Source organism: Paenibacillus sp. JMULE4, assembly GCF_013337105.1.
GTDB lineage: Bacteria > Bacillota > Bacilli > Paenibacillales > NBRC-103111 > Paenibacillus_G > Paenibacillus_G naphthalenovorans.
On record NZ_SGWF01000013.1, the window covers coordinates 173015 to 227158 of the forward strand.

General features: G+C 51.0%; 65 protein-coding genes, 4 tRNA genes and 1 pseudogene (2 of these 70 only partly in view). 23 read left to right on the forward strand and 47 right to left on the reverse strand.

What is annotated here, in order from left to right:
* The 8 genes from EXW96_RS12350 to EXW96_RS12385 form a co-directional block, all read right to left on the reverse strand.
* Positions 1 to 1160, reverse strand: the 5' portion of a protein-coding gene (locus EXW96_RS12350; protein ID WP_174350657.1) for a glucose PTS transporter subunit IIA. 730 nt of this gene lie to the left of the window's left edge; the window shows 1160 of its 1890 coding nt (coding positions 1–1160); it begins with the start codon at positions 1158 to 1160; its stop codon lies off the left edge, out of view.
* A 133-nt stretch (positions 1161 to 1293) separates the two neighbouring features.
* Positions 1294 to 2016, reverse strand: a complete 723-nt coding sequence (locus tag EXW96_RS12355) for a hypothetical protein (protein WP_062407820.1) — start codon at positions 2014 to 2016, stop codon at positions 1294 to 1296.
* 133 nt (positions 2017 to 2149) lie between these two features.
* Positions 2150 to 2797, reverse strand: a complete 648-nt coding sequence (gene thiE / locus EXW96_RS12360) for a thiamine phosphate synthase (protein ID WP_054818037.1) — start codon at positions 2795 to 2797, stop codon at positions 2150 to 2152.
* A 1-nt stretch (position 2798) separates the two neighbouring features.
* Complete coding sequence (locus EXW96_RS12365) at positions 2799 to 3227, reverse strand: CoA-binding protein (protein WP_062407818.1); 429 nt, start codon at positions 3225 to 3227, stop codon at positions 2799 to 2801.
* 22 nt (positions 3228 to 3249) lie between these two features.
* Entirely contained in the window at positions 3250 to 4086 is an 837-nt protein-coding gene (locus EXW96_RS12370; protein WP_174350692.1) for a C39 family peptidase, read from the reverse strand.
* Between the two features lie 47 nt (positions 4087 to 4133).
* Positions 4134 to 5429 carry a 3-phosphoshikimate 1-carboxyvinyltransferase gene (aroA, locus tag EXW96_RS12375; protein ID WP_074728188.1) on the reverse strand — a complete coding sequence of 432 codons (1296 nt, stop codon included), beginning with the start codon at positions 5427 to 5429 and terminating at the stop codon, positions 4134 to 4136.
* Positions 5430 to 5444: 15 nt separating this feature from the next.
* The gene (gene crcB / locus EXW96_RS12380; RefSeq protein ID WP_074728190.1) at positions 5445 to 5804 is read right to left on the reverse strand and encodes a fluoride efflux transporter CrcB; all 360 of its coding nucleotides are present in this window, start codon (positions 5802 to 5804) and stop codon (positions 5445 to 5447) included.
* Positions 5804 to 6187 (reverse strand): FluC/FEX family fluoride channel, encoded by a 384-nt coding sequence (locus EXW96_RS12385; RefSeq protein WP_174350658.1) that lies wholly within the window; start codon positions 6185 to 6187, stop codon positions 5804 to 5806. Before EXW96_RS12385 ends, crcB begins: the two co-directional genes overlap by 1 nt.
* A gap of 123 nt (positions 6188 to 6310) precedes the next feature.
* Here EXW96_RS12385 and EXW96_RS12390 point away from each other — a divergent pair, with 123 nt between their 5' ends.
* On the forward strand, positions 6311 to 6604 hold the full coding sequence (locus EXW96_RS12390; protein WP_054818034.1) for a rhodanese-like domain-containing protein: 294 nt from the start codon (positions 6311 to 6313) through the stop codon (positions 6602 to 6604).
* On the opposite strand, the gene EXW96_RS12395 is transcribed toward EXW96_RS12390, so the two are convergent.
* Positions 6601 to 7107 carry a shikimate kinase gene (locus EXW96_RS12395; protein ID WP_174350659.1) on the reverse strand — a complete coding sequence of 169 codons (507 nt, stop codon included), beginning with the start codon at positions 7105 to 7107 and terminating at the stop codon, positions 6601 to 6603. The genes EXW96_RS12390 and EXW96_RS12395 overlap by 4 nt on opposite strands.
* Before the next feature lie 167 nt (positions 7108 to 7274).
* Between EXW96_RS12395 and EXW96_RS12400 the strand changes: the two genes are divergently transcribed.
* Positions 7275 to 7634, forward strand: a complete 360-nt coding sequence (locus EXW96_RS12400; RefSeq protein ID WP_062407812.1) for a hypothetical protein — start codon at positions 7275 to 7277, stop codon at positions 7632 to 7634.
* Here the strand turns inward: EXW96_RS12400 and gndA are convergent.
* The 7 genes from gndA to EXW96_RS12435 all read right to left on the reverse strand — a co-directional run bounded on the left by gndA (position 7631) and on the right by EXW96_RS12435 (position 15843).
* On the reverse strand, positions 7631 to 9043 hold the full coding sequence (gene gndA, locus EXW96_RS12405) for an NADP-dependent phosphogluconate dehydrogenase (protein ID WP_062407809.1): 1413 nt from the start codon (positions 9041 to 9043) through the stop codon (positions 7631 to 7633). The two genes, EXW96_RS12400 and gndA, sit on opposite strands and share 4 nt — an antisense overlap.
* Before the next feature lie 67 nt (positions 9044 to 9110).
* Positions 9111 to 9878, reverse strand: a complete 768-nt coding sequence (locus tag EXW96_RS12410; RefSeq protein ID WP_171005874.1) for an SDR family oxidoreductase — start codon at positions 9876 to 9878, stop codon at positions 9111 to 9113.
* A gap of 21 nt (positions 9879 to 9899) precedes the next feature.
* Entirely contained in the window at positions 9900 to 11459 is a 1560-nt protein-coding gene (gene gntK / locus EXW96_RS12415) for a gluconokinase (RefSeq protein ID WP_074728192.1), read from the reverse strand.
* Positions 11460 to 12728, reverse strand: coding sequence for a nickel pincer cofactor-dependent isomerase, group 22 (locus tag EXW96_RS12420; protein WP_062407803.1), 1269 nt, complete (start codon positions 12726 to 12728; stop codon positions 11460 to 11462).
* A gap of 8 nt (positions 12729 to 12736) precedes the next feature.
* Complete coding sequence (locus EXW96_RS12425) at positions 12737 to 13747, reverse strand: LacI family DNA-binding transcriptional regulator (RefSeq protein WP_054818032.1); 1011 nt, start codon at positions 13745 to 13747, stop codon at positions 12737 to 12739.
* A gap of 181 nt (positions 13748 to 13928) precedes the next feature.
* Positions 13929 to 14525: a hypothetical protein gene (locus tag EXW96_RS12430; RefSeq protein WP_054818031.1), complete on the reverse strand. Its 597-nt coding sequence runs from the start codon at positions 14523 to 14525 to the stop codon at positions 13929 to 13931.
* A 421-nt stretch (positions 14526 to 14946) separates the two neighbouring features.
* Positions 14947 to 15843, reverse strand: coding sequence for a stalk domain-containing protein (locus tag EXW96_RS12435; RefSeq protein ID WP_062410870.1), 897 nt, complete (start codon positions 15841 to 15843; stop codon positions 14947 to 14949).
* A 161-nt stretch (positions 15844 to 16004) separates the two neighbouring features.
* Here EXW96_RS12435 and EXW96_RS12440 point away from each other — a divergent pair, with 161 nt between their 5' ends.
* From EXW96_RS12440 to EXW96_RS12450, 3 genes are read left to right on the forward strand one after another with little or no spacing between them, the layout of a single operon-like run.
* Complete coding sequence (locus tag EXW96_RS12440; protein ID WP_062407799.1) at positions 16005 to 16844, forward strand: ABC transporter ATP-binding protein; 840 nt, start codon at positions 16005 to 16007, stop codon at positions 16842 to 16844.
* On the forward strand, positions 16777 to 17541 hold the full coding sequence (locus EXW96_RS12445; protein WP_217437343.1) for an ABC transporter permease: 765 nt from the start codon (positions 16777 to 16779) through the stop codon (positions 17539 to 17541). Before EXW96_RS12440 ends, EXW96_RS12445 begins: the two co-directional genes overlap by 68 nt.
* A 47-nt stretch (positions 17542 to 17588) precedes the next feature.
* Positions 17589 to 18635 carry an ABC transporter substrate-binding protein gene (locus tag EXW96_RS12450; protein ID WP_054818059.1) on the forward strand — a complete coding sequence of 349 codons (1047 nt, stop codon included), beginning with the start codon at positions 17589 to 17591 and terminating at the stop codon, positions 18633 to 18635.
* 110 nt (positions 18636 to 18745) lie between these two features.
* On the opposite strand, the gene EXW96_RS12455 is transcribed toward EXW96_RS12450, so the two are convergent.
* Complete coding sequence (locus tag EXW96_RS12455; protein ID WP_062407797.1) at positions 18746 to 19513, reverse strand: SDR family NAD(P)-dependent oxidoreductase; 768 nt, start codon at positions 19511 to 19513, stop codon at positions 18746 to 18748.
* Positions 19514 to 19989: 476 nt separating this feature from the next.
* Here EXW96_RS12455 and EXW96_RS12460 point away from each other — a divergent pair, with 476 nt between their 5' ends.
* Positions 19990 to 20628: a DUF1054 domain-containing protein gene (locus tag EXW96_RS12460; protein ID WP_174350660.1), complete on the forward strand. Its 639-nt coding sequence runs from the start codon at positions 19990 to 19992 to the stop codon at positions 20626 to 20628.
* Between the two features lie 94 nt (positions 20629 to 20722).
* On the forward strand, positions 20723 to 21451 hold the full coding sequence (locus EXW96_RS12465) for a hypothetical protein (protein ID WP_174350661.1): 729 nt from the start codon (positions 20723 to 20725) through the stop codon (positions 21449 to 21451).
* Between the two features lie 240 nt (positions 21452 to 21691).
* On the opposite strand, the pseudogene EXW96_RS28770 reads toward EXW96_RS12465, so the two are convergent.
* Positions 21692 to 21796, reverse strand: a pseudogene (locus EXW96_RS28770) (transposase); the annotation flags it as partial.
* 290 nt (positions 21797 to 22086) lie between these two features.
* Positions 22087 to 23265: an MFS transporter gene (locus EXW96_RS12470; RefSeq protein ID WP_375256449.1), complete on the reverse strand. Its 1179-nt coding sequence runs from the start codon at positions 23263 to 23265 to the stop codon at positions 22087 to 22089.
* Between the two features lie 285 nt (positions 23266 to 23550).
* Between EXW96_RS12470 and EXW96_RS12475 the strand changes: the two genes are divergently transcribed.
* On the forward strand, positions 23551 to 25020 hold the full coding sequence (locus EXW96_RS12475) for an aminotransferase class I/II-fold pyridoxal phosphate-dependent enzyme (protein ID WP_074728199.1): 1470 nt from the start codon (positions 23551 to 23553) through the stop codon (positions 25018 to 25020).
* 47 nt (positions 25021 to 25067) lie between these two features.
* On the opposite strand, the gene EXW96_RS12480 is transcribed toward EXW96_RS12475, so the two are convergent.
* Positions 25068 to 25910, reverse strand: a complete 843-nt coding sequence (locus EXW96_RS12480) for a Cof-type HAD-IIB family hydrolase (RefSeq protein WP_174350663.1) — start codon at positions 25908 to 25910, stop codon at positions 25068 to 25070.
* 145 nt (positions 25911 to 26055) lie between these two features.
* Here EXW96_RS12480 and EXW96_RS12485 point away from each other — a divergent pair, with 145 nt between their 5' ends.
* Positions 26056 to 26475 (forward strand): DUF1885 family protein, encoded by a 420-nt coding sequence (locus tag EXW96_RS12485; protein WP_054818029.1) that lies wholly within the window; start codon positions 26056 to 26058, stop codon positions 26473 to 26475.
* A gap of 130 nt (positions 26476 to 26605) precedes the next feature.
* Here EXW96_RS12485 and EXW96_RS12490 read toward each other — a convergent pair whose 3' ends face one another.
* The 4 genes from EXW96_RS12490 to EXW96_RS12505 all read right to left on the reverse strand — a co-directional run bounded on the left by EXW96_RS12490 (position 26606) and on the right by EXW96_RS12505 (position 30030).
* Positions 26606 to 26902 carry a DUF1292 domain-containing protein gene (locus EXW96_RS12490; protein WP_054818028.1) on the reverse strand — a complete coding sequence of 99 codons (297 nt, stop codon included), beginning with the start codon at positions 26900 to 26902 and terminating at the stop codon, positions 26606 to 26608.
* Positions 26903 to 27116: 214 nt separating this feature from the next.
* A complete protein-coding gene (locus EXW96_RS12495) occupies positions 27117 to 27734 on the reverse strand; it encodes a stalk domain-containing protein (protein ID WP_062407777.1) in 618 nt (205 codons plus the stop codon).
* A 336-nt stretch (positions 27735 to 28070) separates the two neighbouring features.
* A complete protein-coding gene (locus EXW96_RS12500; RefSeq protein WP_027093557.1) occupies positions 28071 to 29408 on the reverse strand; it encodes an IS1380 family transposase in 1338 nt (445 codons plus the stop codon).
* 274 nt (positions 29409 to 29682) lie between these two features.
* A complete protein-coding gene (locus EXW96_RS12505) occupies positions 29683 to 30030 on the reverse strand; it encodes a YhjD family protein (RefSeq protein ID WP_174350664.1) in 348 nt (115 codons plus the stop codon).
* Positions 30031 to 30215: 185 nt separating this feature from the next.
* Between EXW96_RS12505 and EXW96_RS12510 the strand changes: the two genes are divergently transcribed.
* Complete coding sequence (locus EXW96_RS12510; RefSeq protein WP_054818026.1) at positions 30216 to 30959, forward strand: MBL fold metallo-hydrolase; 744 nt, start codon at positions 30216 to 30218, stop codon at positions 30957 to 30959.
* A gap of 97 nt (positions 30960 to 31056) precedes the next feature.
* On the opposite strand, the gene pruA is transcribed toward EXW96_RS12510, so the two are convergent.
* The gene (gene pruA / locus EXW96_RS12515) at positions 31057 to 32604 is read right to left on the reverse strand and encodes an L-glutamate gamma-semialdehyde dehydrogenase (protein ID WP_174350665.1); all 1548 of its coding nucleotides are present in this window, start codon (positions 32602 to 32604) and stop codon (positions 31057 to 31059) included.
* Positions 32605 to 32815: 211 nt separating this feature from the next.
* Here pruA and EXW96_RS12520 point away from each other — a divergent pair, with 211 nt between their 5' ends.
* The 6 genes from EXW96_RS12520 to EXW96_RS27485 all read left to right on the forward strand — a co-directional run bounded on the left by EXW96_RS12520 (position 32816) and on the right by EXW96_RS27485 (position 38018).
* Positions 32816 to 33769, forward strand: a complete 954-nt coding sequence (locus tag EXW96_RS12520; RefSeq protein ID WP_174350666.1) for a proline dehydrogenase family protein — start codon at positions 32816 to 32818, stop codon at positions 33767 to 33769.
* A 13-nt stretch (positions 33770 to 33782) separates the two neighbouring features.
* Entirely contained in the window at positions 33783 to 34697 is a 915-nt protein-coding gene (rocF, locus tag EXW96_RS12525) for an arginase (RefSeq protein ID WP_174350667.1), read from the forward strand.
* Positions 34698 to 34708: 11 nt separating this feature from the next.
* Positions 34709 to 35902 (forward strand): ornithine--oxo-acid transaminase, encoded by a 1194-nt coding sequence (locus EXW96_RS12530; protein ID WP_174350668.1) that lies wholly within the window; start codon positions 34709 to 34711, stop codon positions 35900 to 35902.
* 57 nt (positions 35903 to 35959) lie between these two features.
* Positions 35960 to 36193: a DUF3892 domain-containing protein gene (locus tag EXW96_RS12535; RefSeq protein ID WP_054818024.1), complete on the forward strand. Its 234-nt coding sequence runs from the start codon at positions 35960 to 35962 to the stop codon at positions 36191 to 36193.
* Positions 36194 to 36383: 190 nt separating this feature from the next.
* On the forward strand, positions 36384 to 37742 hold the full coding sequence (locus tag EXW96_RS12540) for a diguanylate cyclase domain-containing protein (protein ID WP_254611362.1): 1359 nt from the start codon (positions 36384 to 36386) through the stop codon (positions 37740 to 37742).
* 15 nt (positions 37743 to 37757) lie between these two features.
* Positions 37758 to 38018, forward strand: coding sequence for an ATP-binding protein (locus tag EXW96_RS27485; protein ID WP_309225089.1), 261 nt, complete (start codon positions 37758 to 37760; stop codon positions 38016 to 38018).
* Between the two features lie 135 nt (positions 38019 to 38153).
* Here EXW96_RS27485 and EXW96_RS12545 read toward each other — a convergent pair whose 3' ends face one another.
* Positions 38154 to 38450 carry a YfhH family protein gene (locus EXW96_RS12545; RefSeq protein WP_062407769.1) on the reverse strand — a complete coding sequence of 99 codons (297 nt, stop codon included), beginning with the start codon at positions 38448 to 38450 and terminating at the stop codon, positions 38154 to 38156.
* A gap of 207 nt (positions 38451 to 38657) precedes the next feature.
* On the opposite strand from EXW96_RS12545, the gene EXW96_RS12550 reads away from it, so the two are divergent.
* The gene (locus tag EXW96_RS12550; RefSeq protein ID WP_174350669.1) at positions 38658 to 39077 is read left to right on the forward strand and encodes a PilZ domain-containing protein; all 420 of its coding nucleotides are present in this window, start codon (positions 38658 to 38660) and stop codon (positions 39075 to 39077) included.
* Here EXW96_RS12550 and EXW96_RS12555 read toward each other — a convergent pair.
* A complete protein-coding gene (locus EXW96_RS12555) occupies positions 39072 to 40013 on the reverse strand; it encodes a hypothetical protein (protein WP_254611363.1) in 942 nt (313 codons plus the stop codon). The genes EXW96_RS12550 and EXW96_RS12555 overlap by 6 nt on opposite strands.
* 180 nt (positions 40014 to 40193) lie before the next feature.
* Between EXW96_RS12555 and bluB the strand changes: the two genes are divergently transcribed.
* Entirely contained in the window at positions 40194 to 40832 is a 639-nt protein-coding gene (bluB, locus tag EXW96_RS12560) for a 5,6-dimethylbenzimidazole synthase (protein ID WP_062407767.1), read from the forward strand.
* A gap of 476 nt (positions 40833 to 41308) precedes the next feature.
* On the opposite strand, the gene EXW96_RS12565 is transcribed toward bluB, so the two are convergent.
* On the reverse strand, positions 41309 to 41737 hold the full coding sequence (locus EXW96_RS12565) for a cell wall hydrolase (protein ID WP_054818020.1): 429 nt from the start codon (positions 41735 to 41737) through the stop codon (positions 41309 to 41311).
* A gap of 196 nt (positions 41738 to 41933) precedes the next feature.
* On the opposite strand from EXW96_RS12565, the gene EXW96_RS12570 reads away from it, so the two are divergent.
* Entirely contained in the window at positions 41934 to 42638 is a 705-nt protein-coding gene (locus EXW96_RS12570) for a thermonuclease family protein (RefSeq protein ID WP_254611364.1), read from the forward strand.
* 142 nt (positions 42639 to 42780) lie between these two features.
* On the opposite strand, the gene EXW96_RS12575 is transcribed toward EXW96_RS12570, so the two are convergent.
* From EXW96_RS12575 to EXW96_RS12590, 4 genes are all read right to left on the reverse strand, one after another.
* Positions 42781 to 43638: an ATP-dependent DNA ligase gene (locus EXW96_RS12575; protein WP_174350670.1), complete on the reverse strand. Its 858-nt coding sequence runs from the start codon at positions 43636 to 43638 to the stop codon at positions 42781 to 42783.
* 373 nt (positions 43639 to 44011) lie between these two features.
* Positions 44012 to 44350, reverse strand: coding sequence for a hypothetical protein (locus tag EXW96_RS12580; RefSeq protein WP_174350671.1), 339 nt, complete (start codon positions 44348 to 44350; stop codon positions 44012 to 44014).
* 35 nt (positions 44351 to 44385) lie between these two features.
* The gene (locus tag EXW96_RS12585; RefSeq protein WP_174350672.1) at positions 44386 to 44772 is read right to left on the reverse strand and encodes a C40 family peptidase; all 387 of its coding nucleotides are present in this window, start codon (positions 44770 to 44772) and stop codon (positions 44386 to 44388) included.
* A 214-nt stretch (positions 44773 to 44986) separates the two neighbouring features.
* Positions 44987 to 45059, reverse strand: a tRNA-Val gene (locus EXW96_RS12590).
* 217 nt (positions 45060 to 45276) lie between these two features.
* On the opposite strand from EXW96_RS12590, the gene EXW96_RS28530 reads away from it, so the two are divergent.
* Complete coding sequence (locus EXW96_RS28530) at positions 45277 to 45441, forward strand: DUF3973 domain-containing protein (protein WP_137671281.1); 165 nt, start codon at positions 45277 to 45279, stop codon at positions 45439 to 45441.
* Between the two features lie 13 nt (positions 45442 to 45454).
* Here EXW96_RS28530 and EXW96_RS12600 read toward each other — a convergent pair whose 3' ends face one another.
* A complete protein-coding gene (locus EXW96_RS12600) occupies positions 45455 to 45703 on the reverse strand; it encodes a hypothetical protein (protein ID WP_054820057.1) in 249 nt (82 codons plus the stop codon).
* A 150-nt stretch (positions 45704 to 45853) separates the two neighbouring features.
* On the opposite strand from EXW96_RS12600, the gene EXW96_RS12605 reads away from it, so the two are divergent.
* Together EXW96_RS12605 and EXW96_RS12610 are read left to right on the forward strand one after the other, a co-directional pair.
* A complete protein-coding gene (locus EXW96_RS12605) occupies positions 45854 to 46012 on the forward strand; it encodes a hypothetical protein (protein ID WP_171006050.1) in 159 nt (52 codons plus the stop codon).
* Positions 46013 to 46024: 12 nt separating this feature from the next.
* The gene (locus tag EXW96_RS12610; protein WP_054820058.1) at positions 46025 to 46246 is read left to right on the forward strand and encodes a DUF2905 domain-containing protein; all 222 of its coding nucleotides are present in this window, start codon (positions 46025 to 46027) and stop codon (positions 46244 to 46246) included.
* Positions 46247 to 46698: 452 nt separating this feature from the next.
* Here EXW96_RS12610 and EXW96_RS12615 read toward each other — a convergent pair whose 3' ends face one another.
* The 6 genes from EXW96_RS12615 to EXW96_RS12640 all read right to left on the reverse strand — a co-directional run bounded on the left by EXW96_RS12615 (position 46699) and on the right by EXW96_RS12640 (position 48930).
* Positions 46699 to 47094, reverse strand: coding sequence for a VOC family protein (locus tag EXW96_RS12615; RefSeq protein ID WP_174350674.1), 396 nt, complete (start codon positions 47092 to 47094; stop codon positions 46699 to 46701).
* Positions 47095 to 47283: 189 nt separating this feature from the next.
* Positions 47284 to 47670 carry a spore germination protein GerPE gene (locus EXW96_RS12620; protein WP_174350675.1) on the reverse strand — a complete coding sequence of 129 codons (387 nt, stop codon included), beginning with the start codon at positions 47668 to 47670 and terminating at the stop codon, positions 47284 to 47286.
* A 2-nt stretch (positions 47671 to 47672) separates the two neighbouring features.
* Complete coding sequence (locus EXW96_RS12625; protein WP_054820062.1) at positions 47673 to 47852, reverse strand: hypothetical protein; 180 nt, start codon at positions 47850 to 47852, stop codon at positions 47673 to 47675.
* Positions 47830 to 48456, reverse strand: a complete 627-nt coding sequence (gene gerPC / locus EXW96_RS12630; RefSeq protein ID WP_174350676.1) for a spore germination protein GerPC — start codon at positions 48454 to 48456, stop codon at positions 47830 to 47832. Before gerPC ends, EXW96_RS12625 begins: the two co-directional genes overlap by 23 nt.
* A 14-nt stretch (positions 48457 to 48470) precedes the next feature.
* Positions 48471 to 48689: a spore germination protein GerPB gene (locus tag EXW96_RS12635; RefSeq protein ID WP_062407756.1), complete on the reverse strand. Its 219-nt coding sequence runs from the start codon at positions 48687 to 48689 to the stop codon at positions 48471 to 48473.
* A gap of 4 nt (positions 48690 to 48693) precedes the next feature.
* Complete coding sequence (locus tag EXW96_RS12640) at positions 48694 to 48930, reverse strand: spore germination protein (protein WP_054820064.1); 237 nt, start codon at positions 48928 to 48930, stop codon at positions 48694 to 48696.
* A 137-nt stretch (positions 48931 to 49067) separates the two neighbouring features.
* On the opposite strand from EXW96_RS12640, the gene EXW96_RS12645 reads away from it, so the two are divergent.
* On the forward strand, positions 49068 to 49541 hold the full coding sequence (locus EXW96_RS12645) for an Hsp20/alpha crystallin family protein (RefSeq protein WP_062407754.1): 474 nt from the start codon (positions 49068 to 49070) through the stop codon (positions 49539 to 49541).
* 88 nt (positions 49542 to 49629) lie between these two features.
* Here the strand turns inward: EXW96_RS12645 and EXW96_RS12650 are convergent, their stop codons facing one another.
* From EXW96_RS12650 to EXW96_RS12685, 8 genes are all read right to left on the reverse strand, one after another.
* Positions 49630 to 49848, reverse strand: a complete 219-nt coding sequence (locus EXW96_RS12650) for a spore germination protein (RefSeq protein WP_062407752.1) — start codon at positions 49846 to 49848, stop codon at positions 49630 to 49632.
* Positions 49849 to 49991: 143 nt separating this feature from the next.
* Positions 49992 to 50077: transfer RNA gene (locus EXW96_RS12655), tRNA-Leu, on the reverse strand.
* A gap of 11 nt (positions 50078 to 50088) precedes the next feature.
* Positions 50089 to 50165, reverse strand: a tRNA-Ile gene (locus EXW96_RS12660).
* A 9-nt stretch (positions 50166 to 50174) separates the two neighbouring features.
* Positions 50175 to 50251 (reverse strand) — tRNA-Met (locus EXW96_RS12665).
* A gap of 70 nt (positions 50252 to 50321) precedes the next feature.
* A complete protein-coding gene (locus tag EXW96_RS12670; protein ID WP_171006049.1) occupies positions 50322 to 50486 on the reverse strand; it encodes a hypothetical protein in 165 nt (54 codons plus the stop codon).
* A gap of 144 nt (positions 50487 to 50630) precedes the next feature.
* Entirely contained in the window at positions 50631 to 50759 is a 129-nt protein-coding gene (locus EXW96_RS28065) for a hypothetical protein (protein ID WP_302621120.1), read from the reverse strand.
* A gap of 472 nt (positions 50760 to 51231) precedes the next feature.
* Positions 51232 to 52959: a hypothetical protein gene (locus EXW96_RS12680; RefSeq protein ID WP_074730233.1), complete on the reverse strand. Its 1728-nt coding sequence runs from the start codon at positions 52957 to 52959 to the stop codon at positions 51232 to 51234.
* A gap of 31 nt (positions 52960 to 52990) precedes the next feature.
* Positions 52991 to 54144: the 3' portion of an efflux RND transporter periplasmic adaptor subunit gene (locus tag EXW96_RS12685; protein WP_174350677.1), read on the reverse strand. Its footprint extends 100 nt past the window's final position; the window shows 1154 of its 1254 coding nt (coding positions 101–1254); its start codon lies off the right edge, out of view; its stop codon occupies positions 52991 to 52993.

Sequence of the window (54144 nt, forward strand, 5' to 3'; positions counted from 1 at the left end):
CGATAAGGAATATCCCCTGCCCACTCTTCCAGCTGCGAGCCTTCCTCGCGACCGGGTGTAGGGATGCGGAATCGGCGTATCGCCCAACGAAACAAGACGTAATAGACCATTCCGTATGCCAGACCGATCGGGATGAGGAGCCAGCCGTTTTTCGCCAGGTGCAGGTTGATTAAAAAGTCGATCGCGCCTGCCGCGTAGGAGAACCCGTGGTGGATGTCCAGAGCAAATGCAATCCACATCGCAAAACCGGAGAGAATGGCATGCACAATAAAAAGATACGGCGCCACGAATAAAAAGGCGAACTCGATCGGCTCCGTCACACCGGTTAAAAAACAGGCAAACGCCGCGGTTAAAAATGTGGCGCGAACTTTCGGCTTCAAGTCTTCGCGCGCTTCATGGATAATGGCCAGCGCAATGGCCGGGAGCGCAAACATCATGATCGGATATAACCCGGCCATATAGAACCCTGCTTCGGGATCGCCGGCAAAAAAACGGGGCAGGTCTCCGAACACCGGCTGACCGTTAGCGTCGTAAGCCCCTAGCTGGAACCAGAAAAAATTATTAAACACGTGATGAAGACCTGAAGGCACCAACAGCCTGTGAATGATTCCAAACAAGAAGGTCCCGAATCCGCCCAGACCCAAGATGACATTCGTCAGCGCTTGCATGCCCGATTCCAAAACAGGACCTATATGAATCATGACCACGATCAGAATAAAAATGGCCAGACCCATAAGCAGCGGCACCATCCGCGGGCCACCGAAAAATTGTATATATTCGGGAAGCTGAATATGCTTCACCCGATGATAAATTACCGCCGCCAGCAAACCGATCAGAATCCCGCCCGGAACTCCAAGCTGGAACGATTCGCCCAAAAAATGCTTCAGCGATTCACTGAACATATAATGCCCAATTAAGGCCGACATTCCCGCTATGCCCGCGCTCTCCGTCAGGCCGAGCGCAACGCCCACGGCAAAAATCAGCGGCAAATAAGTAAAGATCGTCGTCCCGGCCATCGTTAAAATTTCCCCGATTTGGGGCAATTGCATTTGTTCCCAAGGCAGCGAACCGAGACGCAGCAAAATGGCTGCAACGGGAAGCGTTATCGTGGGCAGCATCAAAGATCGGCCAAGCTGCTGCAGGTTTCCCATCCAATTCAAAGCAAGCCGCTCCCCCTTTCATATTAAGATCGTAAGGCTTGGACACTTTTTTTGTCAAACAATGAAATGAAGCCTCCGCAAGAAAAAAAGAGACGGAAATGAATATCCGTCCCTTTTAACCAATCCCGATAAATCAGACTTGATATCTGTTGATGCTGCTGACATTCACCCCGAATTGACTTTGAGACGGCTGTGTGGAGTCCGAGCGCAAATAGGCGTCATGGCCTTGTTGGTCTCCACGGTAGTTCGCCGTGTGATAAGACTGCGGGTTTTGATATTGTCCGTATTGTTGTTGTTGGTTGGAAACGCCGAATTGTTGGCTTATTCCCGCGTTGTACTGGCTGCCGAATTGGCTCGATTGACCGGCAAACCCGCTGTATTGGCTTTGGGACGGCTGGCTGGAATCCGAACGCAGGTAAGCATCATGACCCGCTTGATTCCCGCGGTAGTTCGCCGTATGATAAGACTGCGGGTTCTGGTATTGTCCGTATTGTTGTTGGTTGGAAACGCCGAATTGTTGGCTTATTCCCGCGTTGTACTGGCTGCCGAATTGGCTCGATTGACTGGCAAACCCGCTGTATTGGCTTTGGGACGGCTGACTGGAATCCGAACGCAGGTAAGCATCATGACCCGCTTGATTCCCGCGGTAGTTGGCGGTGTGGTAAGATCCGGCGTTTTGATTAGAACCGAAAGACGAATTCCACTGATTGTTCGTTCCTTGGTTCAAGGATTGGTTATACTGGGATTGAACATAGCCCACCGGTTGGTATTTGGTTTCATACCCGCGGTACTGGGAACCGTAATGAGCTCCTGCCTGATTTTGAACATTGTTTTGGAAGCCCTGTTGATTATACATGAAAATCCTCCTTGAATGAGATTAAGAAGTCTTCCGGTTCCGGCGCACATTCGTCCGTTCTATTCCGAAAGCCTTTCTTATTTTCTTCAAGGAGGATTTTTTTTATAACCTTGCCGGATCTTTTTTTCAATCGTCAGCGTGCGCCAAGCACTTCCAGCTTCAGCCGTTCGGCGGCAAGACGCGGATCCCGGCTATGAACAATGGCGGATACGACGGCTACGCCGTCCGCACCGGCCGCTACAACGGGGGCGGCTTGTCCGTGTCCGATTCCCCCTATGCCAACCATGGGAATGCGGCTCCAGCGCTGCTTGATTTGGCCGAGAAGCCGGGTGCCGATCGGCTCGCCTGCATCGCCTTTGGTCAGTGTGGAGTAGATGGCCCCGACACCCAGATAATCCGCCCCGTTCTGCACTGCCCATTCCACTTCTTCCATCGTCCCTGCGGAGATCCCGACGATGGCGTCCTTGCCCATCAGCCTGCGCGCCTCCGAGCCGGGAAGATCGTCCTGGCCTACATGAACGCCGTCGGCTTCAAGCAGTAAGGCAACGTCTACCCTATCATTAACAATAAAGGGAACGCCGAACTCCCGGCATAATTCCCGGATCGGCCGGGCCTCCTTCAGAACCCGGGATAACGGCGCTTTCTTCTCTCTGAGCTGCAGCATCGTAATGCCGCCTTCCAAAGCAGCCTTCGCCGTTTCAAGGGCGGTTCTTCCCTCATAAGCGTCAAGCCCCATAACCAAATAAACAGCTAAACGATTTTGCAGGTTTTCCCGAAACAACTTACTTCCCTCCAGGCAGCAAAATGGAATCCTCTACCTTGATGCAGCGGTCCATAATCACTTCAAGCCCCCCGGCTTTGGCAATATCCGCCGCTTCTTCATTGTAAATGCCCAACTGCAGCCACAACACCTTAGCTCCGATACGTACCGCTTCCTCAGCCACCGGAACCGTTTGTTCGCTTCTCCGGAAGACGTTGACGATATCGACCGGTTCCGGGATATCCGCCAGCGATTTGTAGCAAGCTTCACCCAGAATCGTACCGTTGACCATCGGATTGACCGGAATGATGCGGTAGCCCTTCTTTTGCATGGCCTCCGACACCATATAAGACTCCCTGTCGGGCTTGTCGGACAAGCCAACCACAGCAATATTCTTTGCATTCACCAATATTTCTTTAATGGCCTCGCGAGACGGATTTTGAAACGGCATCCTGCTCACTCCTTATCACATATTATTTTGTATAGCTGAGCGCCTGGCTCCCCATCGCTTCCCAGATTGCCAAAAATTGTGTTTTTTCAATCTTGTGCTTGCCTTTTCCCGACAGGGGATCATTCACATACACATACTGCTCGTCAAAGCCCACAAGCAATACGGCATGCACCATAAAGGTGGATTGAAACGGTCCGATCGGCGTATCCCATACGACCCATTTGCTCGGCACTTTATAATCGATGGTCGTCCACACCACAGAGGGAATGCCTTGAATCAATTGATCTTCAAGCTTAGAGAACGGCTCCCGCGTCATATCGACAGCCGTGGGCACATACGCCTTCAGCAGGTCGAACAATGCCGTATGATAAATGCTGAAGCCTTTGCCCGCGCCCGTCACCTCTCCGACAAAACCCAGGTTCGGGTTGCCCCAATAAGCGATAGAGCCGTCCTTGTTGTAACGGATCGGAGTTGCATCCCGCTTCATCTCTTTGGCAAGCTCCATCTTCGATTTGTTCACGCCGTAATACTGAAGCAGCATCGTCAGGCTTGTGACCTCGCAGCCGGAAGGGAGCTCCGGAAGCTGGCGGACAACGGGCGCGTCCAGCACGACGCTTTTGGGTCTGGGTTCTGCCGGCTTCTCTACTGCAGCATCGGCGTTATTCCCGCTAGGGGTCGGAGCTCCCTGCGCCGATTGGTCCGCATGGACAACGGGTCCGCTTAAAACGGGTTCATTCAACCATGCCTGTCCGGTGATTTTGCCGTATAACAGGACGGCAAAAACGCCGCTGGCAAACAGCAGTCCCGCAATCAGAAAGAGACCTAACGTAACTTGAATACCTTTCCACAAGATGGTCATCATTTAAACACCGCCTGGCCGCAAACGGATTATTCATCCTGGCTTTTTTATTCCTGTACGAGCTCGATGTTCGCACCCAGAGAGAGGAGATGTTCAAAATATTGCGGGTACGACTTGGCTACATGATGCGCATCGTTAATGACAAGGCCCTTATCCGAACGCAATCCTGCAACCGTCAGCGCCATAATGACGCGGTGATCGTAATGCGCGTTGATTTCCACGCCGCCGGCAATGCCTTGCGGACGACCGTGGACAATGATTTCGCTTTGTCTTTCTTCCACATCCGCGCCCGCCTTGCGCAGCTCGGTTACAAAGTCGGTAATACGGTCGCATTCCTTATAGCGAAGATTCTCGACATTGTAAAAACGGGAAGTGCCTTCGGCAAACAGGGATGCCGCCACCATGGCCAGAACTGCATCGGTAAAATGATCGCCGTCAAACTCACCGGCCTTCAGCTTTTGGCTGCCGCGTACGCGAACGACATCGTTCTCGTGAGTCAAGTTCACGCCCATCGCCCGCAGCACGTCCACCACGGCTCGCTCTCCCTGCTTGCTGTCCTTGGAAAGGCGAAGTACCGAGACATCCGAATTTGTAACACTGGCTGCAGCCAGTATCGCAGCCGATCCCGGATAATCGCCTTGTACTACATACTTTTGCGGCAGATATTGCTGTCTTCCGGGAATTTTGTAATGCATCAGATCGTCGGAAGCTTCGATCCGGATGCCCGCTTGCGCAATCACTTCGAGTGTCTGCCCTACAATGACCTTGGATTTCAAGTCATGAAGCACCGTAATTTCACTGTCTTCCTCCAAAAGCGGCGTCATGAACAAAAGCGAGCTTAAAAATTGCGAGCTGACGTTGCCGGAAACCGTGATCTTGCCGCCGCGCGGCTGCCCGCCGCGGATCGTAATCGGAAGCTTGCCGTCCCGATGCTCCACCTGGACACCCATTTGCTGCAGAGCGTCGATCAAGTCGTCATGAGGTCTTTTTCCGAGTGAGTCCGGATAGGTATTCACAAAGGTCACTTCGGGGCAAAAAGCGGCCACGGACATCAAAAATCGCAGCACAGCCCCCGCATTGCCAACGTTCAGCTCTTTCACATGTTTAGGATTGCGGCCGAAGCCGCGAATCGTCATTTTCTCATCGTCCTCTTCAATCACCGCTCCCAGATCACGGATGCATCGGCGCATCGCATCGCTGTCCTCGCTGTGAGCCGGGTAGTACACGGTGCTCGTTCCATCCGCCAGTGCGCCGATCAGCAAATAGCGAGTCGTGTAATTTTTGGAAGACAGCGCATTGATCGTTCCTTCCAGGCGCGGCGTTGGTTTAACAATTGCTCTCATCGTAAGTATCTCTCCTTATATGATGTATCCTAAATAAACAAAGGCTATCCCCGCCGTATAAGTGAGTCCCATATATATCCAGGCGGAACGCTTGCGGCCTTGCGCCATCAGGTCCCAAGACTCCAGCTTGAAAGTGGAAAATGTGGTGAAAGCCCCGAGAAATCCGCTTCCGAGCAGAGCCATCATCCGGGTATCCGCCCCATGGCCCCATAGCCAGCCGAGCAAAAAGGCTCCCAGGACATTAACTGAAAGCGTACCGTAAGGAATCGGGCCGGGAAACCGCTTGGCGATCCTCCCGCTCATCCAATATCGGCTGATCGCTCCCCCGAAGCCTCCAGCGGCCACCAAAACCATATACAGCAATGTATTCGACATCACTCGGCAGAACCCCTTTTCGCAAACAGGACATGGGAACGTCGGCCAAGATGAACGCACAACAGCCCGCCCCATAAGCTGATCAAAAAGTAAACCGCGGTGCTTGCATACTGTCCGTGCCCAAGCAATTCAAAAAACTCCCAGCTTAGGGTGGAAAACGTCGTGAACGATCCGATAAATCCCGTCGTCACGGCAGCTCTGATCCGGGGATACCGGCCCAGTCTCACAGAATAAGCGAATCGGCCCAGCAGCAAACAACCGGCAAGATTGCACAGCAGCGTCCCCCAAGGGAAATGTGAGTTCCCATGGTTTAAAGCAAGAGACATCCCGTAGCGGGCCAAGGCTCCGGCCACACCCGCCAGACCTATGTATACTGCTGTCATCTCTATATCCCTCCTGGTGTGCGGCATGAATAGGTTTGACACAGCTTCTATTTTTTCATTATGATGAAATCGTTATGATGAATTCATTCGCCATAAGGCTATCCCCATAAGGAGGACTATTCCATGCAGACGATCACTCCAGCAGAAGTCAAACAGCGAATCGAGAGCGGCGAGAAGCTTTTTATTCTTGATGTCCGCGAACCGGAAGAAATCGCTCTCGGGATGATTCCGGGCGCGAAGTCGATTCCCCTCATGCAAATTCCCGAACGGCTTGCGGAAATTCCGCAGGATGGAGAAACGATTCTCGTCTGCCGCAGCGGCAACCGAAGCGGCAGAGCCTATGAATACCTGGAAGCGCAAGGCTTCAAAGGACTCAAAAACATGACCGGCGGGATGCTGGAATGGGAAACGCTCTAAGCGTTTCCTATTCTGCTGCATATGATCTCGACGATACGGTCTACCGGTAAGCCATCCGTATCCACCTTCAAATCCGCAAAGTCGTAAGCATGTTCCCTGCTTTTCGCAATGTGTTTTACCCGTTCCTCCAGATGACCTTGAAGAAGCGGGCGGTTTTGATCCCCTTTAACGCGCTCGATAATAGTCTCTACCGAGGCAAAGAGAGCAACGACAAACCCGTTCTCTTTCATGGCAAGGCGGTTCAGTTCAAGCAGTACCGCTCCGCCGCCCGTAGAGACAACCTGCTCGCTTCGCTTCAGCACATTCCCTATGATTTCGCTTTCCGCCTTCCGAAACGCCTCTTCTCCCAACTTGGCAAACATGTCGCTGATGCTCATGCCTTGGCTTCTTACGATCTCTGAATCCGTGTCGACATAGGTCCAGCCCAACTTGGCGGACAGCGCTTGTCCTACTGTCGATTTGCCCGATCCCATCAAACCGACCAGTACAATATTGCGGTTCATTTCCATGCTGCACCTCTGGCTAAAGTCTTTAAACTTACCCTATCATATCACAGCTTGTCCCAACGTGAATAGAAAGTTTAGTGAACACATATGATGGATGTGAATAAATCCCAGCTTAAACAGTCAAGCTGATAATGCTGTATAGCTGCGAAAGGAGATCCTTTATTATGGTACCCGATGCCCTCTCGAACCCGAAGGTTCCCGCACCCTTGGCAACAGATCTGAAGCTCCAGCAAATCTTAGATTCTTCCACGCCCCTTTGCAAGGAAGACATTGTCTGGATGCTCGAATTCATTAAAAAAAAGGTGGCCGAGGAAGATCCGAATTTAAAAGATCTTTCCCAGCCACGACTACTTCAAAACTTTCGCTATTTTGCTGAAATCGCCCTGATGCTGATTCAACGGCGCAACGGATTCGATCAGGATGCCGACCGGCTGAAGCTTTGGCTGGCCGAGGCCTCTTACGGATTGCATCCGGCCAGAACCCGTTCGCTCAGGCAGGCCGCTCTAAATGATGAGAAGGCTTAGTTTTCCATCCATTGGTAATGGAAGGTTCCTTCTTTGTCCACGCGCTTGAACGTATGAGCTCCAAAATAGTCCCGCTGCGCTTGCAGCAGATTAGCAGGCAGACGCTCCGTCCGATAGCTGTCGTAATAGGCCAGCGCGGAAGCGAAGGCTGGCACCGGAATGCCGCGGCTAATGGCGGTCGCCACCACGGTTCTCCATGCTTCCTGATAGTTTTCCACGATCCCCTTGAAGTACTCGTCAAGCAGAAGGTTTTTAAGTTCCGGATTGCGGTCATACGCATCCTTGATGTTTTGCAGGAATCGGGCGCGGATAATGCAGCCGCCGCGGAAAATCATGGCGATGTTGCCGTATTGCAGATCCCATCCGTATTCTTCGCTTGCGGCTCTCATTTGAGCGAAGCCCTGTGCGTAGGAGCAAATTTTGCTCGCATACAGCGCTTTGCGCACGGCTTCGATAAATTCCTTGCGGTCGCCTTCGAATACTGCCAGCTTCGGACCGTTAAGCACCTTGCTTGCGGCCACCCGTTCTTCTTTCATGGCGGAAAGGAAGCGGGAAAATACCGACTCGGTGATGATGGAAAGCGGCACGCCGAGATCAAGTGCGCTTTGGCTGGTCCATTTGCCTGTTCCCTTTTGGCCGGCCGAGTCGAGAATGACATCAACCATCGGTTTGCCCGTTTCCTGATCATATTTGGTGAAAATATCCGCCGTAATCTCAATCAGATAGCTGTCCAATTCGCCTTTGTTCCAGTCGGCGAATATTTCATGAAGCTCCCGAGTATTAACGCCCAGGACGTCCTTCAGCAGCTGATAAGCTTCGCAAATCAACTGCATATCTCCATACTCAATTCCGTTATGCACCATTTTGACGTAGTGGCCAGCGCCGTCCGGACCAATGTATGTGCAGCAAGGGTCGCCGTTTACTTTAGCGGAAATGGCTGTCAGAATCGGAGCCACCAACTCGTAGGCATCCTTCTGTCCTCCTGGCATAATCGCCGGTCCTTTCAAAGCGCCTTCTTCGCCACCCGATACGCCGGTACCGATAAAACGGAGGCCGTGCGCCTGCAATTCTTTATTACGGCGCTGCGTGTCCGGGAAGAACGCGTTGCCGCCGTCGATGATAATATCCCCCTGCTCAAGATGGGGAATCAACTGATTAATCGTATCGTCGGTCGCCTTTCCGGCTTGGACCATGATCAAGATTTTACGCGGTTTCTCAAGCGAAGCGACGAATTCCTCAATGCTGTATGTACCGACCAATCGCTTGCCCGGCGATTCGGACAACAGCGCATCGGTTTTTTCGCGGGAACGGTTGTATACGGAAACGCTGAATCCTCTGCTTTCGATATTCAAAGCCAAATTCTTGCCCATGACAGCAAGTCCGATTACGCCAACCTGTTGTTTCGACATAAGTCTCTCTCTTCCTTCCTTATCCTTATTGAATTGCTGACGATTTCAAAAAGAAAAGCAGCTCTCTCTAGATCGTCATCGCCCCGAAGCCCCCGTCCACCCGAAGAAGGGCTCCCGTAACAAAGCCGGACGCCTTCTCCGAGGCCAAATACACGGCAGCCCCCTGAAGCTCCTCCGCTTCGCCGAACCGGTTCATCGGCGTGTGCCTCATGATCGCATCAACCCGGTCGGGCGACAGGATCTTACGGTTCTGCTCAGCCGGGAAGAAGCCTGGAATAATAGCGTTCACGCGCACTCGCGCCGGCGCAAATTCGCGCGCCAAAAACTGCGTCACGTTGTTGACCGCCGCTTTGGAAGCGGAATAAGTGAATACGCGGGAGAGCGGAGGCTCGGAGGAAACGGAGGAAATATTGATGATGCTGCCTCCCTCGCCTTTATCAACCATATGCTTCCCAAAAATTTGACAAGCCAACACCACGCTTTTCAGATTTACATCCATGATCGCATCCCATTCGTCCATCTGCAGCTCAAAGAACGGCGTCGGGCTGTTCATTCCGGGACAGTTCATCAGCACGTCGCAGCGGCCCGTCCAAGCCAGAACCTCCGACAATACCCGCCTCAGATCGTCTGCGTTGGTCGCGTCGGCAGAGAAGCATCGCGCTTTACCTCCCGCCTCCTCCACACGCTTGGCCACCTCTTCGGATTTCTCCATGTTGCGTCCTACAATCGCCACATCCGCGCCGTGTCCGCCCAAGCCGACCGCCATGGCGCCGCCCAAAGTACTGTTGCCGCCGATGATGACGGCTGTTTTTCCCGTAAGATCGAATAAATTCATGCTCATGGTCGAAAAGCCCCCTTAGGATTGCGTGTGCGTCAATTGGAAAGCGGCGATGGCATCAAACTCGTCCTTCAACTGATGGTACACACGATTATAAATTTTTGTCAACTGTCGATATATTTCGTGGTTCCGCTCACTGGCCTGAAGCGACTGTTCCACATGCATCCAATCATGCACGCTGGAGAAGTCTGCAATCTCTCCAAGCGCCAGCATGCCTAACTGGGCCGCCCCGAGACCGGAACTCTCAATGGTATTCGGTACGGCGACGTCCGTGCCAAGCACATCGGCCATCATCTGCAGCCAGAAAGGCGATCTTGCAAACCCTCCCGAGGCGCGCACTTCCCTGGTCGGACCGCCCAGTTCCTCAAGAGCCTTCACGACCGAATGGATCCGGTACATGACGCCTTCGAGCACGGCGCGAATCATGTGTTTCTTCTGATGATACAAGGATAATCCGAAAAAGACGCCGCGAGCATTCGCGTTCCAATAAGGCGCGCGTTCTCCGGACAGCAGCGGAAGAAAGATCAATCCGTCCGAGCCCGCAGATACTTCGCGCGCCAGCGCCGTTAAGTAATCATACGGATCCATTCCGCGGCGCCGGCCTTCTTCCGCTTCCGCCGTGGCTAACTGGTCTCGCACCCAGCGGAACATGATGCCGCCGTTGTTGATCGCCCCTCCGACGACCCAGAAATCCTCCTTTAAGGCATAGCAGAACAACCGGCCTTGCGGATCTGTCACCGGCTCGCGCACGACGCCTCTCACAGCGCCGCTTGTCCCTATAGTCACGGCATACACTCCCTGGTCCAGGGCTCCTACGCCGAGGTTCGCCAGAACGCCGTCGGAAGCCCCCACTACAAATGGAGTATCTTCCGCGAGCCCCATCGAAGCCGCAGCATTCGCGTTCATGCCCTGCAGGATGCAGGTCGTGGGTACCGGGTCAGACAGCTGTTCGCGTCGAACGCCGCAGGCCGCGAGCGCTCCTTCGTCCCATTCCAGCCTGCGCAGATTGAACAACCCCGTGGCGCTGGCTATGGAATAATCGATGACCAGCTTACCGAACAGCCTGGCAAATACATATTCTTTAATTCCGATAAATTTGTAGGCCTGATCGAACAGGTCGGGCCGATGGTCGCGGAACCACATCAGCTTAAGCAGCGGGGACATCGGATGAATCGGCGTTCCCGTATTCCGGTAAATATCAAGTCCATTTAACTCTTCTTTCAGCACCTTCACGTAAGCTGCACTGCGGTTATCCGCCCAAGTGATGCAGCGTGTCAGCGGCCGCAGTTCCTTATCCACCGCCATCAGACTGTGCATCGCCGAGCTGAACGATACACACAGCACCTGCCCCGGCAGAACGGCGGCTTTGCGTACCACCGTACGAACAGCGGTCAGCACCGCTTGGAATATTTCATCCGGATCCTGCTCGGCCATATCAGGCGCAGGCGTAAACAAAGGATATTCCACGGAATGAGAAGCAAGCACTCTGCCGCTCCGGTCGATCACAAGCGTTTTGGTGCTCGTGGTGCCGATATCCGCTGAAATGATATAAGGCTTTTGTACTGACGAACCAATCATTTAAATCAAGTTCCCTTCCTTGTTGAATGGCAAGTCGTATGGTTCGGTTAAAATCTCAATGTCCGGATGAAGCCTTGCTTCTTCCAGCAAATTCACGGAAATCTCGATTTCACCGAGGTGCAGCGTGTCTTGAATCCGTACCAAGCGGCATTTGGTATAATCCAGAATGTTGCATGTTTTTATTGCGGCTTTGATGGCGTAAAAATCGTTTTCGAGCGTCGTCGCAATTTTGGTCGGCGCACAAACGGTAGACGTCAGGCCATTGGCATACGTGGCAGCCAGATCCATTTTATCCACCAGGCGCTGGGTTGTAAAATCGGCCGTTCCCACCCCGTTTGCATTGCCTTTGGTCTCCGGCGTCGTATCGAGGACAACCATCTTGGATACGTCCGGTCCGCCATGCGCATAAGGCGTAGGATAGCGGCCGGTCACGTTCGGGTCCATGCCGTCTCCGCTAATATTTTTTCCGATATAATCAATGACCAGCACATCGATTTGATCGAATAAAATTTTAGGCAGCCGTGCTTTGGCGATCTTCAATAGTTCGATCTCGCGCTCCTCGATTTGCTCCGCGGGCAGAACCTCGACGATACACGTTTGGTCATAGGCGTTCTCAACCAGCGCAATTCCGAATACGATCGGCAGTTTGTCCAGCATAATGCGCGCCATGGCAGGCACATTCTCCGCCATATATTTAAATCCGAGCTGATGGCACGCTTCCGCCCCCTTCTGTTTGCCGAGGCCGATGGAAATCATTTTCATAATTCCGCTTTCGATCGGCCCGCGGAAGGCGGTGTGCGGTTTCACACGGTTAATAACGATAATCGCGTCCGCTTCCGAAGCATACTTGTCCACATACACCGGCAGACCGTTGGGAAGCTGATCGATCTTCACCACTTCCATGGAGGAACGGATCGGCGCGCCCATCGCTTCCTCGGTTATGCCAAGGTGATGGAGCACCTCCCTCTGCCCCTCAGCCGTTGCTCCTCCGTGGCTTCCCATGCACGGAACGATAAACGGGTGCGCTCCCGCCTGTTTAATCGCATCTATCGTCGTTTTGGTCAACGCGGCGATATTAGCCACGCCCCGGCTGCCCACAGCGACGGCGACCTGCTGCCCCGGCTTGATTCGGTCGATCGCCCCGGGCTTCCCAAGCTCTTTAACCAACTCTTCGACCGGATTCTCCAGCTTGTCTCCATTGAATTTTTGCCGGATCTTGACTACTTGCGGAATCGGGATATCTTGAAGCAGTTCTCTTAATATGCTCATTGCTCTTGTCAGCCTCCTGCGATGGTTTTGACAGAGTCCCGGATGACGAGCTCCGTGTGAAAGTAGACGGTCTCATGCTCCAATTGCTTGCTTTCAATAAACGCAAGCAATTTTGCCGCCCCCGCCCGGCTCATCTCTTCGATCGGTCTTCTGATCGTCGTCAAAGCCGGCGTCATGAAAGCGGAGAACAGTTGATCGTCGAAACCGACGACCGAAAGGTCGTCCGGCACCTTGAGCCCGCGTTCGGTTATGGCTTTCACGGCCCCGAGAGCCATATCGTCATTGCAGCAAAATACGGCTGTGGGACGCTCCGGCAGATCCAGCAGCCGGTTCATCGCGGCATAGCCGCTTTCCAGATCATAATTTCCCTGCGCCGACATAGCTTCTGAAAACGCCACATGATATTTCCTTAGCGCTTCAAGATAACCGTCGCGGCGGGATTGAGTCGATTTGAAGCCTTCCTTGCCTTCAATAATGGCAATTCTGCGGTGCCCCTGTTGAATTAAATACTCCGTCATCCGAAAGGCTCCGCTTTGATCGTCCGGCACAACATTCATGACCTGGACGTCCTCGATTTCACGGTTCAATACGATAAGCGGAATGCCTTTCTCCGCGGCATATTCAATGAACGGCTGGTCGCTTGCGCTTTGGCTCATCACGATAATGCCGTCGAAGCTTTTCCGGTTCACCTGATGAAAGCTTTTGTAGTCGTCGATCCCGCGAACGATCAAATTATATTCATCTTTAATGACGTCATTCACGCCTTTGATCGCCTCGTACAAAAATCCTGCGGAAGTACCCGTACGCAGAGTCGAAAAAAACAGCCCCAGGTTGTAGGAACGATCCAGCACCAAACTGCGGGCGCTGTAATTGGGCGTGTACTGCAGGCTTCCGGCAATCGCTTTGATCCGTTCCTTCGTTTCCGGATTAATCAGCGGACTGTCGTTCAGCGCCCGGGAAACGGTTGTGTGCGATACGCCGGCCAGCTTGGCGATATCCTTGATCGTAACGCTGCTCATAATCCAACCACCTCTTTGCTGTAATCATAACACAGAATTGCACACGTTAACAATGCTCTTTTTATTCATCTTTCTTTCGTCTCGCGGACCTCTTTTTACCGTTCCTTTCCGCTGCATTCTTCATTCAGGCTGACATACGAAACGGCCCGTGCGGATACACAGGCCGTTTCACATTTCGTATTCACATTTCAAGCAGTAGCATTTCATGCCTTAGCTCCTTCAACCTTTCTTTACATGCATCGGCGGTTTCGCGGTCTCCGTTCTGCAGCGCTTCGTGCAGAACGGCCAGTTCGTAATCAAGCTCCAGCCTCAACACCGGGATACGTTCATCCGGACGTCTGGAACGGAACGCCTGCATCATTTCCTCCACCGTTACGACAGGTTCTTTTTGGAATAACACTTTATGCTCCACCCCCGAGATTTCCACCATCCGAATGATTTGGCCGAACATGATGTTTTCGATCAGGATTTGCCGGTCTTTAAAGCGTTTGACGACAGCATGACCTCGTGTATCCCCGATCATTTTCTCCATGAGCTCCGCGAGCTTCTCATCCTTAAAGGAGTAGTTGCCAACAATCTTGTACCTTTCTCCTATCCTTTGGAATTTTAATTTTACCAGCTTGCGGCCGGTCCGGATGGAAACGATAAATTGCTGATCACTTTCATTCCAATACAAGGAATAACCTTCTTGTATAAGTGTTTTGATGAAGTTACGGATTAGCCGACGATCAAATCGTAACTCAAGGTTGCAATATTCCACTTCATGACTTTTACTCACGGCAATCCCTCCTCAGGTAGAATAGCAAGAACAAAGTTTCATCGGTTGCGTTGAACATTGCTGGGTCAGACATTGTCTATGATAACGACGAGTAGCGGATCCAACCTGCAATATCTTTGATAGAATTTTCTGATTTTTCTGTTTCTTAGTTCTATCTTATTATGAATCATATGTTTTAGCAACTTGGATTATTGTCTTTTTTACGAAATTCGAACCTAATTTTTTGAAAGGCCTGGCACAGGGAAACAAGAGGAAGGAGAAACTGAGGCCGATAAACAACGGAAGGCTTGTAAAACAAAACATCGCCCAGGAGCTGTTTCCTGAGCGAGAACGTGTTGAATTTATCCTATTGCGGTACAACGCTATATACCGGGTTGTATAGACGGCAAGCGGTAACGCTTCATCGGGAGTCTCGGGAAACTTAAGGATTCTCCCGCTTGATCGCTTCGTCCTCCAGATCCGTCTTCGAGTAAATATTCACTGTATAGCTCGTATTCAGCCAATCGGAGTTTTTATTCACCTTAAGCCGGTCTTTCCAATAGCGTTCGAAAACGTAGCCATCCTGCGCGCGTACCGTTTCCAGATAGTAATAATCGTACATATCCTCTTCGCCTGTTACTTTATCGATAATGATCGGCTTTCTATACATATATATGTTGTCGTAATTCGCGACAAGGGTGTTTTTAACATGGCTCCGCAGCATTTTCAGCTTCTCGGGATGAAGCTCCCCATTGATGACATACGATTCGTAGTCGGCGGAATACACCTGTTCAGGGGTCTCACGCAGCCTTTTATTCAATTCGCTCTCACTGATGAATAATGCGCCTGTCAAGCGCTCCTTGGCCTTATTCAGACCGTTGGTGTCTATACCCATTCGCTTGACGTCCGACTCCCGGTAATACGGGGCATAGTTGGTCGAACTGTTGTTGTATGTAATCAGCATCGGGTATTCCGCCCCGAGATATTTCAGTGTGATGGAATACGGATTATAGAGCTCGATGGATTCATAGTTCGGATTCCGCTCCTCCACCTTCTGCTCCGGGTTGATCCGGCTGTTAATATAAATCGTTTTGGTCTCGCCCCTCCACAAGACGTTGGCCCCCATCAGGCGTCCCAGTTCAGCTAAAGGCAAATAGCTTTTGTCTTCATAAATCAGCGGCGGGCCCGACAATTGAACAGGCTTGCCGTCCAGCACCAACCGGAAATCCGGACGCAAATAAGCCTCCACCTTCTGCAGCACATCCTCTGCATATACCCCTGCGGTAAAAGTGCTCCCCATTAAAGCTGCCATCCAAAAAACGCGTTTAATCCGATTCATCGTCATTCAAACCTTTCTATTCATAAGGAAAATAATGGACATACTTATATACAATACGACATATTTCTGTCGAAATCCTGCAAAAAATGGTGTTGACAAGACTTTTAATTCCTATAAAATTAGTTGGTATGATTGTTCGCATATCAAGGAGAGTGACCACGTTGATTGAAATCAAAAACGTCAGCAAAACGTTTCATCAGCGCACGGGAGGCACCTTTACGGCCATAGACAATGTATCGCTCACGATCAACAAAGGCGAATTCGTTTCGCTGCTCGGACCTTCCGGCTGCGGCAAATCGACCTTGTTGAATCTCGTTGCCGGACTGGAGCAAGCCGAGCAAGGGACGATTACCGTGAATGGAAAACCGTGCAGTACGCCGGGGCCCGACCGCGTCGTTGTGTTTCAGGAACATGCGCTGTTTCCATGGCTGACGGTTCTCGATAACGTAGCCTTCGGTTTAAAACAAAAAGGCATAGGAAAAAAAGAACGCGAAGCTTTGGCAATGGAGCAGATTAAAGCGGTACACCTCAGCAAGTTTGCCGACCGTTATCCCCATGAGCTCTCCGGAGGTATGAAGCAGCGGGCGGCCATAGCCCGCGCGCTGGCTATGGACCCTGAAATTTTATTGATGGACGAGCCTTTCGCGGCGCTGGACGAGCAGACCCGACTGATTTTGCATAAAGAATTAGAAGAAATCTGGATGCGCACGCGCAAGACCATTCTGTTTATTACGCATAATATCCGGGAAGCGGTTGTCCTCTCGGACCGTGTGCTCGTCATGTCGACCCGACCGGGCACGATTAAGAAAGAGTTCGCCGTGAGGGCGGCTCGTCCCCGGGATTACTCCGATTCCGTCTTGCACCACGTAGAAGCCAGCGTTATGGAAGCGTTGGCCGATGAACTTGAAAAAGTGGTAAAGGAGGAGATGGGCGATGAGTACAGCATTAAGAAGAAGCCTCTTTCTGATTCTTCTGCTGATAGCATGGGAAGCGGGATATAGAATTTTCGACTGGGGCTGGAAGTTCCCTTCCGTGCTTCAGACCTTCCAGGCATTCTATGACGGGCTGGTTCACGGACAGCTGCTGGAGGCTACCTATCAAAGTTTGAAGAGACTTCTGATGGCCTTTATTCTGGCGATCGTGGTCGGCACGGTGCTCGGCTTTTTGTTCGCGCGCTATCGTCTTATTGACGATACGATCGGCTTTCTGGTCGTTGCGCTACAGACGATTCCGAGCATCGCCTGGCTCCCGTTTGCGATTATCTGGTTTGGCATGAGCGATTTTGCCGTAATCTTTATCACCACGCTCGGGGCGACCTGGACCATGGCCATGGCGAGCCGGACCGGGATCAAGAACATTCCGACCCTTTATATTAAGGCAGCGCAAACGATGGGCACCGGGAATGGACTGCGGATGTTCTATCAGGTGATGGTCCCCGCCGCTTTCCCCCATATGATGACTGGTGTGCGCGTTGCCTGGGCGTTTGCCTGGCGGGCGCTGGTTGCCGGCGAATTGATCGCCAAAGGCGTGGGGCTTGGCCAACTGCTTCAGGACGGACGCAATCTGGCGGATACGGCGCTGATGCTTTGCATCGTCATTATCATCGCTGTGCTGGGTACGATATCCGACCATTTCTGCTTCAAGCGTCTGGAGGATAAGCTGCTGGTCCGTTATGGCCTGATCAGCACCAAAAAATAAGGATCTTATCGATCCGGTCACACAACCAAAAAGGAGAGGGTTTACAGATGAAAAAAAAATCCGCACTACTCGCATTAGCGCTGTCCGGCGTGCTGGCACTAACGGCATGCGGCGGTAAAACAGAAGCGCCGAATAATGCCGGAAACGACGCTGCCGCGGCCAAGACGGTTCGTCTCGGCATTTTCAAGAACGTGACGCATGCCCCGGGCTATATCGCCCTGGAGCAGGGGTTGTTCCAAAAGTACTGGGGAGATAACGTCAAAATCGAGGTTCAGGCTTTCGACAACGGTTCCGACTTCTCCACCGCATTGGCAACGGATCAAATCGATCTCGGCTTCGTAGGCCCGGGTCCTGCAACAAACCAGTATATCAAAAGTAAAAATTTCCGCGTCATCTCCGGTTCCAACAACGGAGGCGCAGTACTTGTAGCAGGTAAAGATTCCGGTATCAACAGCGTGAAGGATTTGGTCGGCAAGACTGTGGCCATTCCGACCAAGGGCAGTACGAACGAAATTTCGCTGCGTCTTTTGCTCGAGCAGAACGGCTTGAAAGTAACGACGGATACATCCGGCGTGCAAATTATCGCCCGGGCTCCGGCAGACACGCTCATCGCCATGCGCCAAAAGGAAATTGAAGCTACGCTGATTCCTGAGCCGTGGGGAACGCAAATGGAACAGGAAGGCATCGGCAAGGTCATTGTGCCTTGGGACCAAATTCCACCGAACAACGGGAACTATCCGCTCACCATTCTCGTCGCGAGCGATAAATTCCTGAAAGAAAACCGGGAAATGGCGAAGCAAGCGGTCAAGGCCAACGCTGAAGCGATTGAATTTATAAAGAACAATCCCGACAAATCGTATGAGCTGATCAATAACCGGTTGAAGGAACTCAGCGGCAAAGGGATGGACGTAAACCTGATCAAGGCGGCGCTCTCCCACCTGAACCTGACGACAGATGTGAGCAAGGAAGCGATTGAAGAAATGGCATCCGTCTCCATCAATGCCGGCTACATTAAGGATGTTAAGAAAGAAGAGCTCGACTTGAGCCAATTCCTCGACCTCTCTTTATTGGATGAAGTAAAGCAGGGCAAGTAAAATAAAATGAAAAACGGAGCTGCGCGGCTCCGTTATTTTTTTGCGCCATATGTGAATACGCTTTCGCTTCATTCCGCGCTCGGCGGCAAAGGGACCTGCCTCACATTACATCATCTCATAAGCAGCCCGCCGTTGATTTCGATCGTCTCTCCCGTCACATAGGAAGCCAAGTCCGAAACGAGATACAGTACGGCGCCGGCGACATCCTCAGGCGTCCCTTCACGCTTTAGCGGAATTCCGGCCACTGTAGCCTTACGCGCTTCATCCGTGGTAAAGGTATCATGAAACCTCGTATTTCCGATAAACCCGGGAGATACATTATTGACCGTAATTCCGCTGAAAGCCACTTCTTTTGCCAAGCCTTTGGAATAGGCCATGATCGCTGCTTTGCTGGCCGCATACAGGCTTGCCCCCGGTCCGCCGCCATTATGCGCGGCAATGGATGTCATGTTGATGATCCGTCCCGCTCCCTTCGCTTTCATGCCGGCAAGAACCCGTTTACACATGAATACTGTACTTTTCAGATTTACGTTCATGATTTTCTCGTAAATCTCTTCGGTCATCCCGGCATTGTCCACGCGCTGCACCAAGTGGCCTGCGTTATTCACCAATATGTCAATCGATCCTCCAAACGCCCGTTCGACCTCGCTTACCAAGCGGTCGATTTGTGCCAGATCGGTCACATCCGCCTGAACCAGCACCGCTTCTCCTCCGGCGGCGCGTATGGCTGCCACCGTTTCTTCTCCCTGGTCCACGCTGCGCAAGCAATTGACACCTACCTTCGCACCGCTTTCGGCTAATGCAATGGCAATAGCGCGGCCAATCCCCACATTAGAACCTGTAACCAAAGCGATTTTCCCTGTCAAGTCAATGTTCATGATCTTTTCCTCCCAAGTTCATATGCTAAGGTCTTCTTCTTCATTAAACTGCAAATTCCCCTTTCTTGTAAATCATTTCTGCTCACAAATGTGTTTGAATGACGGAGCAATTTATTGAACTGAGGGGAAAGGTTAAGAAAACTCTATTTTTTCAACTTATCGTTTATCTCGCGTAGAACCTCTTCCATCCGTTCCATTCTTCTCAACATGGAATATTGGTTACTAATCATACCTGCAAAAATACCTGCAAAACCAATGACTAAAACAATCACAATAAATAAAAAGCCCCATAAGTCCTCGCCCACTTCTATGCTTTCATGTATTTTGAAATATTTACAATACATCCTCGTTGCATTATACCATCCATTGCTTCATACAAATGGCGATAACCGTCGATTCCTGCTGTCGTTTCGTGGCCTTCTGCCCTCGATTATGATATATTGTTTGGAGAAAAAGGAAGCATGGAGGGAAACGGCATGACCACGTTCAAGGGGTTTCACCAGGAGGATTTCGATACGTTTACGATTGACGGGCTGGAAGAAAGAATGAAAGCTATTCAAACCCGCATCCAGCCCAAATTTCAAGCGCTCGGCGATGATCTGTTACCATCTCTTTCCGTCCGTTCGGGACTGGAGATGTTCCTTCATATTGCAAAGCATGCCCGCAGGAAAGTGAATCCGCCGGTAGACACATGGATGGCTGTAGCCAATAATAAACGCGGCTATAAGCAGCATCCGCATTTTCAGATCGGCCTGTTCGACGACCGGGTTTTCATCTGGCTTGCATTCATATACGAGCTTCCGAACAAAAGGGAGATTGCCGGGAAGTTTCTGAAGCAGGCCTCCGATATCAAACGGCGTTTGCCGGCGGATATGCTGCTTTCATTCGATCACATGAAAAAAGATGCGCTGAAGCTGTCCGATCTGGACGAGTCCCAATGGAAGCAAGGGCTTGAACGGTTTCGCGACGTGAAAAAGGCAGAGCTGCTGATCGGGCGCAATATCATGAAGAACGACCCTGTTTTGCAAGACGGGGAGAAGTTCGTAGCGCTCGCCAACGAAACCTTTGATCAACTGCTGCCCTTATATCATTTATCCCTAGGCATTCAAAATTAATTTCCGCCTAAGCTTGCTTTAAACTAAGGTTAACCTTGTTTGCATATCCTATAGCTGGTGAAAACCGAAACCTACTTAAGGAGGGTATGTAGCTATGAAGCAGACTTACGCCAAAAAAATGATCGTCTCCTCCCTGACGCTTGCCTTGGTACTCTGCGGGGGAGCGCTCTATGGCACAAAGCAATCCGTTCGGGCGGAGACTCCCGATGCGGCCGTCCAATCGCAGGGCAGTACCGACAAACCGGCGGAAGATAAAAAATGGGCTAACAAAGGCGGTCAAGCACGCGGCATACATAGTAAATCGATGCCGATCTTTGAGGAAGCCGCGGCCATTCTCGGTATGGACAAGGAGACGCTGAAGCAGTCGCTGAAGGACAAGACGCTGGCGCAGCTTGCAGCGGAGAAAAAGATCAGCGAAGCCGACCTGATCGCCAAGCTTCAGGCCGAACGGACGAAAAAAATCGATGAGGCCCTTGCTTCCGGCAAGCTAACCGCGGAAAAAGCGGAGAAGCTGAAACAAAAAATGGGAGAACACCTGAAATTTATGGTGAACCATAAGCTGAATGGCGAAGGAAAGTTTCGAACGCACGGCGGCAAGCACCATATGATATTGCCTGCCAAGGACAAGCTGGCCGGCATTCTCGGCATTTCCGAGGACGAGTTAAAGGCGCAGCTTAAAGCCGGCAAATCGTTGGCGGAGATCGCTCAGAGCAAGGGCATAACCAAGGAGCAGCTGATCGGCAAAATCAAGGACGAGATGACGCCGTGGATCGAGAAAATGGTTGATCGCAAGCATGCTGTCGGCGACAAAAAGACAGAATAAATCCATCATAAAAAGACGGGGTTCTCCCCGTCGGGGGTGTCCCATAAGTCACCGAGGTGACGGGGGTACCCCTTTTTCAATTTTGTAAAACAAAAAGAAGCCAAACCTTGGTAAAATGGAAGTGCGAGCAACCATTCAAAGGTGGCCCTGTTTTCTTAACTTCTCGTTTCCATACAGAAAAAAAGATATTCCCGCGGGGCATCTGGTCCGCATTGTCAATGATGCGGTTAATCGGTTGGAATTTTGGTTCATGGCGATCTGACGAGAGGAATAGATTCGCTGGGTGTAGGCGTACACGATGATTTTCGTAAGCATTTTCGGATGGCAGCTATCCCGACCGCCCCCGGATAAGCAGCCGCAAAGATGTTGTCGTACCTGGCCAAGAGGGCGGGATCATAGGCGATCTTCTGCTTCTAAGCTTCATTTCAACGCCTTGCGTTGCAGGTCTGGAAAATATTGAGGATATATAAACAAAGGCCCCGAAAAAATCGGGGCTTTGCCAACAATCTGACGGGGTTCTCCCCGTCTTTTTATGTATTTCATGGCTGATTTGCATCTTATCCTCTTCACTACTCCGTACGCGAAAAAAATAAGCCGCGCTGCGAAACATTCGATGCGGCGGCTTATTGGGTCGGTTAAAGCGGTTGGGCGGATGCCCGGGTGCCGTTTCGGTCCAACACGATGAAGCGGTACAGCAAATAGAGCGCCCCTACAGACAGCAGAGCTCCGGTAAGGAACGGCAAAGTGCTGCTGTAATCATAGATTCCCGCTCCCAACAGCGGGCCCGAGATGCGTCCCAGGCTGTCCATCGACGAGCTTAAGCCGGACGCTACGCCCTGCCCGACCGGGGTCTTCTGTGTAATCAGCGAAGTGACGCACGGGCGGATCAGCGCGTTCCCCGCGGCAAAGACGCTCAAATAGATCGAAGCCGTAAGCAGGTTCGACGAGAATAAAATGAGTACGAAACCTAGCGCCGAAAGCACAAGGCCGATTCCGACCACACGGGCCTCCTGTCCTTTTTTGATGAGACGCCGTACGATACCGCCTTGAATCAAGGCTCCGACAATGCCGCTGACCGCAAACATAATCCCCAGCTGTGCCGGCGTCGCGCCGATCTGATCTCTCTGGAACAAAAGCAGCGTCGCTTCCAGTCCCGCGAGCGAGAATGATACGAAAAACGATAGGATATACAAATATTTGAGCGATCCTACAAACGCGCTCCAACGGGAAGCCCCGGCTTCCTGCGGTTTGCTGCGCTTTTCCTCCGTCAGCGATTCCGGCAGCTTGAAGTAGGCGAACACGAAGGTGCCCAAAGCCAGCGCGGCGGCAGCGAAGAACGGTACTTGAATCCCCCATTGACTGAGTATGCCTCCGATCGCAGGTCCGAAAATAAAGCCCAAACCGATCGACATGCCTACAAGACCCATGCCTTTGGTCCGGTCCTCGTCCGATGTGACATCGGCAACGTAAGCGACAGCGCAAGCGGTGGCCGCTCCGGAAAACAATCCTCCCAATATGCGGGAAACGTACATAAGCCAAAGGCTTTCCAATGCAAGTCCAAAAAGCAAGAAGCTGATACTGAATCCGAGTGCGCCGATCATGATGAGCGGACGCCGGCCGACCCGGTCGGACAGCCCTCCCCATACCGGGGACATCAGGAAAGACGCCAACGAGTAAACCGAAAGCAGCATACCCAAATGAAAATTCTCCGCTCCCGATCCCGTCACGGCGTCGGGAAGTACAGGAATGATGATACCGAAGCCGATAAAAATCGTCATCAGCAGCACCATGATGATGGCGAGCTGTTTGTTCATGTGGTAATGGGTTCCTCCCGATTGCATTAGTTTTCTTTCTTTATCGTACCACATCTTATTTGTCGATGGAAACGAACCCGGGTAAGATTAACAAAATAGACAAACCCCCCGGTTAAATTACCTGCAAAATTATCAAACTATCAAGGTCCCGAAGATTTTGTCGAGATAAATTCCGAATTGCTCGTAAAAACCGCTTGCATCCTTGTCGCATTTTGCTATACTCATTTTGTTTGTTTATTTTCGCTTTGTTTATGATAATTCGATCAAGAAGGGAAGGGATAAGCTGTGGATCAAACGAAAACTCCCTTGTTTACCGCATTGAAGGAGCATGCCGGCCGTAATCCGGTGCAGTTTCATATTCCAGGACATAAGAAAGGGGTCGGGATGGACCCGGAATTCCGGGAGTTTATCGGCGATAACGCGTTGTCCATCGACCTGATTAATATAGCTCCACTCGACGATTTGCATCAGCCCACCGGCGTCATTGAAGAGTCGCAGAAGCTCGCTGCGGAAGCGTTCGGAGCCGACCACACCTTTTTCTCCGTCCAGGGAACAAGCGGCGCCATCATGACGATGATCTTGACCGTTTGCTCGGAAGGAGACAAAATCATTGTGCCGCGCAACGTGCACAAATCGGTGCTGGCAGCGATTATTTTCGCCGGGGCGAAGCCTGTGTTCCTGAAGCCGGTGCGCGACGAATCCTTGGGGATCGATCACGGCGTAACGACCAAGTCGGTGCGGCGCGCGCTTGAAATTCATCCCGATGCCAAAGCGGTGCTGATCATCAATCCGACATATTACGGGGTGTGCGCTAATCTGAAAGAAATCGTGGACGTCGTTCACAGCTATAACATTCCGGTGCTGGTGGACGAGGCCCATGGCGTGTTGATCCATTTTAGCGACAGGCTGCCGATGTCGGCTATGCAGGCAGGCGCGGACATGGCCGCGACGAGCGTCCACAAGCTAGGCGGCTCGATGACGCAAAGCTCCGTGCTTAATATCCGTGAAGGCCGGGTCAACATCATGCGCGCCAAGACGATTATCAGTATGCTGACGACCACTTCCACCTCGTACATTTTGCTGGGTTCTCTCGACTGCGCAAGGCGCTACTTGGCTTTGAACGGCAAAGAGCTGGCCGACCGGGCCCTCGAGCTGGCTTCCTACGCTCGGGAGGAAATCAACCGCATACCGGGGCTTTACTGCTTTGGAGAAGAGATTCTGGGCAAGGAAGCGACGTACGATTACGACCCGACGAAGATCAGCATCCATGTGCGTCATCTGGGCATTACCGGGTACGATGCGGAAAATTGGCTCCGGGAGCAGTACAATATTGAAGTCGAGCTTAGCGATATGTATAACATTTTGTGCCTGGTCACCCCCGGGGATACGCGCGAGAACATCGACATTCTTCTCACCGCGCTGCGCAGACTCTCTCAAGAGAACTACTCGATCCGCCAAGCGAATGAGCTGGTGATCAAAATACCGAAAATACCGCAGCTGAGCCTGTCTCCGCGCGACGCTTTCTACGGGGATACCGAAATTATCCCGTTCAAGGAATCGGCGGACCGCATCATCGCGGAATTCATTTACGTGTACCCGCCGGGCATTCCGATTCTCCTGCCGGGAGAAGTCATCTCCCAGGATCTGATCGACTATATTACGGAGCATATCGAAGTCGGTCTGCCTGTGAAAGGACCCGAGGACCGCAGCATCGAAAATATCAAAGTTATCGTGGAAACACCGGCGATTTTTTAACCACGTACCGCATGGCCGCCCCGGATTGGGGCTGGCCTTGCTCTGTTTTACCATCCTCTTTGCTTTATCCGCTCCTCCAGCCAGGCAATGACGTCGGCTACCGCATGCTCGTTATGATGCTTGCAGGAATGGACGGCAGACTGCAGCAGCTTCGGATGAGCGTTGGCAACGGCGATGCCGATGCCGGCCCGCCGGATCATCTCCAGATCGTTCAGATGATCCCCCATCGCCACACAGCGCTCCATCGGAACACCGACTTGCCTACTGAGCTGCTCCAGCGCATGACCCTTGGTCGCCCCCTGCGGCAGCATCTCCAGGTATTTATCGTCCGACCGGACCCAGACAACCTCCGCATCCCCTGTAAGCTCGTTCACGGCCGCAGAGACTTCATCCAGCCATGCCGGTTCCCAGGCGAACAGTATTTTGATCCAAGGCTCAGACAGTGCATCGGTTAACCGAATCGTCTGCAGGGCAAACCCCTCAATCCGCCGGTGGCGCTCCGTGGTTTCGTTGTCCTGCAAAATATAGGGCGCATGGCCGTCCCTGGCGTATATTTCAACGCCCAGCTCCGGAAACCGTTCCAAGACCCGCTTCAGCACATTTCTGCAGGATGCAGGCAGCGTCCTCACCCACAGCGATTCCTCACGTTCGTAATCATAGATGACGGCACCGTTGCTGAGAATGACCGGAGCATTGACCGGCAGCCGGTTGACATAGCGCCTGACGGAAGACGCTATGCGCCCCGTTGCCAGGGTAAACCGTCCGCCGTGCTGCGTAAACCGCTCGATTGCGGCAAGATTCTCCGGGCTAATGTCCTTTTCGCTGTTCAGCAGCGTCCCGTCCATATCCGTAACCAGCAAATAATCGCTGAACAATCCGCTTTGGTTCATAGGTATCCCCTTTTCCTGCTGTCTGCTCAGCTGTCCGCAAAAGCCTTAAGCAGTATTGTATTTGGTTTTTCTTAATGCTATGATGGTCATGGTGCTTGACACAAGAAAACCTTTCCAGTCCATTATGTAGGCAGGTGCATTCATCATGGCGCAAAGCGCTTATATTAAGTTCGTCGAAGGGTCCGCCGTTTCCTCGTTAACGCTGGATGAACTGAAGAATCAGCTGATGCATTACCGGGATCAGCTGGCCCTTACAGGCCGTCAGCTCGAATGGGAGTACGATGATGCAGGGTTTCCGTATACGCTGGAAACGAAGCCCGAGGCGGAGGGCCAATGGTTTTATTTAAAAGGAAAAAACCCCCTCTACAAATATATCGTCATGGGTGTCGGTTCCGAAACACAGGCCGGTACAGAGCGCCATTATGTACAGGTCGTCCTGCCGGATGACTGTACACATGGGGATAAAGCAAAGGGCAATGAGTTTTGCAAATATTTGGCCAAGCTGTGGAAAGCCGAGCTTCATTTATTCAACGGGCGCGTCATGTACTTCAATCCGCGGAAATAGGGCATGATCTTTCCCGGCAAATGACGTACTTATGATGATGCAGGTAACAGACAGGCTGCTTTTTTCTTGCATGTCCGTGTTCAAGCAAAGAACCCTTCTTGCCTTCAAGAAGGGTTCTTTGCTTTGGATGTTATGACTGCTCTTGCTGTTCTTCCACGATCTCGTTGTAAATCTGAACAACGCGATCCCACTCTTCCTCGTCCTCAATGCTGGCCAGGAAGGCTTCATCGTTTTCTTCTTCAATCCGGAAAATAACACCGTCAGCCTCTACATCATTCCGGTCAAGAAGCACTGCATAGGCCCGATCGTTTGCTTCAAAGGTGTATACCATAACCATCTCGTGTTCAACGCCATTTTCATCGGTTACTATAAAAATATCATCCTCATGATCATGGTCGCAGGAAGCGTCATGAATATGTTCGCTCATGGGAAAACCTCGTTTCGTCATAATAAGTAATATTGTTCCCTCGTATCGTATCACGCCCATGGTCCCAAGTCAATGAAAGGAAAACCTCATCATCGGATTTCTTTACCGTGTACAGCCCGGGGCTCCGCACAAAAATCCGGCCCGCCAAAACAGGCTTCACAACAGCCCCTAAAAAAGCAAAAAGGACGGCGTTTAGCGCCATCCTCATTCGGTTCTACTCTCCGGAAACGATCAGTTTCTCCGAGACTACGGTATAACTGCCCGTTTCGCTATCTTTAATGGAAAATTTCACTACATATTTGCCGGCTTCATTAAACGACACGTTAAACGGCCACGGATACCAGAAGCTTTCCCTTTGACCGCCGACGACCTTCTCATGAACCGCCACTTCCTCGCCGCTAGGCGATATGATGGAAATCTTAAAGGAGTGGATCGGTATGGTCAGGCTGTCCACTTGAGCAAATACCGCAAAGTCCAGCCGGTCTCCCTTTTTGACTCCGCCAAACGGCTGATTAATGGAATAATCGTCATTGACTTTCTTCGCTACAAACATGTGTACATTCGGCTTGTAAATGGATACGGTCTTCGAGGCGTCATCCCATTTGACCAGAGCTTGCAGAGATTCGGACAGGGCACGAACGGGAAGCACGGTGCTTCCTTTAATCAAAAAAGCGGGTGTCTCGCCGTCCTTGAACGGTCTTTCCGCATTGTTAATCAGCACTTTGGCTTTCACATAACCTTCAAACTCGCCCCACATGGAACTGGCGTAGACCCCTGTCGTCCCGAAGAGGGAAAGCGACAGCATCAACGTCAGCAATCGCGGCACCTTCATTTCAAGCAACCTCCATCGTGTTCTTGGTATGTTATCTTATACTCCGATGGTTCGCAAGAGTTGCGGTGTTTGTGGGAAAAGCCCAAACTTTTTTTGAAAAAAAATCTATATCTAGTTACCTGAATCCGTGACAAACTTAAGTCCACTCCGCCAGAGAGGGCAGTATATGGAAAAAAGTAATCGGAAATCCCCCCATCAGCTAAAGATTCGTGATGAAAACAAATCTACAAATGACAGAATCCATCAAGCAAGGCATGCTCAATAAGCCTTGCTGTTTACGGTAAGGCCGGAACAGGGAAGAGCAGTTTGGGTTGGTCTGGATGGCGAAAAATGGATTCAGGCAAACGCTTGGTACACTCGTCGTACGGTCTGAAACCAGGGACTGTATCGCCCAAAATTGAAAATCGTTTGACGAGCGTGTCGGCTGACTCTAGCCGCGATGTACACGATGTTTTGAATCACGGTGCGGATGCGGCGACGTTGTACGCCTCCCCGAATCGGAGCATCGTCTTGGCGCAAGCTTTCCTGCCCCATGATGCGGAGCAGGTTGTAAGCGAACACCCCCGCGTGCAAAACCAGATCGTTGGTATCGAATTTGCCGGCGGGCAGTCGCTCCAAATCCAGATCCGTCTTCAGCTCACTATGAAATTGTTCGCTCGTGCCGTGATCGCGATACAACTCGATGACACGCCACGGCGAGCAGGTAAGAGAAGTCCAATAGACGTTCACTTCAATTTCCGGGAACAGGAGCATCTGACCTTCACGGTCGATCGTCCGTACGATCACTTGAAACACTTGACGAAGGGCTTGATCGAAGCCTTTTTCGGGAAAGGCGATCACGCCCATGTATTCCGTCTTGCCGGGGCGCTGCTCACAGGCCATGCCCTTGTCTTCGGCGATCCGTAGCCAACTTTCCTTGGATGTATTGCGCAGATTGACCTTGATGATATAATCGACCTCTGGCTCAGCATGACACACCTGCAGATTTTCCAGACTGTCGTGAGCGGAATCCATCCGCACGAGAAGGCGCTCTTTCGTGATGCGCCGGGCATACTGGATGCTTTCGCGCAGAAAATCAGCGCCATCCTTCTGACTGTGCGTGCTGCCTTCCCGAAGCTGCACATTCACGCTATACCCCTCCTGTCCGAGGTAGGCGAAAATGGGGGCGTAGCCGAACGTGCCTTTGTAGGTCAACGAAACACCCTCTTTTTTCGTACCGGAGTTATCGAACGGAGAGACATCGATATCCAGCGGAATCACCGTATGCTCGCCTGCTGTCAGTCCGGTTACAGGTGCTTTTACGTTTCGAATCAGATCGGCGGATTCTTGAAGCAGGATCTCGTTCCAGTTGGCATTCATCGTTTGAGCTGCGGCATCCAGACGCTGACGGAGCGTCGGGCTTGACGGCACCTTGCGGACACCGAGGCAGGTTTGGAATACGGGATCTTTTCGGAAAGGTTCGATGTGGTCGAAGTCGCTTTTGCCTTGGCAAAGCAAGCCAAGATAGCTGGTCATGACATCGCCATGACTGTGAATCGGGTTCTCCATTCCTTTCACGGTGGAGCGATTGAGACGCTGCGGCAATCGGGTATGGGAAAGCAAGGCGCCGACGGTGGCCAGGCCAGCATGCGTAGTCAACAGAATTTCCTTAGATTGGGTGAATTGGATTCTCATATGTAGCACCTCGCAGGTGAAAGTGGATCATTCATGGTTCCTTTAAAATTCACCATCGGAGATGCGATTTCCTTTCTTTTTCTTCTTTTTCACAGAAGAACTATCACGGATTCAGGTAGTTATTTATAAAGGTATTCACTGATTAATTATACAAAATATGCCAATAAGGACGCGAACATGAATGTCGAATGATGTCCCGTCTTTTTGACGAGCTGTGACGTTTCGTGCGCTTGCCCGGGAAATTCCCCGGTCTTCCCCGTGCTGTCTGCGGGGCCTACTCCTTTGCTTCCAGCAGTTCCTGCAGCTTCTCTTCACACTTGCCCCTGAGCACGGCCGGCATGATCGAGCAGTGAAATTCGTAGCCCTGATACACGTACATGACGTGATAATTCCGCTCCGGCGTGATTTCTTCAAGCACGATGCGGCATCCGCTCTTGCGCAGCCGCTGTTTTATGCCGACGTGCTCCCTCTCCACCCGAATGGACAGCCGTTCGAACAATCCGTTCCAAATCCGGGACAGCTTCATCGCTCCGGCGTATTTGCGGTCCAACTCCAGCGCTTTAAGCAGATGCAAAGTCACTATATATTGATGAATCCACGGCTCTATCGCACTATTCCGCATATTCGCCCACCCGAAATTTCATGATCTTTACCTCATTATATAGAACATATGTTCGTTTTTCAATCCTTATCCTCCCATTCTTTCCTGATCCAAAACCTGTCAAAATGTTCTTGAATCCTTCATAAAAAACATGGTAGATTAAATAATATTCGGCTGGTATGCCATAGGCGAGTGGAGGATCGCGAATGAGCCTGCAAATTCAAATGATCGGTACGGGAAGCGCATTTGCCAAAAACTTTTACAACAACAACGCATTGATTCATGCCGACGGCTTCACGTTATTAATCGACTGCGGAATTACCGCTCCCAGAGCATTGTACGAGCTCGGCATTCCGCTCGACCGGATCGATGCGGTGCTCATCTCACATATCCATGCGGATCATGTGGGCGGGCTCGAAGAACTTGCTTTTCAGTACAGGTATGTGTTCAAACGTAAAATCAAGCTGCTCGTCCCGGCTCCGCTGGAAGCCGTCCTGTGGGAGCATACGCTTCGGGGAGGACTTGAGAATAAGGCGGAGGGCCTTGTCGGCTTGAACGATTATTTCGAAGTCGCTGCTTTGGCGGAACGAACGCCGACTTCCATCCATCCGAAACTGACCGTGGAGCTGCTGCCTACCGATCATATCCCCGGTAAAGCGAGCTACTCCTTTCTGCTCAACGGCAAGGTGTTTTACAGCGCAGACATGAGGTTTAGCAAGACGCTGCTGACCGGATTGCATGAACAAGGCTGCGAAGTCATTCTGCATGACTGTCAATTGTTCTGTCCCGGTACCGTACACGCTTGCCTTGACGAGCTGCTCACTCTGCCCGAGGAAGTGCAGGAAAAAGTGCTGCTTATGCACTACGGAGACAATATGTCTGAATTTATCGGCAAAACGGGCCGCATGACCTTCATAGAACAGTTCAAAACGTATCCATTACCGTCGTAAGCATATTCTTTGCACCGCGCCATGGACGCAGCTTACTTAACGGGTGCATTCCAAAACCTGACCCCCGGGGTCAGGTTTTGTCGCAGATCCCCTCCCGTCAGAAGCGTTCGGAGACGACCTTGGCTTGGGTAAACTGAAGCAGATAATCGCGTCCCCCCGCTTTCGAATCCGTTCCCGACATGTTGAAGCCGCCGAACGGATGAACTCCCACCAGCGCTCCCGTGCATTTGCGGTTGAAATACAGATTGCCGACATGAAACTCAGTACGGGCCTTCTCCAGATGAGCCCTATTCCTTGAAATAACGGCTCCGGTCAGCCCGTACTCCGAATCATTGGCCAGTTCGAGCGCCTGGTCAAACGAGGCCGCTTTGATAAACGCAACCACCGGTCCGAAAATTTCCTCTTGCGCGATCCGCGCCTTGACGTCGACATCGGCAATTACTGTCGGCTCAATATAATATCCCTTGGCATCTCCCGCTCCGCCTCCGCAAACTACCCTGCCTTCCGTGCTTCCAATTTCCAGATATTCGAGAATTTTAAGGTGAGCCTTGGCGTCGATCACCGGCCCCACGTCAATCTCAGGATCGGACGGATCACCCACACGCAGACGGCTTACGCGTTCTGCCACCCTGCGAAGCACATCGTCATATACGCTCTCATGTACGATGGCGCGGGAGCAGGCAGAGCACTTTTGCCCGGCAAACCCGAAGGCGGACGCTGTAATGGCCTCCGCCGCCAGCTCCAGGTCACTGTCGCTGTCGACGATAATCGCATCCTTGCCACCCATTTCGGCGACTACGCGCTTGATCCAGCGCTGGCCGGGTGCGGTTTTGGCCGCCAGCTCGTTGATCCGCAGCCCTACCTCGCGGGATCCCGTAAAGCTGATAAAGCGGGTCAGCGGATGCTCCACCAAGTAATCGCCCACCTCCTGTCCGGAACCCGGCAGGAAGTTGACCACTCCATCCGGCAGGCCGGCCAATTGAAGCAGCTCCATAAACTTGGCAGCCACAACCGGTGTCGCGCTGGCCGGTTTCAGCACCACCGTATTGCCGGCCGCCACGGCTGCCGATGTCAATCCCGCCATAATGGCTAACGGAAAATTCCATGGAGGTATGATTACGCCGACACCCAGCGGAATATAGGTAAGCTCGTTGTCCTCTCCCGGTATTCGCGTAAGCGGCTGCCGCTGCGCCAAACGTTCCGTTTCCCTGCCGTAAAACTCCAGAAAATCGATCGCTTCTGCGGTATCGGCATCCGCCTCCGCCCAGCTTTTCCCCGCTTCCACCACCATCCAGGCGGAAAACTCGGCTTTACGGCGGCGCAGGATCGCGGCGATTTTGTATAAAAGACGCGCCCGCCCCGCCGGAGGCACCGATTTCCAGAACGTAAACGCGCGCGCTGCCGCACGGATCGCCCGATCTGCCAACGCGGTGTCCGCCTGGCTCACTGTTCCGATCACCTGCATCGGATCGGCAGGATTGACGGAAACGGCCTTCCGAGCCGTCATCAGCTTCTCACCGCCGATCAGCAGCCCGTATTCTTGGCCGAGCTGCGCTTGTACCTTCTTCAGCGCTGCTGCGAATGCCTCTCTGTTCCCGGATTGGCTAAAATCCGTGAACGGTTCGTTGCGAAAAGGCTCTACCATGATCATCCCTCCTCTTCAGAATTACCATGTTACGGAAAAGCTCATCTTCATTTCAAGTCTCATTTCGGGAGCTTACCGAATAAAATGGATTAGCACGGCGCCGGCGGCGCCGGCTTCACAGATCCAACACCCAACGCTGCTGCCCTTCTGCTACATAATATATGCCGCCGCGCCGCGTACAAGAAGCAAATCGGAAAGAGGGTGTTCATGTTTGGATATCGGTACCAGACTGTTCCGTTCTGCTCTGCTTGCGCTCGCCGGAAACCGGGTCGTCGGGAAGATGGCTCACCGGTACGGGATGAAGCTCGGGGCAAGCCGGTTCGTCGCAGGAGAAACAGCCGATGAGGCGCTGCTGCAAATTCGGCGTTTGAATGCCAAGGGAATCTCCGCCACCTTGGACCTGCTTGGCGAGAGCATTCGCGATTTAGCGGAGGCGGACCGGTTTAAAAGAGAGTATGTCACGCTGCTTGAGAGGATTCACCACGATGCATTGGATTCAAACGTCTCTTTGAAGCCGACCCAGATGGGATTGGCTTTAGACCCGGCGGCCTGCTACGCCCATATCCGGGATATCGTTGAAAAAGCACAACAGCTCACAAACTTCGTACGCATCGACATGGAAAATTCACCATATACCGACGATACCATAGCCATGGTGCACCGCCTTCATGCCGAAGGCTTAACCCGCGTCGGCACCGTTATACAAGCCTACTTATACCGGAGCAGGCTGGACGTCAGGCAGTTAACCAAGGCGAAGGTCAATCTGCGGCTGGTCAAGGGCGCCTATCGTGAACTGGGGCATCTCACTTACCGGAGCATGGACGACGTAAATGCCAACATGAAGCGGCTGATTCGGGTCCGTTTGGATGCCGGCGTCTACACTGCCGTTGCGACCCACGACGAACAAATCATCGCCTGGACGAAAACCTACGCGAGGAGAAACGGGATACCGGCAAGCAGGTATGAATTCCAGATGCTGTACGGCGTGCGTGTGCCGCTGCAGGAGCAGCTTGCCCGGGAGGGCTACAAGGTGCGCTGTTACGTACCTTACGGACGGATGTGGTACCCGTATTTCGTCCGGCGCGTGGCGGAACGCCCGGCCAATCTGTGGTTTGTATTGAAAAATTGGCGGGACCGCCCGTCAGCACCACGCCAGAACGGATAGGAGGTATCCATTTATGAGATGCAAACCGGAATTATCCATCCTGCGGGTGCCGTTCGACTTGGGTGCCGGGCGCAAAGGCGTAAGGAGAGGTCCGGATGCGATCCTTCAGGCCGGCCTGGAACGGAAGCTGCGGCAGCTGGGCTATTCCTGCGAGCTTCCGGATCCGGTCCCTGCCCCGTCAATCGCCAAGGAGAGCAGCGTCTTCGTGCCGCAGGCGGAGCCCAGGCACCTGAATGAAGCGGTAAAGGTGAATGAAGCACTCGCTGCACAAATAAAGGACGTGCTGGAACGCGGACGCTTCCCGCTGGTGCTGGGCGGGGACCACAGCATCGCCATCGGCACGCTGGCTGGACTTGCGCAGCATTATAGAAGCATCGGCGTCATCTGGTTTGACGCACATGCGGATTTGAATACGCCGGACACCAGTCCTTCCGGCAACATTCACGGCATGTCCCTTGCGGCGTCGCTTGGCATAGGACATCATCGGCTGACGCGGATCGGCGGCTTTCTTCCCAAAATCCGGCCGCAGCATACGGTCATTATCGGGGCCAGGCAGCTGGATCCCGGAGAAAAGGAGCTGATTCGCGCTGAAGGCATTACCTGCTTCACCATGCATGAGATCGACCGGATGGGAATCGCCAGGGTCACGGAGGAAGCGGTGCGTATAGCAACCGCGGGTACGGACGGCCTGCACGTCAGCTTCGATATCGACAGCCTCGATCCGCTGGAGGCTCCGGGAACGGGAACGCCGGTCAAAGGCGGAATCAGCTACCGCGAAGCGCATTTGGCGCTGGAGCTGCTGTACGAAGCCGGAAGCGTGCTATCGGCGGAGATGGTAGAGGTCAATCCGGCGCTGGAACGCGATAACCAAACGGCAAGGCTGGCCGCAGAGCTGATTTCTTCTCTGCTGGGGCAGCGTATTTTATAGGAGGGAACACCATGAAACCGACATCGGAAGATATCATTCGCCGCACGAACCGGTTCGGGGCGCGGAATTATCAGCCGCTTCCCGTGGTCATTTCCAAAGCGGAGGGGGTATGGGTTTATGACCCGGAGGGCAGGAAATACCTCGATATGCTGAGCGGCTACTCGGCGCTCAATCAGGGGCACCGCCATCCCCGTATCATCCGCGCGCTGAAGGATCAGGCGGACTCCGTTACCCTGACCTCGCGCGCGTTTCACAACGAGCGGCAGGGCGTGTTCTATGAGCGCTTGTCCGATTATACCGGCAAGCCGATGATCCTGCCGATGAACACCGGGGCCGAGGCGGTGGAAACGGCGATCAAGGCAGCCCGCCGCTGGGCTTACTTTCGTAAAAACGTCCCCGAGGACCAGGCGGAAATCATCGTTTGCGAAGGCAACTTTCACGGCAGAACGGTAACCGTTACCTCTTTCTCCTCGAATCCGGAGTACAAACGCGGCTTCGGGCCCTTCACCCCCGGGTTTGTCGTCATCCCCTACGGCGATGCGGGGGCCTTGGAACGCGCCATCACCCCGCGAACGGCCGCCTTCCTTGTCGAGCCGATTCAGGGGGAGGGCGGCATCGTGATCCCTCCTGCCGGCTACCTGCAGCAGGCCGCAGCCATTTGCAAGCAGCGGCGCGTACTGCTTATCGCCGACGAAATTCAGACCGGCTTCGGACGAACGGGGTACCGCTTCGCCTGCGATGCGGAATCCGTGGAGCCGGATGCCTACATCCTCGGCAAGGCGCTGGGAGGAGGCGTCCTGCCCATCTCCGCCGTAGCGGCAGACCGCGAGGTGCTGGAGGTGTTCGAGCCGGGGTCGCACGGCTCGACCTTCGGAGGCAACCCGCTCGCCTGCGCCGTGGCGACAGCCGCCATACAGGTCGTGCAGGACGAGAAGCTGGCCGAACGCTCCCTGGAGCTCGGAGACTACTTTCTCGGCCTTCTCCGCCAGCTAACCAATCCGCTGATCCGCGACATCCGCGGGCGCGGTTTGTTCATCGGTGTGGAGCTGGCCGTACCGGCCAGCGCTTATTGCGAGCAGTTGAAAAACAAAGGTTTATTATGCAAGGAGACGCATGACAACGTCATTCGCCTGGCTCCCCCGCTCACCATCGCCAAATCCGATCTGGATTGGGCCTACAGCCGGATTGCCGAGGTGCTCGGATAACGGCAGGCATCATTTGCCTCCTTCCTGAGCATGCTATGAACAAGGAGGCGATCAACGATGAGTCAAAACAAGCGGCACGTCGTTGCCGTACGCAAGAACGGCGACGGCGATATTGTAGACCTGAAGCTGTCTAACGGCGAAGTGGTGGATTACCTGGAGGCTCAACAGCTTGCCAAAGACGGCCAGCTGGAGAATGTCAACGTGTTCCGCGGACGGGACGGGGATGAACACCTGCGCTCCAATGCGGACGGCGATCCGTCCAATAATCTCGATAACCTTCCCGGGTTCTGATGCTAACCCGTAATAAGCCGGTACGGTTTTCCGTCCGGCTTATTTTTGATTTATCTCCCCAAAAAATCAAACGATGACGAACCAAGTATAATGAAGCGCTTAAAAAAAGATAGTGACCCGGCAGGAATTACTTTACAAATACAGAATCCATATATTATCAATTGATTTAGTCGGGAGTTGGAGTTTCATTATGAACGGTAGCACAGTCTTCGTCATTTATGCTGGTTTTATCTGCGCTTCCTCCCTATATTTCCAGCAAACTGAAAGCCCTCTTTTACTCATTGGCATAACTTTCATTTATATGCTGTCCCATGCGGCCCGCAAAATCATTCCCGTACCTCATGCCGTTCAACTGGTACTGCTGATTGTGCTCCATATCTTCAGCGCAACCCATTGGATCTTGCCGCTGTATTTGCTGCATATGGGCATCATTTTTTACAAGACGCCTTCTCTTACATTGGCGCTATCCTATAATTTAGGGATGATGACAGCCTATTCCCTTGCCGTACTGACCTACAGCACGGTAACGATATATACAGTAACCGACATCGTCTTCACCGCGGCAAGCTGCATGCTCATGGCTTATCTGTTCCGGAAATATATGTATGCCATCGAGCAGCAGAAGCAGTTGTTGACAAATGAAAAAAAGCACCTGAGCACCCACGATTTACTAACGGGTCTATACAACTTTCAGGAATTTCACCGGCAGATGGGAATTTTTGTGGAACAGAAAGAAAGCAGCATTCTGGTTCTGATTGATTGCAAAAATTTAAAGTCACTGAATACGACGAACGGCTTTCAGGGCGTCAACAAAATATTGAAGCAAGCGGCCGAGCTGCTCCGTATTATGTTCCCTGACGCTTCCCTGATTGCCCGTTACGGCGGCGATGAATTCGCCATCGTGGTTACGGCAAGCGACCCGAAGAAAACGATACATACGATCACCCAACTGCTCGCTTCCGAATTTCCCAAGCTCACGGGCATCGAAATCAATTTCGGTATCGCCAGTTATCCTGAAGACGGACTGAACAAAGACGATCTGATTCTTGTAGCCGAACATAATTTGTATATGATGAAGCGGGAAAGCTGGCTGAAGCGGGAGGAGCACATGCTGCGTTCCGAGAAGCTTCGCGTAGTTGGCGAGCTCGCTTCTGGCATGGCGCACGAAATACGCAATCCGCTGACGACGGTCAAAGGATTTTTGCAGCTGTCCAGAGCGGGGAATTACAATATCGAGCCTTGGTACGACCTGATTATGGATGAAATTAACCGGATGAGCATGCTGACCGCCGAATTTTTGCAATTCTCCAAGCCGCATGTCACCCATTATAAAATCCAAACGATTGAAAGCTGCATTAGCCGCGTCATTTCATTGCTTGATTCGGAAATCACCCGTTTGGGCCATCAAATCGGCTTTAAGGATGAAGGCCACGGAGTTTGCATGTTTATGGATCAGGACAAGATGCTGCAGCTGCTGCTGAACTTGGTCAAAAACGCCCTCGAGGCTATGCCTGAGCAAGGTACGGTATATATTCATCTTTATCTGTAGAACAATAACGCCGTCATTGAGGTAACCGATACGGGCAAAGGCATCCCCGAGTCGGAGCTTGATCAGATTTTCATCCCCTTTTACACAACCAAAGAGTCCGGAACCGGACTTGGGCTGTCGATCTGCCACAAGATCGTACAGGATCACGAGGGAACGATCGAAGTGGAAAGCGTACCGAATATGGGAACCAAATTCACCATCACCCTTCCAACGGCTACAGCCGCGGAAGCTGCTGAACGGCAGATTCAGCCAAACCGGACAAAAATTTTCGTATGAGCTTGAACCCCGCCTCCATCCAACCGGCGCTTCCAGTCACTATGGTGCAGCCGAACCAACCGAACATCCAGCCGTCAGCTGGTTTCCATACCCGTGAGGGTGACTTTTCTCATCGTTCCCGAAGTAAACGGCATTTCAGGAAAAACGGGTCAGCATGGAAATCGGGAAGCTGGCGTCGGGTTCTTGCCCCAATGTTCCCCAGGCCATAATCCCATTCACATAATGTACCTCGAACGGCAGTTGTTCGCCGTCTACTTTATATAATCCGGGCGGGAAATCGGCCGGATTCAGCGTATATGCCTTGGCCGCATAATACTTGCGCTCCAACACCGAACGCTGGCTCGGAAATTCAGCCCGCTGCATCTCTTCTTGGAGCAGTTTCATCTCCGTTTGGAGTTCCTCGGGCGTCATTTGACTATACAGCTTTTTCATAGTGTGTCTGAACCCCTTAATCGATTTAGTTTAGCGCCAATGTCCTTATGTATTCGATATTGGCGCTCCATATTCCCTTTATAAAATATTGCGGCTTTATTGAAAAGCGGTTTTTGGGCTGCCGGTGCTTGTTGCCTCGGACAAACCCCTTACGGTATAGTAAGGGAGAATAAGGTATGCATATATTTATGTAAAGGGCGTAGTTAAATGAGCAACGCGAACAGGCGGCATTTTTTTCGTTTACCGTTTCAGCATCCGCTGTGCGCCGAATTAAAAATGATAGATTACAAGGGCCTCATGCCTGAATCCAGAATCGTCAAAGCCGCGCTGCTGGACCTGAGCGCAGGCGGGGCCCGCTTCCGCACCGCAGCTCCGCTGCCGGATGACGACAACCTTCTCGTCGAGCTGAAATTTACCGTCATGCAACCGGTCGGCACCATCGTTCGCAGCATGAGATCGGAAGAAGAGCATGATGAATACAGCATTCAATTCTCATGGAATGAAGCGGATATCGCTGCCCTGACCGGCGTACTGAACCAAATGGCCGTCAAGCTGCGAAACAAAACGGTTCTCCCCGGATGCAGCTTTTGTACGGAAGAGGATCTTCTCGAATTTAAGCGCTTATGAACGGGGATGGCCTGACATTCCGGCAACGATATACGTTTTTCCGGTTTCCGTATGCCATACCCAGCTTCGAAACAGCAGCTGCTCGGGACGCATCCGGTCATAAAGGTCCTTCAATCCGATAACGGCTGTTTCCATCCCGTATTTTCCAAACGCCTCGAACAGGAACCTTGCCCGCTCCCGATCCCCCCGAGGCTGGCTTAACTCCTCGGCAATCCACTTCTTGTCCTCATCCAGCAAAATCATATCTGTCCACACCGCCACTCTTCCATCCGGTTTCACCAGGGAGAGAAGCAGCCGGTTATAATCGGATATCAAGCTGTTGCGCAAGTAACCGAGCGCCTCAATGATTTGACGAATGTCCTGCTCCGCGTAGCGTTCCATATGGCTGTAAAGCTGTGTTAGCGCGTCTATATAAAACAACTGGGTATGAACGCCGGAGGATACGACAAGTGAGAAGGAGTTATTTAAATGAGGCAGTGCCTCGTAACGCCGTACCTCGAATACACAATCCCGAAGGTAGTCCGCAATTTCCGTACCGGAAGCCCCATTCATGAGCATTTCCTCAAATTTTTCGTAAAACGAGATGTGATCCAAGCAAGTATAATCGACTCTGGTGAGCGATTTCAGACGGCTTAGCGCAAGCCCTCCCGTCTCTTTGAGCCATTCTTCCAGCATATTGTCTTCCGTATCCAGCACAGTCACCTGCTGAAAATGAACGGCCAGACCCGGGAGATCCACATCGCCGTGATTACCCGCTCCAAGCACTGCCGCCTTCTCCGGCTTCGCAAGCAGCTGAACGGACTCCCGGATTAATCTCCGCACATGATAACGGTGAGTTCCCCACTCCTGCTCGCCCCAATCCAATGTTCCAATGCCCGCTCCCTGCTCTTGCGGAACCCCGAACGGCAGCTGCATCATCCCAGGTACATTTCTCATGAAATCCCTCTTTCTAAAAGCTTGTCTTCTGTTGTCATTATAGCATAAGCCTTGTCGGAAACACATGGCATTCCGGCAAAAGAACACGACCCATCTGCCGATTTACAATGAAGACGTTTTCTTGCTAATATGATAAAACAGCGAGAAAAAAAACGATTCCTCCAGAACGGGGTGAGCGAGATGTTTACTGAATTCGAAAAAGAAGCTTTATACAAGATTATCTATACCCGAAGGGATATTCGCACATTTCTTTCCGATCCGGTACCCGATGAAATCATCATGAGGCTACTGGATGCAGCGCATCATGGTCCTTCGGTAGGATTCATGCAGCCTTGGAATTTTATTGTGGTAACCTCCAAAGAGGTTAAAGAGCGGTTGGCTTGGGCGGCGGATAAAGAAAGACGCGCATTAGCCATCCATTACGAGGAGAATCGGCAGGACCACTTTCTGAGTCTCAAAATCGAAGGAATCAAGGAGGCTCCTGTCACGATCTGCATTACGTGCGATCCCACACGCGGCGGATCACACGTATTGGGACGCAATTCGATTCCCGAAACCGATATCATGTCTACAGCCTGTGCTATTCAAAATATGTGGCTGGCCGCTTGTGCCGAAGGTTTGGCCATGGGGTGGGTCAGCTTTTATAAAAAGAATGATGTCCGCGACATCCTGAACATTCCGCCTCATATCGATCCGATCGCATTGATTTCGATTGGATATACCGATCAATATCCGTCCATGCCTATTTTGGAATCCGCAAACTGGGAAAAACGAAAATCCCTCAAGGACCTCATTTATCATGAAACTTGGGGAAAATAGACCGGCACCTATACTTGTTTCCCAAAAAAAACAAAAATCAAGGCGAACGAACAATCGATATCCCCCTATGTTACGTATACTGTTTGCAAACAGATAAGGAGGGATATCAATTGACTCATCCAGGTAAATGCTGCCCGCCAGCAGATCCCATTATCCAAAGACCCACTCAAGTCTTTAGAGATTTTTACCATCCGCAGCTTGTTCAGGTCATTCATCCTATTGAAGTGATCAATCGTCATCACTGTGTCCCCGTCTTTAAACATGTTCACACTTATATTGAAAGAAATGTGGGACCAATATCATCTCACGTTCCTTGCGGACCTTATGGAGCAGGGGCAGCCATCGCCAACGCAAAGAGACGCAAAAGATAACTCTGCCAATTTGATTATTGCTCTCCAGCAATAAGTTGCTGGAGAGCTTTGTCCCCCATAAAAGAAGCACGCCGGCTCCAAATCCACATAAGCTTATCGATCGATTTAATACGTATTGTATACATTTTCACATTCTTCTGCTGTCGGTTCATAGAAGCAATGATTCTTGTAGCGTCCTGCAAAAGGCTGATTATACCATGTCGGAGGACAGTCTCCGGGCGGTCTGAAATACCACAAGCTGAACTTTGCCGGCCAATGCCGTTCCCCGTTCACCGATCTTCGGGCCAAACGTTTTTCCCGCTCCCTGGCATTTTGATAAAAATACCCGTGAAGTACGGCTTCAAAAGCGTGAGGTTGATATATCATTTGCGGAATGGTGCGGATCCCGATAAAATCGGAACAATTCGCGCGGATGCGGTTAATCCCTACGTTGCCGACCAGCAGCATGCCCTGCTCGCCCTCCCCTTCCGCTTCGGCACGAAGTAATCTTGCAAGGAGCGCAATATCTTGATCCCTAGCTTTAACAACAGCCATCAGGTTCACCTCTTCACTGTTTATAACCTTAGAATATTGTAAAAGGAACCGATAGGTGACTGTCTTTGATCAGTTTATTGACCTGTATGGTTATTCGTGGTAATTTTAACATGACCGTAAACGCGGTAAAGCCCCTTGAGGTAGCACCTGAGGGGCTTTGCCTATTTCGTTTTTTGTTTTTAAGGAGGAGCTTGAATTGAAAAAATGGTCCGGAATTTCAGCCATGGTATTAGCAGCTGCGATTATGATTTCAGGGTGCGGCAATTTACAAGCCGCCTCAACTCCCGCCTCGCCAGCAGAGAACAAGATATTCTCCACCGCCAAAGTGACCGGGGTCGTCGACGGCGATACGATCAAAGTTGAATTGGAGGGTAAAGAAGAAACGGTCCGAATGATTCTGGTAGATACGCCCGAAACCGTCCATCCGAACAAGCCCGTGCAGCCGTTCGGGCCCGAAGCCTCCGCACTCGCCAAAAAAACGCTGGAAGGCAAGGAGGTCAAGCTGGAACGCGATGTTTCCCAGCGGGACCGGTACGGACGCATTCTGGCCTACGTATATGTAGACGATCAAATGTTCAATGAGGTGCTCCTTGAAAAAGGATTAGCCAGAGTCTCGGTTTTTCCTCCGGATGTCAAATATGTGGACCGCTTCAGGGAAATCCAGAAGAAAGCCCAGAAGGCCAGGCTCGGGATCTGGAGCATCGAAGACTATGCCTCGGATCATGGGTACGATGACAACAAGGCACAGATCTCGTCCGAGCCCCAGCCATCCCGGAATGAGGAGGTCTACTACGGCAAATGCGCTGAAGTCCAGGCTGCAGGCAAAGCTCCTCTTCACCGCGGAGACCCCGGCTACCGCAGCGGTTTGGACAGGGATGGCGACGGTATAGCGTGTGAATGAATTTTCCCTTCATACAAAAAACTCCCCGCATCGTCGATGGCTGCGAAGCGGGGATTCAAAAAATGTATATAAAAAGATGGGGTACGTTATTCATTATGGCCGGTGATCATGAAAGTAATCTTTAAAACAGATGAAAAGAACATTAAAATTTTAATTCAACCAAGGAAGGCTTCCTTAAAAAACCGTGGCGAGTCCAATGGTAAAATTTTACTTTGGCCTTGATCAAAGGTTGAATATAAACAAATTGATTGTCCTCGCCTGTAATCAGCTGTTGAGTGACATCATAAAACTCCTTCTTCTGCAGCGGGGATATATCGGATTCAATCATCCCGACCGGCCGCTTCCGCCCATGATCTTCCACCTCCGCCAACCAGCCAATGCCCTCTTTTCGATACCCTGTAATCCACACATCCTCGTACTTGTAATTCATGATCTTTAACCAGTCATGAGAGCGCCTGGAAACGTACGGACTGTCTTTTTTCTTGGCAACCATCCCCTGCATGGATTGTTCAACCAACAGATTGTAAAGCTCCTCGCCTCTTTCATTTACTTGAAGTATGATGTGAAACCGCTCATTTGTCGCCATAACGGATTCAAGGATAGACCTTCTTTTCATTAATGAAAGATTGCGCAAGTCGCGGCCTTTATGTTGAAGGATATCCCAGACCACATAATGCACCGGACGCTGCTTGGCAAAAAAGTGGATTTTCTCCCGCTTTGTTAACTGCAAACGTTCCATGACAAGCTCGAAATCCGAAGCTCCCGTATCCGGATCAATACAGCAGACCTCGCCGTCAAGAATAACGTCACCTTCCACAGGAACATCATGAAGTTCGGGATACTGGCGTGTACATTCCGTCTGCTCTCTTGTAAACAGCCGTGTTTCATCACCCTTCTTGATCAAGATTAGCCGGTGCCCATCCATTTTCGGTTCGAATATAAAAGCCGGGTCTGAGAAAGGATTGTCTTGAGACTCAAGGAGCATAGGACTAATCAGCATATGCATCACCCGAATCCATTTTATCATGGAAAATTCATTGAATAAGCAGGAAAAAGAAGGAGACCTTAAGGCAGCACAAAATAGAAAAAGGACCCCTTTCGGAGTCCTTTTCAACGGTGAGTGTTTGGTATTTGCCTTGAATCTTTCCATTAGCTCGGGTTTTACACCTCATTCACATCTTGCAGTACGTGTACTACAGTAACGTGTCTTTGGCACACACCTCCGCTTCTATCTCGATTCAACAACAACTTCCACGGTATTGCTCGTTAGATCGCCCAACGGAACCACACCTCTCTTGTCACCGTTAATAGTATGATGTCCATCCCGAAAATCTTTATGCGCATTTTTTTTGCCGCCGCGGCCCCGCCATATTTCATCGATTCAACGGCTCATATCCTAAATAAGCATCCAGCTTTTCTTTGATCAGCTTCATGCCTTCCTTCACCGCTCTTTGTATAAGTAAATTGGTTTTATAATCCTCCTGCTCATACTGCACCCTGATCTCCGCATGTTCCCCCTTGACAATGCCTATAATGACCGATACAACTTCCCCGCGCTCATCGGGTCTGCCTGGATTCTCATGCTCGCTGCGGCCTTCCTCGATCATGGAATCCCACGCCAAAACATCTATGCTGCATTTGTAATCATAATCCGGATGCTTAGAATAGGATTTGATGGTGTCGGCTAACTTCACCTTCATCCAGATCTTCATCTTGTCCCCCTTCAACCGTTCCCAAGCTAATCTAGTTAAACAACACGCTTGGCAAACAAAAAACGATTTCTCCAGTATGTATCAAATTCCGTTAACGTAACCCCCGGATCGCCGTAGGTATGAATGATTTGTCCGTTACCCGCATAGATTCCCACATGACCTACCGTTTGGTTGCTGGCAAACCGGCCAGGGGTATAAAAGAACAGGAGATCCCCGGGCTGCAGCTGATTTACGGATACGCTTTGACCAACCTCCGCCTGAGCACGTGAAGACCTGGGAAGCTTGATTCCGAAGTGGCCGTACACATACTGGACGAAGGAAGAGCAATCGAATGTATGCGTACTTTCGTAAGGTCCGGCAGCAAATTGATAGGGCGTTCCTACCAACCCTTCGGCAAAGCGGATCAAGTCATTTTTGTTCACCGAGATTCCTGCTGCTCGTAGGGTTTCCGTTTCAGATACACGGAATTGTGATAATTACTATAGTATTAAGTTTAAGACTTATACACGTAGATTTAAATGATAACCATTGACCAAGACTCTAAATGCATCTAGAGTCTTTTTTATTCAACTATGAAACCACATTATAAATTATCACAAAATAAAAAGCCCTTGAAATACAAGGACTTTTTCTGTATGACCTGTAGTGGGCTCGAACCACTGACCCCCACCCTGTCAAGATGGTGCTCTCCCAGCTGAGCTAACAAGTCATAACATCAAATATTATTTCTGCGTATATAATACCAATCTCATGAGTAAAAGTCAACACTTTTTAGACAGCACTTTTTTTCTTCCGCTCGCCTTTCTATCGTTCCATTTAAATATGAAAAAAATTTAGAAAAATCTATAAAAAAATGTGTCTTAAATCACAATTTTGGGCATATAATATGTCTATAATTGTCACATCGACGCGAAAGGAGATCATTTATGTACTATTGCATTGCATGTAATAAGGTGCATCCTCCCTTGTCAACAAAGAATGAAATAATTTTTAAGACCGGCTTTCATTACATTAATTCTACTATGTACAGCGCCGGAATATGCAAGGCTGTCCCCGAACCGGAGGAATTGCAAAAATCAGTGACAGCCTAAGCCAGGCAAGCACTCATTCGTTGACGGGAGCTTTCCCGTCTTTTGTATTGTGATTCATCCATACCCGTACGGTTAGTACGATAGTCAAGATCACCAGCCCGGCAAAACATACAACGCCTGCCGATACATACAGCCAGTCGGAAAGGGTTGGCTGCGGATCCTCCCCGGCACATGCACAGGCCAAGGATGGCTTTACATAGGACATCCCTAACCATAGCAAGGGCAATAGATATATGAACATTTTATACATCTGTCTTTTCATATCGTTTTCCTCTTCTTTTCAAGCGCCAGTACGTTCCTAATAGAGTAGACGGGAGACATCCGACGAAGGTTCCGCATCCAAAAAAGTGGTGTTTTCAACAACCCTTTTCGTGTAAAATAAAGCATATAACCCTTACAGGAGGCAATTTCTATGAAAATTGTGATTTCTGCATCCGAGGCGATGGAAAAGGGAGTATGGATTGAACTGCTCAAGCTTTTCGGCAGAGACAAGGATGAGGATTTTTTGCCTAATGAAGAGTTCATTTTAACAGAAGAACAAGCGGTGCAGTTAAAGCTGATTACAAAATAAGGAGCGGCAAGTATGGATTCGATTCCCAAGCTGTTGATCTGGGGCGGAGTGGTTATGATCGTCGTCGGACTCCTGTGGTCCGTAGGCGGAAAATTTTTGAATCTTGGCCGGCTTCCGGGCGACATTGTCGTGGAGAAAGAGAATGTAAAATTTTATTTTCCGATAGTTACGTGTATTGTGATCAGTGTCGTCTTATCGCTCGGCATGATGGTCATCCGTTGGTTTACAAAATAAGGCGCCCCTTACGGGATGCCTTATGGACATGAAACCTGCTATTTCCGTTTCCCATTCCTTGAACTCCAATCGATGGAGCTATCTTTCGGTTCGGTTATGTTGATATTTTCGTTGCGTACCATCTGAGATAAATCATCGATCGTTTGATCGAGGAGTTCCCCCTTGTGTTTGGAAAATAACCGGCGCCTTTCTTTAAGCAGAATCTCCAGTATCAGTTTTTTTTGACTTTTGCTGAACAGCATAACGTTGTTCACCTAGCTTTTAGTTTTTTTCTCAAACGCCATGCACGGCTTTCCTGAGGATCGCTTTACCAATGCCGAAGGCAGGTCGCTCGTCTTGAATCCGTAGAATCGGCAGCCTCTGGGAAAGCCCGGGTCCCATGTCACATAAAAGTATTTACACAAAAAGCAATTTATTCTCTTTTGAACGGCAGCGTTGTCGTTCTTCATGCATCAACTCGAGCGGGTGGATTGAAAGAATTCGATCCATTCTCCATCCGGTCCGTAAAAGAAGAAATATCTTGAACCGTTAGGCAGTGTCGTAATTTCTTGATCGATGAGCTTAACGTCCATCCGGCTAATCCGGGCCCACTCTTCTTCAATGTCATCGACCGTGAATGCAAGGTGATGCACCTTGCCCTCCTGCGGAAGCCCGTCGTTATAGCCTTGAATCAGTTCCAGCTCCGTTTCGCCGGCCTGTCCGAAGCCGAGGAAAGCAAGCTTGATCACTCCATTCGAATGATCCAGCTTATCTTTCAACTCTAATCCGACCACTTCTTTATAGAATCGAACCGAAGTATCGATGTCCTTTACCATGACACCGACATGTTCTACCTTTCTGCCTGCCAAGTTATTCCGCTCCTCTCTTCATTCATCCTATTCCCATCTATTATATCATAAATCAACATTAGGCTGGAGTCCCGGCGATGCTGTTCACGCCATTTATGAGTCCGCGGCCATATGCTGTTTGGTAGTTTCATCTTCCCGCTTGTTCTGAAACATTACAAAAACAAAGACCCGTTCCCGGGTCTCAAATGTCTACTTTGGCCGTAAGCCGCGGAGCAGCTGCCGGATATGCTTGATTCGGGATTCCGAGCGGATCGATGTAATCGATCCAATCTGGACTAAAGAGGATGTGGAAATGGCCAGCACCTCCACATTATTGACATGTATAGCACCTGAAACCTGATGTGTGGACATACGAACTTCACGCGCTTGTCTCGGTACCGGGAGAGGCGCCGAGAAAATCGGGTACGCTTTGAGATTGCCTTCCTTCCCGTGATACGCAGGAATCTCCCGATGAACCGCTAAAGCGAGAGTTACCGGCGAGAAGTCTCCCAGATCCCCTGCATTCAAGGCGGAAGCATAACCGATATTGTAAATCATGACCCGGTTTACCACCGAGGTCCTGACCGGGAGCGCCATGCTCATTCCTCCAGAGGCAGCGGTTCAAGAGGCCCGATAATAAGCGACTCCGGCGGGGTATCGAACACACTGGACAAATAGATGACCTGCGTATCGCCAATGAGAAAAACGGACGAACTGGCAACAGCGGTCACCTTCACATTCCCGACGTTAAGCGCCTTATTTTCCACCTTTAGAATCATTCGCAGCGCCCCCCTCTTGATTCATTTTCATTACATACTGCTTCATCGCCAAACGGATATCTCCAATGACTTTATCCGTAATGATCTGCTCCTGCTCCATCGTAAGCACCGCCTGCTTAGGGTCTACCATCGAATCCAAATAATACTCGATCCTCTGTGCGGCTTGCCCTTTTAAATCTCCGATGACAAAATCCGAAAAGTCCTGACCGAACTCCACCCCATACATGGCTTCAAGGTCGGCCAGCTCCTCAGGGCAGGATCGCCGCAAATAATCATAGACCTGTTTCTGAATGCGGGCAAAGGATTCCGATCGGGCTGTATTGGTTCCGATGGCCTGCCCTCCTGCCGTGGCGTCATCCAATGATTGAGTCCCTAAGCCTGTCGGGGACAAGCCTACATTTAATGTGCCTTCCAATGTTTCCACTTTTAATTGGTCGAATTTGTATTCAATCCTTTCGATAGTCACCCCTCGCTGCCCCTTTAGCGAATCCAGTTCTCGTTCAATGAGTTCGATACGTCCCTCCAAATTCCGGATGCGTTCGGTTTGCCACCTCAAATACTCGTTTAACTGATGAAAGTAAGACTCAGGGTAGGATGAATTCATCGAATATTCCTCCGTTAACGGGAAGGTGCAGGAAGAGGCACAAAAGGTACGGCGGACGGAACCGCAAACGTCCCTCCCAATTCAGGAGCAGGTCCGGTAAACCCTCCCGTATTATACAAATTCGCCAAGGCGCGAATCGTTCCGGCTGTTCCGATCTGAACTACGGACGAATTCGTCACCGCGCCGATTCTGAGCTGGTGTATGACGATATTCTGATGAATGGTCAACTGCATAGAATTAGACGACACCTGCCTTATCCGCCGAGGAAATGTTGGAATCGAATACGTCATTATCATAAGTATTGGTCGAACTGACTACATTGTAGGTTCTTACATTTTCGCCGGTATTAAAAGAACCTGCCCCTGCAAAGGTTTTGGCTATCGTCTTGGGAGCCAATTGGATCGCGTCGCCGATGTGCACTACGGAGCCTGTACCTACACTCACAATCTTAATTGCACCCACGATGGCCGGCATGGCAGCAACACCTTACCCGTTATGGATTTGATTCATTATATGTTCTGATCCCAGAAAGTATGTGTTTTGCTTCGTTATCAAGGTTATCCTTTGCGTTTCACATTCATATACTGAAGCAGTAAGGAGAGTGGATGATCATGGACGAAAACAAAAATAACAACAATTTCTTCGATATAAATTGGAAAAATTTCGAGCAATTTTTTGGCGGGAAGCTGCCTTTTACAGGACCCATGAACCCGGGGAAGGAGAGTGAACCTATGGCATGGGTTGAAAATTATGTAAAGAACGTCATGAAGCAAGCGATGCCGAATATGGATTCCCCTTCACTCAAGCATCATTTTCATACCGAGATTTTTGATACTCACAACAATGTTATTGTGAAAGTTCATGTCCCGGATAAAGCGCAAGCACGCAAGCTGAGGGTTAAGCTGAACCTGAACCAAGTTCGCCTGGAGGGGCTGCCGGACAACAAAACGCAGACCATCCGATTGGCCAGTCTGGTGGTTCCCGAAAGCTGTAAAGCGGTCTATCGAAACGGCATTCTGCAGCTCCACATACGAAAGCAAAGCGCGGAGAACCCTTACCAGGAAATCGATATCCGGTTTACGTAAAATACAAATCAGCGCATCCCGTCCGTTTTCGTTCAGTACGGAGAGATGCGCATCGGACTAACGCTGCATCGCCGGCACGATATGCGGCCTAATTGTTTCCCGCATTATTCGAATCGGCTACATCGGGATCGATCGTATTCGTGAAACTGATCAGCGTAAACGTAGCGCTGAAATCACCAGTATTGCTGCCTCCAGCCCCTGCGTTCGCTTTGGATGTGCTTTTAGGCGTAATTTGCAGGACATCGCCAAATACCAGCTCGCCAGCGTTACCAGTCACTTTAATGGGCGCCAAAATAATCGAAGGCATGGAACCCCTCCTCTTTCATGTGATTATATAAGTATATGAACGAGGGAATGAAAAAACACTCGCCTATAGTAAAAAAATACGAATAAAGGGTTTTGCTTTGGCGATTGCCAAGCAAAACCCTTTATAAAAATCGTTGTAAGAACTGCCGAAGACCGGACTCGAACCGGTACGGTAGTCACCTACCGCAGGATTTTAAGTCCTGTGCGTCTGCCAATTCCGCCACTCCGGCAAGATCTTATTTGGTGGGCCCTGAGGGACTCGAACCCCCGACCAATCGGTTATGAGCCGACCGCTCTAACCAACTGAGCTAAGGGCCCTGGTGTATTTGGTTGCGGGGGCAGGATTTGAACCTGCGGCCTTCGGGTTATGAGCCCGACGAGCTACCGGGCTGCTCCACCCCGCGCTATTGTTTCGCTTACGACAGCGACAAAATTAAATATACACCAAATAAATCGTTGAAGTCAAGCATAAAATTATACCATATACCTTACGCCAAAACGCCCTTTTTTGGATCGAAACACCTCTACCTCCGAAGGACATTCATAACCGTAGATCCACCAGTCTTCTTCCATCCGCTTGGCCAAGCAGCCGGCCTGAAATTTACTGTCGTACAATTTCACCCAATAAATCCAGTTCATTGTCCTCACTCCGCTTGATGTAGATGAAAAATAAAGTTCTGTTAATAGCTTAACCAAAATAAGTTGCCTTATTTTAAGGAAGCCTCTCCAAAATATAACAAGTATAATGAGGCGCGATGCAAGACATGTAGTTAGCTGATCTGCTCATCCAAATCGGTAAGGCAGCTGGATTTCCCTGACGATCAGAGCGATGTCTTCAATAGTGACTCCGCGTTCTTCCAGCTTCTGATATACCGCGGCTTTGACTTCCTTGCTGTGTACCTGACGTCTCATGGTAATAGCCTCCTTTTCTCCAATAGGATGTCCGTATCATATTATGTAAACGTTTGAATGCTGGTGTGGACGAACTGCTATTTCTGTTATTTTCCATTTTTCTTTTGGATAGATGGACCGGAAGCCATTATAATGTAAGCAAAGGAGGGATTGATATGTTCTATGGCATGCCGTCTTTCCGTCAACCGAAATCCGTGAATTCGCGGACCTTTACCGCAGAAGGTACGATCCCCATTTTCCGTTGCTTAAACCGCATCTTACCCTGCGGGAAAAAGAAGCCTGGGACAAGCCTCCGGCTTCCTTCAGATTCCGCCTCGCGGCGGACACCCTTGCCCTCAGCTACGGTAGGCGCTCGCCAGCCCCCGTTCGGGACTTTCACCCTAGAGATGACGCCCATGCTGGGCGTACACAGCAAGACGAAAGGCGGCCTGTAGAAGGCCGCCTTTCGCCGGAAATGAAATATAAAGTCGGATTATTGCTTGAATACGCCAAGCAGACGTTTACCTTCTGCACCTGTCTCTGTGGTAAACACTTCATAGATGCGAACGGATAACGGGTAACCAAACTGCTCGGAATTGCCGCTGAAGGTAAAGTTGTTTTCTCCGTTTACAATCCGGTTCGAACCGATGAAAGGAGCGGTTGCCGTTCCGAGTAAACGGTCTAAATTATCATAAAGCTCAAACTGCAAATGAGAGAAGCTCGGATCGATCTGAACCTGCTGCTGACGCTCGATATCAAAGAAAAATTTGGCTTTGTAGGAATGCGTAAGCGTCGTCGAGTTATACAGCGCGCTGATATTCCAGCTGCTTACCTTCACATCGAACGGATAAACACTAAATTGGTTTTGCTCGTTTTCGGGTTGAAGCGTCACATTATAAGTTGCGATGGTTGTTTTATACGGAGCCGCCGTCTTGGCGTCCAATACTCGGAGCGCCAGTCCTTTGCCCGTCTCGGAGAATGGCACCGTATACTGGAAGCTGACCGTAATCGATGAATTCGGCAGGACCGAAGGCGTGCTGATGCTCTGCTTGCTGCCGCTGTACTGGTATCCGTCCGCGCTCATGATTTCGGATTGGAAATTCGGTACGGCGATTGGACGGTCGCTCTTGTTCGTCAGCTTAAATTTGGCCGTGACGTTCTTGGAGCCTTCCTCTTTATTCTCATGCATGTTCAGTTCAACGACGGATACTTCCATATCCGGGTGAATCAAGGTGCTCAGGCTGTCAAATTTCATCGGCGCACCGAGCGTGTAAGCCTCATGGTTATTGATGTTTCCTTGGTTCGGAAGCAGAATGTTCAGGCGTCCCACATTGTAGGTCACCTTCTCTCCCGGCCCCCCTGCCCCGCCCTGGGCAAACGACTCGGGAGTCAGAAGGTTTAAGCTGGTGAGTACGGCATCCTGATCAACGGGAATGGAGTAATGGATATATTTTTTTTCTTTTGCTTCCAAGGCAACGATCCCCTGCTCTACCCGGCTGCCGGAGTAAATCTTGCCGTCCGTTTTACCGTCGATAACAAAATCAGGGACGATCTCTCTTTTGTCCGCCGGATTGTAAGCCAAAAGCTGTACGACGTAGAATGTACCCTCCTTGGTCGATTCTTTGTTGATGCCTACCGGTGTATATTGAATCGGAGAGATCACCGACGGAATCACGAAGGAGTCCGACCATTTTTTGACGGCCGCGGGATCCGTAATCGGCGTATCGCTTCCTTTCCACGTTTCTCCTTGAATCGGAGCGGCTGCGATCAGCGTCTCCTTCTTTGGATAGACATACACGTCTACATCCGTCCAGTTGACCTCGGTTAAGCTGACGCTGTCGGTCCGGTCGATAACCGTCATGTAGCTCAGCTCGGTATTGGCTTTCGGTTGAATCGCTTTGGCATTGGAGGCGCTAGGCTGCAGCGTATATTCAATGCCTTCGCTCGTCTTCACGCGAAGCTCGTATTCCGGAACTCTCGTTACGGCATTGCCGTTGTTCTTCATCCGGATGACGACACCCAGACGCGTCCCTTCCTGTACGCGTTCGTTCAATACGCTTTTGACCTCGACATCCAAGACCTGGGTCAATTTGTATGTAACGGCCGTCTGTGCGCTGACGGCGGGTTCTGAAGCCTCGGCCGCAAAAGCGGAGTAACCGGTGCTTATCATCGAGGCGGTAATTACAACAGATGCTACGGTTTTCTTCAGCTTGTGTTTCACTTGGGTTTCCTCCTGTCAAGTCTGATGTCGGTTATTTAGCCAACTGTACTTTTTCTTTGTCCTTTAATTGGTTTTGTCCAGATACGATCAGTTGTTCACCCTCACTGACGCCGGAGAGGACTTCCTGGAATGTATCGTTTACTCGTCCAAGCGACACCTTCCGCTTCTCCACCTGGTCGCCAACGAGAATAAACACAAAGGTTTCTCCGCCTTCACGCACAACACTGAGCGAAGGTACGGTGACAACCATCTGTTCGCTTTCCTCCGTAAGCAGAATTTGTGCCTTCATCCCCGGTTTCAGCTTACGGTCGCCATTGGGAACCTCCAATTCCAGTGTAAACGACTTCGATTGAGAGCTCATCACGTCGGCTAAGTAGCTCACCTTGGCTTTCGTATGATCCAACGTGCCCGGTATATAGAAGGTAAGCTCTGTCTTGCCCCTTACCAGCTTAGCCATTTCTTCCGTCAGCTCCGCCTTGATTTTGATCGGGTCAAGCTGCTGTACCTGGGCCGCACGGAACCCTCCATTCAAGTACATACCGACCTCGATAGGAAGATCCGTCAGTACACCGCTGACGGTGGCCTTCACTTCCATATTCTCGAGGGTGCGGTCGATCTCGCGGATGGATAAGTTCGATGTTTGGACAGCCTGTTCGAGCTGAGCCAACGAATTCGTGCTTTCAAGTGTTTTCAGCTTATTCTGACTGCTCTCCAGATCAAGGCGCAGGTTGTTAAGCTGCGACTCCATTTGCTCCAGCTGGAATTTGGTCACAAGCCCCATATCATAATCGTTGCGCATCTTGTTATAATCTTTTTCCATATCTTTGATGGACTGTTCAAGCTTCTTGATTCCGTTTTGCAGGTCCAGCTTGGAATCCGCCAAATCTTGACGAGCTTTGGCGATTTGCTGTTGAGCCGTGGCCAAAGCGATTTGTGTCTTTTCCTTTTGAATTAATACATCCGTAGGATCAAGCCGGAAAATCACCTCGCCTTTATTCACCATGTCGCCGCGTTTTTTCAGAATTTCCTTTATGTCGCCGCCCGCTTTGGTGACAATATCCATCTGTATGGAAGAGATGACGTCGGCCACTTGTTCCATAGGCTCACTGATTTTTCTCTTCTCGATGGGCGCCGCCCTTACGGTCTTCAATTGGGCTTCCGCCGTATTCGCCGTAGCATCCGCCG

What these genes read in the sequence shown, in the direction of transcription:
- EXW96_RS12355 (WP_062407820.1), bottom strand. Translation starts at nt 2,016, where the DNA reads ATGTATAATCAACAGGGCTTCCAAAACAATGTTCAAAATCAGGCAGGA.
- EXW96_RS12365 (WP_062407818.1), bottom strand. Translation starts at nt 3,227, where the DNA reads ATGCCGTTTCAAAATCCGTCTCGCGAGGCCATTAAAGAAATATTGGTG.
- EXW96_RS12370 (WP_174350692.1), bottom strand. Translation starts at nt 4,086, where the DNA reads ATGACCATCTTGTGGAAAGGTATTCAAGTTACGTTAGGTCTCTTTCTG.
- aroA (WP_074728188.1), bottom strand. Translation starts at nt 5,429, where the DNA reads ATGAGAGCAATTGTTAAACCAACGCCGCGCCTGGAAGGAACGATCAAT.
- crcB (WP_074728190.1), bottom strand. Translation starts at nt 5,804, where the DNA reads ATGTCGAATACATTGCTGTATATGGTTTTGGTGGCCGCTGGAGGCTTC.
- EXW96_RS12385 (WP_174350658.1), bottom strand. Translation starts at nt 6,187, where the DNA reads ATGACAGCAGTATACATAGGTCTGGCGGGTGTGGCCGGAGCCTTGGCC.
- EXW96_RS12390 (WP_054818034.1), top strand. Translation starts at nt 6,311, where the DNA reads ATGCAGACGATCACTCCAGCAGAAGTCAAACAGCGAATCGAGAGCGGC.
- EXW96_RS12395 (WP_174350659.1), bottom strand. Translation starts at nt 7,107, where the DNA reads ATGAACCGCAATATTGTACTGGTCGGTTTGATGGGATCGGGCAAATCG.
- EXW96_RS12400 (WP_062407812.1), top strand. Translation starts at nt 7,275, where the DNA reads ATGGTACCCGATGCCCTCTCGAACCCGAAGGTTCCCGCACCCTTGGCA.
- gndA (WP_062407809.1), bottom strand. Translation starts at nt 9,043, where the DNA reads ATGTCGAAACAACAGGTTGGCGTAATCGGACTTGCTGTCATGGGCAAG.
- EXW96_RS12410 (WP_171005874.1), bottom strand. Translation starts at nt 9,878, where the DNA reads ATGAATTTATTCGATCTTACGGGAAAAACAGCCGTCATCATCGGCGGC.
- gntK (WP_074728192.1), bottom strand. Translation starts at nt 11,459, where the DNA reads ATGATTGGTTCGTCAGTACAAAAGCCTTATATCATTTCAGCGGATATC.
- EXW96_RS12420 (WP_062407803.1), bottom strand. Translation starts at nt 12,728, where the DNA reads ATGAGCATATTAAGAGAACTGCTTCAAGATATCCCGATTCCGCAAGTA.
- EXW96_RS12425 (WP_054818032.1), bottom strand. Translation starts at nt 13,747, where the DNA reads ATGAGCAGCGTTACGATCAAGGATATCGCCAAGCTGGCCGGCGTATCG.
- EXW96_RS12435 (WP_062410870.1), bottom strand. Translation starts at nt 15,843, where the DNA reads ATGAATCGGATTAAACGCGTTTTTTGGATGGCAGCTTTAATGGGGAGC.
- EXW96_RS12445 (WP_217437343.1), top strand. Translation starts at nt 16,777, where the DNA reads ATGAGTACAGCATTAAGAAGAAGCCTCTTTCTGATTCTTCTGCTGATA.
- EXW96_RS12450 (WP_054818059.1), top strand. Translation starts at nt 17,589, where the DNA reads ATGAAAAAAAAATCCGCACTACTCGCATTAGCGCTGTCCGGCGTGCTG.
- EXW96_RS12455 (WP_062407797.1), bottom strand. Translation starts at nt 19,513, where the DNA reads ATGAACATTGACTTGACAGGGAAAATCGCTTTGGTTACAGGTTCTAAT.
- EXW96_RS12460 (WP_174350660.1), top strand. Translation starts at nt 19,990, where the DNA reads ATGACCACGTTCAAGGGGTTTCACCAGGAGGATTTCGATACGTTTACG.
- EXW96_RS12465 (WP_174350661.1), top strand. Translation starts at nt 20,723, where the DNA reads ATGAAGCAGACTTACGCCAAAAAAATGATCGTCTCCTCCCTGACGCTT.
- EXW96_RS12470 (WP_375256449.1), bottom strand. Translation starts at nt 23,265, where the DNA reads ATGAACAAACAGCTCGCCATCATCATGGTGCTGCTGATGACGATTTTT.
- EXW96_RS12480 (WP_174350663.1), bottom strand. Translation starts at nt 25,910, where the DNA reads ATGAACCAAAGCGGATTGTTCAGCGATTATTTGCTGGTTACGGATATG.
- EXW96_RS12485 (WP_054818029.1), top strand. Translation starts at nt 26,056, where the DNA reads ATGGCGCAAAGCGCTTATATTAAGTTCGTCGAAGGGTCCGCCGTTTCC.
- EXW96_RS12490 (WP_054818028.1), bottom strand. Translation starts at nt 26,902, where the DNA reads ATGAGCGAACATATTCATGACGCTTCCTGCGACCATGATCATGAGGAT.
- EXW96_RS12495 (WP_062407777.1), bottom strand. Translation starts at nt 27,734, where the DNA reads ATGAAGGTGCCGCGATTGCTGACGTTGATGCTGTCGCTTTCCCTCTTC.
- EXW96_RS12500 (WP_027093557.1), bottom strand. Translation starts at nt 29,408, where the DNA reads ATGAGAATCCAATTCACCCAATCTAAGGAAATTCTGTTGACTACGCAT.
- EXW96_RS12505 (WP_174350664.1), bottom strand. Translation starts at nt 30,030, where the DNA reads ATGCGGAATAGTGCGATAGAGCCGTGGATTCATCAATATATAGTGACT.
- EXW96_RS12510 (WP_054818026.1), top strand. Translation starts at nt 30,216, where the DNA reads ATGAGCCTGCAAATTCAAATGATCGGTACGGGAAGCGCATTTGCCAAA.
- pruA (WP_174350665.1), bottom strand. Translation starts at nt 32,604, where the DNA reads ATGGTAGAGCCTTTTCGCAACGAACCGTTCACGGATTTTAGCCAATCC.
- rocF (WP_174350667.1), top strand. Translation starts at nt 33,783, where the DNA reads ATGAGATGCAAACCGGAATTATCCATCCTGCGGGTGCCGTTCGACTTG.
- EXW96_RS12530 (WP_174350668.1), top strand. Translation starts at nt 34,709, where the DNA reads ATGAAACCGACATCGGAAGATATCATTCGCCGCACGAACCGGTTCGGG.
- EXW96_RS12535 (WP_054818024.1), top strand. Translation starts at nt 35,960, where the DNA reads ATGAGTCAAAACAAGCGGCACGTCGTTGCCGTACGCAAGAACGGCGAC.
- EXW96_RS12540 (WP_254611362.1), top strand. Translation starts at nt 36,384, where the DNA reads ATGAACGGTAGCACAGTCTTCGTCATTTATGCTGGTTTTATCTGCGCT.
- EXW96_RS12545 (WP_062407769.1), bottom strand. Translation starts at nt 38,450, where the DNA reads ATGAAAAAGCTGTATAGTCAAATGACGCCCGAGGAACTCCAAACGGAG.
- EXW96_RS12550 (WP_174350669.1), top strand. Translation starts at nt 38,658, where the DNA reads ATGAGCAACGCGAACAGGCGGCATTTTTTTCGTTTACCGTTTCAGCAT.
- EXW96_RS12555 (WP_254611363.1), bottom strand. Translation starts at nt 40,013, where the DNA reads ATGAGAAATGTACCTGGGATGATGCAGCTGCCGTTCGGGGTTCCGCAA.
- bluB (WP_062407767.1), top strand. Translation starts at nt 40,194, where the DNA reads ATGTTTACTGAATTCGAAAAAGAAGCTTTATACAAGATTATCTATACC.
- EXW96_RS12565 (WP_054818020.1), bottom strand. Translation starts at nt 41,737, where the DNA reads ATGGCTGTTGTTAAAGCTAGGGATCAAGATATTGCGCTCCTTGCAAGA.
- EXW96_RS12575 (WP_174350670.1), bottom strand. Translation starts at nt 43,638, where the DNA reads ATGCTGATTAGTCCTATGCTCCTTGAGTCTCAAGACAATCCTTTCTCA.
- EXW96_RS12580 (WP_174350671.1), bottom strand. Translation starts at nt 44,350, where the DNA reads ATGAAGATCTGGATGAAGGTGAAGTTAGCCGACACCATCAAATCCTAT.
- EXW96_RS28530 (WP_137671281.1), top strand. Translation starts at nt 45,277, where the DNA reads ATGTACTATTGCATTGCATGTAATAAGGTGCATCCTCCCTTGTCAACA.
- EXW96_RS12600 (WP_054820057.1), bottom strand. Translation starts at nt 45,703, where the DNA reads ATGAAAAGACAGATGTATAAAATGTTCATATATCTATTGCCCTTGCTA.
- EXW96_RS12605 (WP_171006050.1), top strand. Translation starts at nt 45,854, where the DNA reads ATGAAAATTGTGATTTCTGCATCCGAGGCGATGGAAAAGGGAGTATGG.
- EXW96_RS12610 (WP_054820058.1), top strand. Translation starts at nt 46,025, where the DNA reads ATGGATTCGATTCCCAAGCTGTTGATCTGGGGCGGAGTGGTTATGATC.
- EXW96_RS12620 (WP_174350675.1), bottom strand. Translation starts at nt 47,670, where the DNA reads ATGGCGCTCCCGGTCAGGACCTCGGTGGTAAACCGGGTCATGATTTAC.
- EXW96_RS12625 (WP_054820062.1), bottom strand. Translation starts at nt 47,852, where the DNA reads ATGATTCTAAAGGTGGAAAATAAGGCGCTTAACGTCGGGAATGTGAAG.
- gerPC (WP_174350676.1), bottom strand. Translation starts at nt 48,456, where the DNA reads ATGAATTCATCCTACCCTGAGTCTTACTTTCATCAGTTAAACGAGTAT.
- EXW96_RS12635 (WP_062407756.1), bottom strand. Translation starts at nt 48,689, where the DNA reads ATGCAGTTGACCATTCATCAGAATATCGTCATACACCAGCTCAGAATC.
- EXW96_RS12640 (WP_054820064.1), bottom strand. Translation starts at nt 48,930, where the DNA reads ATGCCGGCCATCGTGGGTGCAATTAAGATTGTGAGTGTAGGTACAGGC.
- EXW96_RS12645 (WP_062407754.1), top strand. Translation starts at nt 49,068, where the DNA reads ATGGACGAAAACAAAAATAACAACAATTTCTTCGATATAAATTGGAAA.
- EXW96_RS12650 (WP_062407752.1), bottom strand. Translation starts at nt 49,848, where the DNA reads ATGCCTTCGATTATTTTGGCGCCCATTAAAGTGACTGGTAACGCTGGC.
- EXW96_RS12670 (WP_171006049.1), bottom strand. Translation starts at nt 50,486, where the DNA reads ATGAACTGGATTTATTGGGTGAAATTGTACGACAGTAAATTTCAGGCC.
- EXW96_RS28065 (WP_302621120.1), bottom strand. Translation starts at nt 50,759, where the DNA reads ATGAGACGTCAGGTACACAGCAAGGAAGTCAAAGCCGCGGTATATCAG.